General features: G+C 70.1%; 47 protein-coding genes and 1 pseudogene. 25 read left to right on the top strand and 23 right to left on the bottom strand.

The features are described from left to right. Window positions 1–365: 365 nt before the first annotated feature. Window positions 366–1526: a GDSL-type esterase/lipase family protein gene (locus tag C6N31_RS04000; RefSeq protein WP_244809143.1), complete on the bottom strand. Its 1161-nt coding sequence runs from the start codon at window positions 1524–1526 to the stop codon at window positions 366–368. A gap of 193 nt (window positions 1527–1719) precedes the next feature. Next, a complete protein-coding gene (locus C6N31_RS03995; RefSeq protein WP_198357139.1) occupies window positions 1720–2730 on the bottom strand; it encodes a DUF5937 family protein in 1011 nt (336 codons plus the stop codon). 88 nt (window positions 2731–2818) lie between these two features. On the opposite strand from C6N31_RS03995, the gene C6N31_RS03990 reads away from it, so the two are divergent. Further along, window positions 2819–4084: an MFS transporter gene (locus C6N31_RS03990; RefSeq protein WP_198357138.1), complete on the top strand. Its 1266-nt coding sequence runs from the start codon at window positions 2819–2821 to the stop codon at window positions 4082–4084. A gap of 109 nt (window positions 4085–4193) precedes the next feature. On the opposite strand, the gene C6N31_RS03985 is transcribed toward C6N31_RS03990, so the two are convergent. The 3 genes from C6N31_RS03985 to C6N31_RS03975 form a co-directional block, all read right to left on the bottom strand. Further along, the gene (locus C6N31_RS03985; RefSeq protein ID WP_138353810.1) at window positions 4194–5495 is read right to left on the bottom strand and encodes an ATP-binding protein; all 1302 of its coding nucleotides are present in this window, start codon (window positions 5493–5495) and stop codon (window positions 4194–4196) included. Window positions 5496–5554: 59 nt separating this feature from the next. After that, window positions 5555–6292: a hypothetical protein gene (locus C6N31_RS03980; RefSeq protein WP_138353735.1), complete on the bottom strand. Its 738-nt coding sequence runs from the start codon at window positions 6290–6292 to the stop codon at window positions 5555–5557. A gap of 229 nt (window positions 6293–6521) precedes the next feature. Then, window positions 6522–7253 (bottom strand): ArsR/SmtB family transcription factor, encoded by a 732-nt coding sequence (locus tag C6N31_RS03975; RefSeq protein WP_232484787.1) that lies wholly within the window; start codon window positions 7251–7253, stop codon window positions 6522–6524. Between the two features lie 65 nt (window positions 7254–7318). On the opposite strand from C6N31_RS03975, the gene C6N31_RS03970 reads away from it, so the two are divergent. Beyond that, on the top strand, window positions 7319–8323 hold the full coding sequence (locus C6N31_RS03970) for a DMT family transporter (RefSeq protein WP_198357137.1): 1005 nt from the start codon (window positions 7319–7321) through the stop codon (window positions 8321–8323). Next, window positions 8320–9369 (top strand): S66 family peptidase, encoded by a 1050-nt coding sequence (locus tag C6N31_RS03965; RefSeq protein ID WP_138353736.1) that lies wholly within the window; start codon window positions 8320–8322, stop codon window positions 9367–9369. Before C6N31_RS03970 ends, C6N31_RS03965 begins: the two co-directional genes overlap by 4 nt. A gap of 81 nt (window positions 9370–9450) precedes the next feature. Here C6N31_RS03965 and C6N31_RS03960 read toward each other — a convergent pair whose 3' ends face one another. Continuing rightward, complete coding sequence (locus C6N31_RS03960; RefSeq protein WP_138353737.1) at window positions 9451–10476, bottom strand: NADPH:quinone reductase; 1026 nt, start codon at window positions 10474–10476, stop codon at window positions 9451–9453. Between the two features lie 210 nt (window positions 10477–10686). Between C6N31_RS03960 and C6N31_RS03955 the strand changes: the two genes are divergently transcribed. Together C6N31_RS03955 and C6N31_RS03950 are read left to right on the top strand one after the other, a co-directional pair. Beyond that, window positions 10687–11001 (top strand): antibiotic biosynthesis monooxygenase family protein, encoded by a 315-nt coding sequence (locus tag C6N31_RS03955; RefSeq protein WP_138353738.1) that lies wholly within the window; start codon window positions 10687–10689, stop codon window positions 10999–11001. Then, a complete protein-coding gene (locus tag C6N31_RS03950) occupies window positions 10998–11483 on the top strand; it encodes a group II truncated hemoglobin (RefSeq protein ID WP_138353739.1) in 486 nt (161 codons plus the stop codon). The genes C6N31_RS03955 and C6N31_RS03950 overlap by 4 nt, the downstream gene beginning before the upstream one ends. A gap of 193 nt (window positions 11484–11676) precedes the next feature. Here the strand turns inward: C6N31_RS03950 and C6N31_RS03945 are convergent, their stop codons facing one another. The 3 genes from C6N31_RS03945 to C6N31_RS03935 form a co-directional block, all read right to left on the bottom strand. Further along, a complete protein-coding gene (locus tag C6N31_RS03945; RefSeq protein WP_187144841.1) occupies window positions 11677–12108 on the bottom strand; it encodes a hypothetical protein in 432 nt (143 codons plus the stop codon). A 96-nt stretch (window positions 12109–12204) separates the two neighbouring features. Then, window positions 12205–13092: a Gfo/Idh/MocA family protein gene (locus tag C6N31_RS03940; RefSeq protein WP_198357136.1), complete on the bottom strand. Its 888-nt coding sequence runs from the start codon at window positions 13090–13092 to the stop codon at window positions 12205–12207. Next, a complete protein-coding gene (locus tag C6N31_RS03935) occupies window positions 13089–13448 on the bottom strand; it encodes a 5-carboxymethyl-2-hydroxymuconate Delta-isomerase (protein ID WP_138353741.1) in 360 nt (119 codons plus the stop codon). Before C6N31_RS03935 ends, C6N31_RS03940 begins: the two co-directional genes overlap by 4 nt. A gap of 30 nt (window positions 13449–13478) precedes the next feature. On the opposite strand from C6N31_RS03935, the gene C6N31_RS03930 reads away from it, so the two are divergent. Both C6N31_RS03930 and glnII read left to right on the top strand, forming a co-directional pair. After that, window positions 13479–14126 (top strand): rhomboid-like protein, encoded by a 648-nt coding sequence (locus C6N31_RS03930; protein ID WP_138353742.1) that lies wholly within the window; start codon window positions 13479–13481, stop codon window positions 14124–14126. Window positions 14127–14260: 134 nt separating this feature from the next. Continuing rightward, window positions 14261–15280, top strand: a complete 1020-nt coding sequence (gene glnII, locus C6N31_RS03925) for a glutamine synthetase (RefSeq protein WP_138353743.1) — start codon at window positions 14261–14263, stop codon at window positions 15278–15280. A gap of 81 nt (window positions 15281–15361) precedes the next feature. On the opposite strand, the gene C6N31_RS03920 is transcribed toward glnII, so the two are convergent. Further along, a complete protein-coding gene (locus tag C6N31_RS03920) occupies window positions 15362–17581 on the bottom strand; it encodes an MMPL family transporter (protein WP_138353744.1) in 2220 nt (739 codons plus the stop codon). A gap of 216 nt (window positions 17582–17797) precedes the next feature. Between C6N31_RS03920 and C6N31_RS03915 the strand changes: the two genes are divergently transcribed. Next, entirely contained in the window at window positions 17798–19087 is a 1290-nt protein-coding gene (locus tag C6N31_RS03915) for a sensor histidine kinase (protein WP_138353745.1), read from the top strand. Between the two features lie 50 nt (window positions 19088–19137). Here C6N31_RS03915 and C6N31_RS03910 read toward each other — a convergent pair whose 3' ends face one another. Further along, entirely contained in the window at window positions 19138–19341 is a 204-nt protein-coding gene (locus tag C6N31_RS03910; protein ID WP_198357135.1) for a hypothetical protein, read from the bottom strand. A gap of 262 nt (window positions 19342–19603) precedes the next feature. On the opposite strand from C6N31_RS03910, the gene C6N31_RS03905 reads away from it, so the two are divergent. Both C6N31_RS03905 and C6N31_RS03900 read left to right on the top strand, forming a co-directional pair. Then, complete coding sequence (locus tag C6N31_RS03905) at window positions 19604–20251, top strand: LuxR C-terminal-related transcriptional regulator (RefSeq protein WP_138353747.1); 648 nt, start codon at window positions 19604–19606, stop codon at window positions 20249–20251. Window positions 20252–20353: 102 nt separating this feature from the next. Next, window positions 20354–20875, top strand: a complete 522-nt coding sequence (locus tag C6N31_RS03900; protein WP_138353748.1) for a hypothetical protein — start codon at window positions 20354–20356, stop codon at window positions 20873–20875. A 70-nt stretch (window positions 20876–20945) separates the two neighbouring features. Here C6N31_RS03900 and C6N31_RS03895 read toward each other — a convergent pair whose 3' ends face one another. Then, complete coding sequence (locus tag C6N31_RS03895; protein ID WP_138353749.1) at window positions 20946–21476, bottom strand: DUF1203 domain-containing protein; 531 nt, start codon at window positions 21474–21476, stop codon at window positions 20946–20948. A gap of 118 nt (window positions 21477–21594) precedes the next feature. Between C6N31_RS03895 and C6N31_RS03890 the strand changes: the two genes are divergently transcribed. Next, on the top strand, window positions 21595–23574 hold the full coding sequence (locus C6N31_RS03890) for a hypothetical protein (RefSeq protein WP_138353750.1): 1980 nt from the start codon (window positions 21595–21597) through the stop codon (window positions 23572–23574). Window positions 23575–23578: 4 nt separating this feature from the next. Here C6N31_RS03890 and C6N31_RS03885 read toward each other — a convergent pair whose 3' ends face one another. After that, window positions 23579–24064, bottom strand: a complete 486-nt coding sequence (locus C6N31_RS03885; protein WP_187144842.1) for a GNAT family N-acetyltransferase — start codon at window positions 24062–24064, stop codon at window positions 23579–23581. 67 nt (window positions 24065–24131) lie between these two features. On the opposite strand from C6N31_RS03885, the gene C6N31_RS03880 reads away from it, so the two are divergent. Continuing rightward, entirely contained in the window at window positions 24132–24662 is a 531-nt protein-coding gene (locus tag C6N31_RS03880; protein ID WP_187144843.1) for a GNAT family N-acetyltransferase, read from the top strand. A 51-nt stretch (window positions 24663–24713) separates the two neighbouring features. Here C6N31_RS03880 and pulA read toward each other — a convergent pair whose 3' ends face one another. Further along, a complete protein-coding gene (pulA, locus tag C6N31_RS03875; RefSeq protein ID WP_138353753.1) occupies window positions 24714–30125 on the bottom strand; it encodes a pullulanase-type alpha-1,6-glucosidase in 5412 nt (1803 codons plus the stop codon). Between the two features lie 340 nt (window positions 30126–30465). Between pulA and C6N31_RS03870 the strand changes: the two genes are divergently transcribed. The 6 genes from C6N31_RS03870 to C6N31_RS03845 all read left to right on the top strand — a co-directional run bounded on the left by C6N31_RS03870 (window position 30466) and on the right by C6N31_RS03845 (window position 37635). Then, the gene (locus C6N31_RS03870) at window positions 30466–31755 is read left to right on the top strand and encodes an extracellular solute-binding protein (protein ID WP_138353754.1); all 1290 of its coding nucleotides are present in this window, start codon (window positions 30466–30468) and stop codon (window positions 31753–31755) included. A 264-nt stretch (window positions 31756–32019) separates the two neighbouring features. Beyond that, window positions 32020–32946: a carbohydrate ABC transporter permease gene (locus tag C6N31_RS03865; RefSeq protein ID WP_232484786.1), complete on the top strand. Its 927-nt coding sequence runs from the start codon at window positions 32020–32022 to the stop codon at window positions 32944–32946. A gap of 12 nt (window positions 32947–32958) precedes the next feature. Further along, window positions 32959–33870: a sugar ABC transporter permease gene (locus C6N31_RS03860; protein WP_138353756.1), complete on the top strand. Its 912-nt coding sequence runs from the start codon at window positions 32959–32961 to the stop codon at window positions 33868–33870. Between the two features lie 64 nt (window positions 33871–33934). Further along, window positions 33935–35602: a glycoside hydrolase family 13 protein gene (locus C6N31_RS03855; RefSeq protein ID WP_198357134.1), complete on the top strand. Its 1668-nt coding sequence runs from the start codon at window positions 33935–33937 to the stop codon at window positions 35600–35602. Window positions 35603–35636: 34 nt separating this feature from the next. After that, window positions 35637–36728 carry a LacI family DNA-binding transcriptional regulator gene (locus C6N31_RS03850; protein ID WP_187144844.1) on the top strand — a complete coding sequence of 364 codons (1092 nt, stop codon included), beginning with the start codon at window positions 35637–35639 and terminating at the stop codon, window positions 36726–36728. Between the two features lie 37 nt (window positions 36729–36765). Continuing rightward, window positions 36766–37635: a phosphatase PAP2 family protein gene (locus tag C6N31_RS03845; RefSeq protein WP_164294734.1), complete on the top strand. Its 870-nt coding sequence runs from the start codon at window positions 36766–36768 to the stop codon at window positions 37633–37635. 59 nt (window positions 37636–37694) lie between these two features. Here the strand turns inward: C6N31_RS03845 and C6N31_RS03840 are convergent, their stop codons facing one another. Next, window positions 37695–40658, bottom strand: coding sequence for a bifunctional [glutamine synthetase] adenylyltransferase/[glutamine synthetase]-adenylyl-L-tyrosine phosphorylase (locus C6N31_RS03840; protein ID WP_138353760.1), 2964 nt, complete (start codon window positions 40656–40658; stop codon window positions 37695–37697). A gap of 403 nt (window positions 40659–41061) precedes the next feature. Here C6N31_RS03840 and C6N31_RS03835 point away from each other — a divergent pair, with 403 nt between their 5' ends. Next, entirely contained in the window at window positions 41062–41946 is an 885-nt protein-coding gene (locus C6N31_RS03835) for an alkaline phosphatase family protein (RefSeq protein ID WP_138353813.1), read from the top strand. Between the two features lie 20 nt (window positions 41947–41966). Further along, on the top strand, window positions 41967–42989 hold the full coding sequence (locus C6N31_RS03830; RefSeq protein WP_138353762.1) for a TolB family protein: 1023 nt from the start codon (window positions 41967–41969) through the stop codon (window positions 42987–42989). A 24-nt stretch (window positions 42990–43013) separates the two neighbouring features. On the opposite strand, the gene C6N31_RS03825 is transcribed toward C6N31_RS03830, so the two are convergent. Further along, a complete protein-coding gene (locus C6N31_RS03825) occupies window positions 43014–44132 on the bottom strand; it encodes a sulfite oxidase (RefSeq protein ID WP_138353763.1) in 1119 nt (372 codons plus the stop codon). 214 nt (window positions 44133–44346) lie between these two features. Here C6N31_RS03825 and C6N31_RS03820 point away from each other — a divergent pair, with 214 nt between their 5' ends. Continuing rightward, window positions 44347–45726 (top strand): FAD-binding oxidoreductase, encoded by a 1380-nt coding sequence (locus C6N31_RS03820; RefSeq protein ID WP_138353764.1) that lies wholly within the window; start codon window positions 44347–44349, stop codon window positions 45724–45726. Window positions 45727–45808: 82 nt separating this feature from the next. On the opposite strand, the pseudogene C6N31_RS03815 reads toward C6N31_RS03820, so the two are convergent. The 7 genes and pseudogenes from C6N31_RS03815 to C6N31_RS03790 form a co-directional block, all read right to left on the bottom strand. Next, window positions 45809–45895 (bottom strand): annotated as a pseudogene (locus tag C6N31_RS03815) (glutamine synthetase); the annotation flags it as partial. A gap of 449 nt (window positions 45896–46344) precedes the next feature. Then, the gene (locus tag C6N31_RS03810; protein ID WP_198357132.1) at window positions 46345–47526 is read right to left on the bottom strand and encodes a PP_RS20740 family protein; all 1182 of its coding nucleotides are present in this window, start codon (window positions 47524–47526) and stop codon (window positions 46345–46347) included. Next, window positions 47519–49453 carry an ATP-binding protein gene (locus tag C6N31_RS03805; RefSeq protein WP_198357131.1) on the bottom strand — a complete coding sequence of 645 codons (1935 nt, stop codon included), beginning with the start codon at window positions 49451–49453 and terminating at the stop codon, window positions 47519–47521. The genes C6N31_RS03810 and C6N31_RS03805 overlap by 8 nt, the downstream gene beginning before the upstream one ends. A gap of 348 nt (window positions 49454–49801) precedes the next feature. Beyond that, window positions 49802–50263, bottom strand: coding sequence for a deaminase (locus tag C6N31_RS46880; protein ID WP_438817409.1), 462 nt, complete (start codon window positions 50261–50263; stop codon window positions 49802–49804). Further along, entirely contained in the window at window positions 50260–50943 is a 684-nt protein-coding gene (locus C6N31_RS46875) for a RibD family protein (RefSeq protein WP_438817408.1), read from the bottom strand. The genes C6N31_RS46880 and C6N31_RS46875 overlap by 4 nt, the downstream gene beginning before the upstream one ends. 44 nt (window positions 50944–50987) lie before the next feature. Further along, entirely contained in the window at window positions 50988–52406 is a 1419-nt protein-coding gene (locus tag C6N31_RS03795) for a helix-turn-helix domain-containing protein (RefSeq protein WP_198357130.1), read from the bottom strand. Window positions 52407–52593: 187 nt separating this feature from the next. Continuing rightward, complete coding sequence (locus tag C6N31_RS03790) at window positions 52594–52977, bottom strand: GntR family transcriptional regulator (RefSeq protein ID WP_198357129.1); 384 nt, start codon at window positions 52975–52977, stop codon at window positions 52594–52596. A gap of 372 nt (window positions 52978–53349) precedes the next feature. On the opposite strand from C6N31_RS03790, the gene C6N31_RS03785 reads away from it, so the two are divergent. The 4 genes from C6N31_RS03785 (at window position 53350) to C6N31_RS03770 (ending at window position 57063) form a co-directional block, all read left to right on the top strand. Next, window positions 53350–53616 (top strand): DUF6284 family protein, encoded by a 267-nt coding sequence (locus C6N31_RS03785; protein ID WP_198357128.1) that lies wholly within the window; start codon window positions 53350–53352, stop codon window positions 53614–53616. Further along, window positions 53613–54443 (top strand): DUF2637 domain-containing protein, encoded by an 831-nt coding sequence (locus tag C6N31_RS03780; protein ID WP_198357127.1) that lies wholly within the window; start codon window positions 53613–53615, stop codon window positions 54441–54443. Before C6N31_RS03785 ends, C6N31_RS03780 begins: the two co-directional genes overlap by 4 nt. Beyond that, the gene (locus C6N31_RS03775) at window positions 54443–54820 is read left to right on the top strand and encodes an RRQRL motif-containing zinc-binding protein (RefSeq protein ID WP_198357126.1); all 378 of its coding nucleotides are present in this window, start codon (window positions 54443–54445) and stop codon (window positions 54818–54820) included. Before C6N31_RS03780 ends, C6N31_RS03775 begins: the two co-directional genes overlap by 1 nt. Before the next feature lie 74 nt (window positions 54821–54894). Then, window positions 54895–57063, top strand: coding sequence for a P-loop NTPase family protein (locus C6N31_RS03770; protein WP_198357125.1), 2169 nt, complete (start codon window positions 54895–54897; stop codon window positions 57061–57063). Window positions 57064–57118 lie beyond the last annotated feature (55 nt).

Below are 57118 nucleotides of genomic sequence, written 5' to 3'. Positions count from 1 at the left end.
GCGACGATCGGAACGTTCCGGGCCGCGGCAGTATTCGCGTGACTTGGCCGTTCTTTGATGGGCGGCGTTGGGGTCGGACGGGGCGGGTCGGCGGTCTTGCGGAGCCATTTTCCGTTGGTTTCACGATGACTTGGGCGGAAATGGGCTACAAGTGCGGGTTGCTGATGAGGATTCCGGGATCTGGATCAGGGGCCGTCGTGCCAGCCTCCGTACCCGTCGAGCGAGATCGGCGCTTCTTCTGCTGGTCAGCCCCGCCGGACAAGGGTCCACCATGTTCGCGGCGGCGCCGCGGTTCGACCACCGCACCGGTCCGCTGGCGACCGAGGGGGAGTTGCAGCGCGGCGCCATCCGCTAGAGACGGTGGGTCACTTGGCGTTCAGATACATCCCTGTGGAGTCCCGGCCCGCCGTGTTGCGGCAGTAGTAGTAGTTACCAGTGGGGTGGGCGTTCAACTGGGTCAGGCAGCTGCCGAGGGCGAGCTCGCCGTAGTAGTTCGGGTGCATCGACTCCTGGACGGTTCCCTGGGAGCTGCTCAGGCCGGCGTCGACGAAGCGCGCCCACTCACTGGTGGTGGCGGACGGCGCCGCGCCCGGGGTGGCGAGGCTGGACGTCTTGGCGCAGACCTCACGGCCCTGCAGCATGTCGCGCAGGTCCATGAACTGCACGCCCTTGGTGGCCGCGACGCCGGCGAGCGCGTTGGAGATCTGCGGGACCATCGAGTCGCGGGCCCAGTCGGCGTCACCGTTCCAGAACGGGCAGCCGCCGGTGCTGGCCCGGCTCCAGCCGCTCTCCGGGTAGCGCATCTCGGTGCTGCGCGGGATCGGGGACGGGTAGGACTGCAGCACGATGCGGTAGTCGCCCGACGCGTAGCCGTCAGCGGTCATCACGGCGCGGATCTCGTCGATCGACTTGCCGACGCCCGCCATGGCCGCGCTCATCCTGGAGTCGATGGCGCTCTGCTGGCTGGTGTGGCAGTAGGAGTACCAGATCAGGTAATCCTTGACGCAGGTCGAGATGACGTCCGAGAAGCCGAGGTCGTTGCCGCCGATCGAGAGGGTGATCAGCTTGACGGTGTTGTTCGCGGCGATCGAGGCCAGCTGGTCGGCCTGTGGCGCCTCGCCCTTGAAGGACTGGCCGCCGTTGCCCGCCCGGAAGACGTTGGCGGTGGTGGCGCCGGAGCAGGCGATGTTGACCGCTCCGGCCAGGCTGTTGATCTCGGCGGAGTCCGATCGGTCGCACCCGCTCGCGTAGGTGCTGCCGTAGACCGTGGTGGGGTCGTAGGTGCTGCCGCCGGTCCAGGCACGGTCGGTACCGTCGCGGCTGCCACTGGCGGTGTCGCTGTTGCCCTTCCAGCGACCGGCCTCTCCGGAGATGTAGCTGTCGCCCATCGACACCCTCACGACCGGTCCGGTGGCGGCTTGCGCGGGGGCCGCGACGGCCAGCAGGCCGGCGGCGACGAGGGGTAGCGCGAGGGCTGCGGCAAGCAGTCGCGTTGTTCTGCTGGTTCTGTGACGGCGTTCGGGCACGGCGGAACTCCTGCGGACGGCCTCCCGCATGGTGGGGTCGGGAGGCTCTGGGTGAGGGTGGGCCGCCGGCCGGTGGCGCGAGGAATGTGACACGTCCAACGGGGTTACCGCTAGGTAGCTGCAGCACCTTTTCCGCTCTGTTACCGACCAGTTCAGATCAGTCGCGGGGCGCCCCCCACCGTTTCCCTGGGCGTCAGGCCCCGTCGGGCGGGCCCTGGTCGGTGCCTGCGGCGAGGGCGTCGCCCAGGGGGGTTCGGTAGTAGAGGACGGAGCGGCCGGAGCGGGCTCGGAGGAGGAGGCCGGCTTTGCGGAGGACGGTCAGGTGGTCGCCGACCGCGCCGGGGGCGAGGCGCAGGGTCTGGGCGAGTTGTGTGGTGCTCGCGGGCTGGTCCAGGGCGGACAGCAGCCGGGAGCGCGAGCGGCCGAGGAGTCCGGCGAGGGCGTCCGGTTCGACGGAGTCGGGTGTCTCCCACAGCGCGGCCGTGCCCCGGGCGGGGTAGATGATCGCCTTCGGCCAGGGGTCGTCGACGTAGGTGGCCAGGTGGGGCCAGACGAAGACCGACGGGATGAGCAGCAGCCCCTCACCCGCGAGGGTGGTGACGCTGGCCGGTGACGACGACGTCCGCAGGATGTCGATACCGCCGTCGCGCCAGCGCATGTCGGGGTGGAAGCCGTCGAGGGCGGCCGCCCAGCCCGAGCGGCCGAGCTGGCCGACCCGGTGGACGACATCGCGCTCGCAGATGGCGCACAGCTGCGGCCAGTCGCGGGCCAGCAGACCGTGCCAGGCCTGGTCCAGGGCGTCGGCGACCCGCTCGACGACCGCGTCGCCGCGCAGGGTCGCCAGCACCCGCGGATCGCGGGACGGGCGCGCGGCGAGGCACAGTTCGGCTTCCTCGTGGGCCTGGGACAGGCTCGTGGCGCGGATCGCGGCGAGGTCGTCGTCCCAGGTCTGGGCGAGGCCGCGGGGCGGCAGGGCGACGAAGTTGGCGCCGAAGGTGCGGGTGTGGAGCGCGAGCGCCGCGTCGATGTCGGTGTCGCGGCGCAGCTGCTGGAAGACCGGCATCAGCCGGGCCGACCAGGCGGCCGGCAGCCGCTGCCGGGTCCGGCCCTCCAGATACCGCAGGAGGTTGCACAGCTCGAAGGCCGGCGACAGCGCGAACCTGCTGCGCAGCAGATCGTCGGTACCGAACTCGAATCGCCGCATGCCCCGAGCCTACGTCGGCGGGCGTGCGGGCTTACGTCCTGCGACGTAAGAATCGCCCCGGCGGGGGCGCCGGGAACAGGCTGCCCGTATGACGTTCACCCCTGCCCCGCTCCGGCGGACCACCTACCGGGAAGTGCTGGCCGACCAGCGCTTCCGGCTGCTCTTCGTCACCAGGACGGTGACGATCACCGCCGACGCGCTGCGGATCCTGACCCTCTCGGTGCTGATCTTCGCGACCACCGGCTCACCGCTCATGGGCGCCCTGACGTTCGGCATCGGTTTCCTCCCGCAGCTCGCCGGCTCGATGCTGCTCGGCTCGCTCGCCGACCGGGTCCGGCCGCGGCGGCTGATCGCCGCGGGTTATCTGCTGGAGTTCGCCGCCGCCGTCGCGATGGCGCTGGCCCATCTGCCGGTGGTGTTCATCCTGCTGCTCGTCGCCGTCGTGGCCTTCCTGACGCCGGTCTTCCAGGGCGCGTCCAACCGCCTCGTCGCCGACACACTGACCGGTGACGCGTACGTGCTGGGGCGGTCGCTGTCCAGCATGTCGTCGTCCGGAGCCCAGTTGCTCGGGCTCGCGGGCGGCGGGATCGCCGTGACGTTCCTGGGCTCGCGGCACGCGCTGCTGCTGAGCGCGGGCGCGTACCTCGTCGCGTCGGTCGCCGTACGGCTGCGGCTGCCCGACCTGCCGGCCCCCGACAAGGGGTCCGGATCCGGGTCCCGCTCCGGGTCCGGCTCCCTGGTGCGGCACAGCTGGTCGGGCAACCGGGCGCTGTTCGCGAACCCCCGGGTGCGGAAGCTGCTGCTCGCGCAGTGGCTGCCGTCCGCCTTCGCGGCCAGCGCCGAGAGCCTCGTCGTCCCGTTCGCGGGGCGGCGCGGATTCCCCGACGGAACCGCCGGGTTCCTGCTGGCGTGCCTGCCGGTCGGCATGCTCCTCGGCAATCTGGTCGTCGGCCGCTTCGTGCTGCCCGCGACCCGCGAACGCCTGGTCGCCGTGCTGGTCGCGGTCATCGGTCTGCCGCTGGCCGGCTTCGCCTTCGGTCCGCCGTGGCCGGTCTGCGCGGTCCTGCTGCTGGTCACCGGTACCGGGTTCGCGTACAGCCTGGGGCTCCAGCGCTCGTTCCTCGACGCGCTCCCGGAGGACAGCCGTGGGCAGGCGTTCGGGCTGCTCAGCTCCGGCATGATGACCGTGCAGGGGGTGGGGCCCGCGGTCTTCGGGGCGGCCGCCGAGGTGGTGTCCGTGGGGGCCGCCATCTCGCTCGCCGGAATCGCGTCGCTGGCCATGGCCGGCTATCTCGCCCGGGAGTCCCGCGGCGCCCGGCTGAGTCCTGCGGAGACCGCCGCCGGGACCGGATGAGGCACTACCGGGCGGGACCGGATGAGGCTGTACCGGGCGGTACCGGATGAAGCACTACCGGGCGGTATCGGATGGGCCCCACCGGGTGGGCTCTGCACGGGTGGTGGCGTCAGGACAGCGGGCCCGCGCCCGAGCCTGCCCCCGGGTCCGTGCTCTCCTCCGGGGTGGGGAGGGTGAGGGTGGAGACGGCGCCGCCGTCGGGCGCGTTGGCGAAGCTCAGCTCGGCCCCGATGGTGCGGGCCTGGCCGACGGCGATCGTCAGACCCAGGCCGTGCCCCTTGTTGCTGTTGCTGGTGGGCTCGGTACGGAAGCGCTGCGGGCCGTGGTCGATCAGATAGCCGGGATAACCGTCGCCGTGGTCCCGGACGGAGACGACGGGGCCGTCGACGGTGATCACCACCGGCGGACGGCCGTGCCGGTAGGCGTTGCCGATCAGGTTGCCGAGGACCCGTTCCAGCCGCCGCTGGTCGGTGATGAGGCAGATGTCGCGGACGACGCGCACCTCGGCGGACAGTCCCGAGGCGGCTACGGCGCGTTCGGCGAGCAGCCCCAGGTAGTGGGCGTCCGGTTCGACCTTCTCGGTACGGGAGTCGAGCCGGGAGATCTCCAGCAGGTCCTCGGTGAGCCGGCGCAGCGCCTGGACCCGGTCCTGGACCAGCTCGGTGGGCCGGCCGGGCGGCAGCAGTTCGGCAGAGGCGTGCAGACCGGCGAGCGGGGTGCGCAGTTCATGAGCCACGTCGGCGGTGAAGCGCTGCTCGCTCTGCAGCCTGAGCTGCAGCGAGGCGGCCATCGCGTCCAGCGCCGCGGAGACGGCGGCGACCTCGTCCTGGGCGTTGGCGGGACCGGCGGTGCGGGGATCGGCCACCCGGGCGTCGAGGTCGCCCGCGCTGATCCGGCGGGCGACGGCGGCGGTCCGGTGCAGTCGGCGGGTCACCCGCGAGACGGCGAAGATCCCGATCAGCAGGGTGCCGCCGATGGCCAGCACGGACGACAGGATGATCGCCCGGTCCAGCCCGCGGATGCTCTCCGCGCTGCGCGTGTAGTCGAGCGGTACTGCCAGCGCCTTTCCGCCGGCCGGACCCGCCGCCCACATCGTGCGGCGGCCGTCGACGTCGCCGAACATGGTGCCGCGCTCGCCGCGCAGCGCGAGGTCCCGGAGCTTGTCGGGCAGGTCCGGCGGGTTCAGCGCGGTGCCGCGGCGCAGCGGGTCGCCCGCTATGTACGCCTGGGTGGCGGTGTCGAGCCGGCTCAGGGCGGCGGTGCGGGCCTGGTGGACGGTCTGCCGGGTGACCATGACGTGCACGAGCATGCCGAGGACCACCGCGACGACGCAGCACATCGCGGTGATGAAGACGGCGGCCTTCCAATAGAGGGTCGCGGTCCAGGCCGGCAGCCGCCCGCGCAGTCTCATCGGGCGCTCGCGGAGGCTCACCGGGCGTTCGCGCGGCTTCACCGGGCGCTCGCGCAGCCTCATCGGGACCGCTTCCACGAGGAGTCGGTGTCGCCGCTGTCCGGTGCGTAGTCACGGCGGCCGTGGCGGGGCGGGGTGGCGCGCCGGTAGTCGTCGCTCTGGATGGCCATGGCCCGCGCCTGCGGGTCCCAGGCGTAGACCGTGCGCTGCTCGTACCCCTCGGAGGGAGTGGGCTCCTGCACGATGAGGTCCCCGCCGGCCACCTGGACGGACATCGGCTTCGTCACGGTGGCGAGGATGCGGGTGAGCACGCCGTTGTGGAGCGTGTAGCAGCGCAGTGCGAGGAAGCCGTCGACCATGTCGATACCGAGGACGGCGTCGGCCTTCCCATCGCCCGTCAGGTCGTAGTACTCGGGGCTGCGGATCGGGCATCCTTTGCGCCCCGCGGAGCCCTCCTCGCAGGCGTCGGCCTTCGCCGCGGTCTCCTCGTCGAGCGCGTCCGCCCCGGAGAGCGCGTCCGGAGCGACGGCCATCTCGGCCTGGATCACGGCGACAGGGTCCACGCTCCTGATGTCCCCAGAGGTCACCTTGGGTATGCCGGGCACCGGAACGGGCCGTTCGTTCTCCGACTCCCCGGGCGGCTCCGTGGCCGGCGGCCGGTTCGGCCACAGCTTGGCGGGGGCGGACGCGACGGGCGTCGGCCCGGCGCTCTCGGCGTCATTCGTCGCGGAGCACCCGGTCATCAGCACGGCGGCGCCCGTCCCCAGCAGGGCGAGCACGGTGCGGACGGCGGACAAGTCTCTCCCTGCGGCGGTCGGGGGCGTGGGCGGATCGGGACGCGGATCGGTGCGCTGATCCGGGCGTGGATCGGGACGCGGATCGGTGCGTGCATCGCGATGATCCAGCTCCATTGTCCGACAGCCTCGTGCCGCGGGCCCGGCGCGGAGGTGTGCCGGTGGTCACGCCACCTCCAGCGGATGAGGTGTGCCGGTGGTCACGCCACCTCCAGCGGATGACGTGTGCCGATCACGCCACCTCCAGCAGATCCGGCTCGATGCCCAGCGTCCGGTGCAGTTCTCCCAGGCCCAGCGGGGTGACCCGGACGGCGCGGCGGGTGCCGATACGGGTGGCCCAGCCCCGGTCGAGGACGAGGCGGCACAGCTCGGCGCCGGCCGTGCCGGCCAGATGGGGGCGGCGTTCCGTCCAGTCCAGGCAGGGCCGGGCGAGCGGCCGGCGGGACGGCGGGGCGGGGCTGTCGTACGCGGACAGGTCGGCGCCGAGGCCGGTGAGCCAGACCAGTCCCGGCCCGGTGAGGGAGAAGCCGGCGTCCTGGCTCAGCAGGCCGCGCCCGGTCATCGCGTCGGTGATCGCGACCCCGAGCCGGCCGGCCAGATGGTCGTAGCAGGTGCGGCCCCTGGCCAGGGCCTGGCCCGCCGAATGGGCGCGCAGCCCGCCGCCGGCCGCCGCCTTCGGCGGGGTGACGTGGGCGGCCAGGTCCTCGATCATGCGGGCGGTGTCGGGGTCGGCGAGCCGGACGTAACGGTGTCTGCCCTGCCGTTCCTGGACCAGCAGGCCGCCGTCGACGAGCCGGGTGAGGTGCTCGCTGATGGTGGACGGCGCGACCCCGCAGTGCCGGGCCAGTTCGCCGGACGTCCAGGCGCGGCGGTCGAGCAGGGCCAGACAGACGGAGGCGCGGGTCTCGTCGGCGAGCAGCGCCGCCAGGGCGGCCAGGGTGGTGGGTGTGCGCGGACCGGTCATGCCGCCCATCATCGCCCCCCGATACTTCGGCACCCGCCGAAACGTCCGGCCCCTAGTTTTCCGGCATGGACTTCATGAGAACGCGTGGCGGACAAGGCCGGGGCCGGGAGCGCTGGTGGGACGCGCTCGTGCTGCTCGCGGTGATCTGGGGCAGCAGCTTCCTGCTGATGAAGGTGGGGGTGGGCGTCCTGCCGCCCGCCTACGTGACGCTGGTGCGGCTGGTCGTCGGCGCGGTGACGCTGCTGGTGTGGCTGCGGGCCACCGGCGGCCGGCTGCCGCGCGGCGCCAGGGTGTGGGGGCATCTGGCGGTGACCGGGGCGCTGGTGAACGTCGCGCCGTTCACCCTGTTCGCCTGGGGTGAGCAGCGGGTCTCCTCGGTCGTCGCCGGAATCTTCAACGCCGCGACGCCGCTGCTGACGATGCTGGTGGTGACCGTCGTCCTGCCCGGGGAGCGGCCGGGAGCGCGCCGGCTGCTCGGGATGCCGATCGGCTTCGCGGGCGTCCTGGTGGTCCTCGGGGTGTGGCGCGGCGCCGACGGCTCGGACCTGGCGGGGCAGCTGGCCTGCCTCGCGGCGGCCGGCTGTTACGCGGTGGGCTTCCCGTACGCGCAGCGCTTCCTGGCCGGGCGCCCCGAGTCCACCGTCTCGCTCTCCGCCGCCCAGGTCGTGGTGGCGACGGTGGAGGCCGCCGTCCTGGCGCCGCTCGTCTCCGGCGGGCTGCCGGCCACCGGCCCCGACGGCTGGACGCCGTCCGCCGTCGTCGCCCTGCTGCTGCTCGGCGTGCTCGGCACCGGGGTGGCGTATCTGCTGAACTACCGGATCATCCGCCGCGCGGGAGCCGTGGCCGCGTCCACCGTCACGTATCTGATGCCGCTGGTCGCGGTGGTGGCCGGGGCGGTGGTGCTGGGCGAGGGCATGACGTGGAACCAGCCGGTGGGGGCGCTCGTCGTGCTGCTGGGCGTCGCCGTCGGACGGCGGCGCGCGGGGAACGGGAGCGCGGCCCCAGGGGTCCGCGCCGCCCCGGAAACGCCTCGACCGGCCCGGGCCGCCGCTACTACGCTCGGCCGATGACCAGCCCCCGGTACCCCGCCAAACCACGTCCCGGCGACCGCGTCGCGGTGCTCTCCCCGTCGTCCGGCCTGCCGGGCCTGCTGCCGCTGCCGTTCGAACTCGGCCTGGACCGGCTGGAGAAGGAGTTCGGCCTGCGGGTCGTGGAGTATCCGGCGACCCGGAAGATGGGCTCCACCGCACGGGAGCGGGCCGCCGATCTGCATGCCGCGTTCGCCGATCCGGAGATCACGGCCGTGATCGCGAGCATCGGCGGCGACGACCAGATCACCGTACTGCCGCATCTGGACGACGAGTTGATCCGCGCCAACCCCAAGCCGTTCTTCGGATACAGCGACAACACCTGCCTGCTGCACCATCTGTACGGGCTCGGCATCGTCGGCTATCACGGCGGCTCGGTGATGGTGGAGCTCGGGCGGCCCGGGGCGCTGCACCCGGTGACGGCGGACTCGCTGCGGGCCGCGCTGTTCACGGCGGGCGAGTACGAGCTCACGCCGGGCGGCGAGTTCAACGAGGTCAACCGGTCCTGGGACGATCCGGCGACCTTCGACGAGGCACCGCGGATGACACCGTGCGAGGGCTGGACCTGGCACCGGCCGGACCGCGTCGTGGACGGCACGGGCTGGGGCGGGAACCTGGAGATCCTGTCGTGGCTGCTGATGGCGGGCCGGGAGACGGCGCCGGCCGGGAGCCACCGGGGCGAGGTGCTCTTCCTGGAGACGTCGGAGGAGATGCCGCCGGCGGAGGAGGTCTACCGGATCCTGCGGAACATGGGCGAGCGCGGGCTGCTGCGGCAGTTCCCCGCACTGCTGATGGGACGGGCCAAGGCCTGGGACATCGGCCGGCCGGCCCAGCTCGACACGGCGGGCCGGGAGCGGTACCGCGCCGATCAACGGGCCGCGGTCCTCCGGGCGCTGGCCGAGTACGCACCGGAGACGATGGCGGTCTTCGACGTGGACCTCGGGCACACCGACCCGCAGGTCGTCATCCCGTACGGCGGGCGGATCCGCGTCGACGGACCCGCCCGGCGTATCACGGTCGGCTACTGAGCCATGCCGCTCCGAGCCGTGCCACTCCGAGTCGTGCCACTCCAAGTTGTGCCCGGGCCGTGCCGCTCATCCGGCGGCCACTCATCCGGCGGCCACATCGATGAGGACCTTGCCGACCGCGTTGTTCTCGACGGCGGCATGCGCGTCGCCCGTCTTCTCCAGCGGGAAGCGGTGCAGCGGCAGCCCGGCGTCCTCGCCGACGCGCAGCGCGCCGTCCGCGACGGCGGCCGACACATCGGCGACGGCGTCGGCCTTCGCCCGCTCGGGGACGGTGTAGACGAGGACGCCCTGCCAGCGCAGGTTGGGCACCATCGCCTGCCGGACCGGGACGGTGATCTCGTCACCGCCGTTGTTGGCGTAGAACGCGATGACCGCGTTCGGCGCGGCGACGGCGTGGTCGATGACGGCGTTCACGGCGGGGGCGACCTCGACGATGATGTCGACGCCGTCGGGCACCAGGAGCCGGATCGTCGCGGCGGCGTCCTGGGTGCGGTAGTCGATGACGTGGTGGGCACCGGCGGCGCGGGCGAGTTCGGCCTTCCGCGTGCTGCTGACCGTTGTCACCACCGTGGCCCCGGCCCAGCGCGCCAGCTGGATCGCCGCGTTGCCGACCGCGCCCGCGCCACCCGCGACCAGTACGGTGCGGCCGTCGAGCGTGCCGGGGGCGAGGCGGTCGGGTCCGCCGTCCGCGAGCGTGAGGGTGCGGTGCGCGGTCAGCGCCGGGATGCCGAGGCTCGCGCCGAGGTCGAAGGACGCCTCGCCGGGCAGGAACACGGCCTGCCGGTCCGGGAGCACCACGTACTCCTGCGCGGTGCCCTCGCTGCGCTGCCAGGCCGCCTCCCAGATCCACACCCGCTGCCCGACGCGCTCGGGCGCCACGCCCTTGCCCACTGCGTCGATCACGCCGGCGCCGTCCTGGTTCGGGACCTGCTCGGCGCCGTCGTCCGGCCCGCCCGTCGCACCCTGGCGCGACTTCCAGTCCGTGGGATTGACGCCCGAGACATGGACCCTGACCCGGACCTCCCCCGGTCCCGGCGCCGGAATCGGGCGCTCGGTCAGGGACAGTACGTCCGGTCCGCCGGTGCTGGTGTGAACGATTGCCTTCATAGCCGTCATACCCGGTTACAAGGCCCGGAGCCCGCGGCTTCTTCCCGCGGTCCGGCGCACTAGGGGCTCCATAGGGCGGATTCCCGCCATCCGCTTGATCCGCCGACCGCGAAAGACCGTGGTTTCCGGGGCCCGGCGGGTGATCCTGGCCGAAGATCCCGCCGAGATCCCGTCGCGGAATCCCCGATCCTGAGCGAAGAAGGATGCACGATGACCGTCGAATACATCCGCTACCGCATCACCGACCCGGGCCGCCGTCCCGAATTCGAGAAGGCCTACGCGACCGCCGCCGAGCAGCTGGACCTCGCGCCGCAGTGTCTGGGCTACGAGCTCTCGCACGGCGTCGAGGAGCCCGACCGCTACATCCTCCGTATCGAATGGACCTCGGTGGAGGCCCATGAGCAGGGCTTTCGCGGTGGGCCGCAGTTCCCGCCGTTCCTGGCCGCGATCCGCCCGTACATCGGCGACATCGAGGAGATGAAGCACTACGAGCGCACCTCCGTGATCTCCGGGGACCGGGCATGAGCGCCCAGCCGGCCGCGACCGGCGGCGAGGGCGCGGAGCGCGGCAGTTTCTACGAGGCGCTGGGCGGTATCGACGGCCTGCGCAGGCTGACCGAGTCCTTCTACGTGGTGGTACGCGCCGATCCGCTGCTCGCCCCGGTCTTCGCGCACTTCACCCCGACGCACGTCGAGCATGTCGCGGTGTGGATGTCCGAGGTCTTCGGCGGCCCGGCCGGCTACACCGCCGAGCTGGGCGGCCACCCCGGTCTGATCCGCAACCACCTGGGGCTGTCCATCACGGAGGAACAGCGCGCCCGTTGGGCCGAGTTGATGATCGCCACGGCCGCGAAGGAACTGCCCGACGACGAGCTGCTGCAGCAGCGCTTCGCCGAGTACATCGAGTGGGGGACGCGGATCGCGCGGTCGGTCTCACAGCCGGGCGTCGAGCCGGGCAACCCGGGTCCGGTGCCGCAGTGGGGCTGGGACGGCCTGAAGAAGCACTAGGCCGTGTTGCGAAAGTCCCGCCTGGCCCACGACGCCTGGCACGCGCCCTCGCGGCGTTGTCGGGCTCGTCCACGTACGTCCAGTACAAGGACGACCCTCCGCCTTGCGAGCGCACGCACCAGACGCCGTGGGCCACGCCCTCCGGGCGAACGGCGCTCCTTTCGAAACACGCCCTAGCCGCGGCCGGCAGAACCTAGGACCGGGACGCCGCCACGAAGAGTCCGCCGGCGGGCTGGGCGGCGTTGTACAGCGGCTCCGGGGCGAGGTCGGCGGCCTCGGGTTCCGGCAGTACGACGGCTCCGGCGCTCGGGGTGATGCGGGGCCGGCGCGGCGAGCGGTCGCCGGACGCACCACCGTGTCCGCGGTGCACCAGGAGGCCGTTGACCGGGTCGGGCGCGGCGTCGAGCGCGGCCAGCGTGCCGGGCAGTTGGCGCCAGGCCTCCCACTGCCATTCCTCGCGGAAACGGACCTCGAGCACGACGCCCCAGGAGTGGGCATGCCACTCCCAGCTCAACGCGCCGTTGGTGACCGCCGATTCAATGAGCGACTCCGCATGGGCATCGCGCCACTGTGCGGCGGAGGTCCTGGCGTTGAGGATCTCGATCGACCACCAGTCCGCAGCCATGTCTTCGACGATAGACACGCGGGCGGCGGACGGCTAGGGCGTAGGCCGAAGGTCGGTGCCGGGCGGGTTGCTCCGACCCGCCCGGCTTCCGGTCCGTCAGCGCTTGGCGAGGGCTTCCTCCACCGCGGCGAGCGTCTCGGTGACGCGCAGCGCGAAGCGCGCGTCGCAGGGGTGCGGTTGTCCGGTGCGGGCGGCGGTGATCAGGGCGTCGATGGCGTGGTGCAGCGCCTCCACCGCTCCCTCGCCGAGTTCGGGGAGCGTGAGCACACCGCGCTCACCGCGCAGTTCGACGGTGACTCCGGCGGCCGGTTCCGGTGCGGTCAGGCTGAGGGTGGCGGTGCTGGCCGCCCCGCCCGCGTGGCGCAGCGCCAGATGGACGGTGTCGCCGCTGCCGCTGACGGCCGCGACATCGGTGACGTCGCCGAACACCGGCAGGAGCACGGACAGGGCATGCGGTCCGACGTCCCACAGCGCGCCCTTCTCGCGGCGCCACGGGGAGGCCGCGAACGGGCTGTCGCCGCCGGCGAAGACCGAGCCGAGCCAGTCGGCGCGGCCGGTGAACCAGCCGCCCGCGGCGGCCTGCTCGTCGACCCACTCCCCCGTCGTCCGGTCGAAGCGGACGGTGAAGAGGACGACGGACGCGACGCCGGACGCCTCGGCGGCCTCGACGACCGCGCGTGCTTCACCGACGGTCGCCGCGAGCGGCTTGTCGAGCAGCAGATGGCGGCCGGCCGCGGCGGCGCGGGCGGCCAGCGGGGCCTGGACGTCCGGGGGCAGCGCGATCGCGACGGCGTCCACGTCCGCGATCAGGGCGTCCACGTCGTCATAGGCGCGGGTGTCGAAGCGCGCCGCCAGGTCAGCCGCGGCCTCCGGCCTGCGGCCCCATACGCCGGTGAACTCGACCCCGGGGTGGCCGCTCAGGGCGGGCGCGTGGGCGATCTCCGCCCAGGGGCCGGTGCCGAGCAGGCCGACGCGGAACGTCATGAGGAGTGCCGCTGGTAGCTCGCGCGGTCGAGGTCACGGATCTCGACGGAGCTGTGGACGGTCAGGCCGGGCGTCGCGGCGGTGTGCTCGCGGGCGAGGGCGAGCACCGCGGTGCTCAGCTCCAGCTTCGTCTCGGGGGTGCGGCCGTCCAGCAGCGCGACCTGGATGTGGATCATCGCCTCGGCGGTCCCGCCGTCCGAGATGACGATCTCGTCCAGCGGGCGGAAGCGGGTCTTGCAGCCGGACACCTGCGCGTCCGCGATCTTGGCGACCAGCGGGTGCAGGGCCTGTGCGAAGCCCTGGCGGTCGAAGGTGTCGGTGAGGGTGGCGGAGTAGTCCACGGCTATGTGCGGCATGTCGGCAGCGTACTCAGTGATGATGGACCGATGCCCACCTTTGATCTCCCCGGACGCCGCCTCGGAACCTCTGGAGGCCGCCCCGGCGCCCGGCCGCTCGCCCTCGCCCGCAGGGCGCCTTGGGCGTCCTCGGCCTATGTGGCCGCCGTGCAGTCCGGGGCGTACGCGCTGCGCCCGTTGCCGGAGGCGGACCGCCAGGCGGTGCTGCGCGCGCACTCCACCAATGTCGACAACCTGCGGGCCGGTCGCTGGCACACCCTTCTGACCAGCGCGTTTCTCGTGGAAGAGCCCCTCGATCCGGCGCACGGGGCAATACTGTTGGGCATTCTCGGCGGGGCCGAGACCGTCTGGGGATCGCGCCGGACGGCCGCGGTGTTCGCGTTCGGCCACCTCGGGGCGAGCCTGTTGGTATACGGCGGCCTCCGCGCCACGGACGCCTCGAAGGAGACGCGGTCGGCGGTGGACGTCGGAGCCAGCTACGGCCTGAACGCGGTGCTCGGGGCCGCCGCCGCCTCGCTCCCGCACCGCGCCGCACGGGCGGTGGCGGCGGCCGGCGTCCTGGGGCTCGTCGTGCGACCCCTGGTGCGGGAGGGGCGTACGTTCACCGACGCCGGGCATCTGGCAGCAGTGCTGCTCGGTCTGGGCGCAGGTCACAACGGTGCGTTCACACGGGGTTAACACAAGGGACACAGCCGGGAAAAACGTTCTTGCCATGCTGCCACCGGCTCGATCAACGGCGCTCGGCCGACACCCCTCGTTTCAGTGCACTACTGCACCCGCGAAGACAGTGGCTTGTTAAAGGATGGCGCCCCGTGACCTACAAGGCTGAGTACATCTGGATCGACGGCACCTCGCCGACCGCCAAGCTTCGCTCCAAGACGAGGATCCTGGCCGACGGCGCCGAGCTCCCGACCTGGGGCTTCGACGGTTCCAGCACCAACCAGGCCGTGGGTCACGCATCGGACCGCGTGCTCAAGCCGGTGTTCTCCTGCCCGGACCCGATCCGCGGCGGCGCCGACGTCCTCGTCATGTGCGAGGTGCTCAACACCGACATGACGCCGCACGAGAGCAACACCCGTGCGCTGCTCACCCCGATCGCCGAGCAGTTCGCCGGCCAGGAGCCGATCTTCGGCATCGAGCAGGAGTACACCTTCTTCGACGGCGCCCGGCCGCTCGGCTTCCCCGTCGCCGGCTTCCCCGCCGCGCAGGGCGGCTACTACTGCGGTGTCGGCTCCGACGAGATCTTCGGCCGCGACATCGTCGAGAAGCACCTGGAGAACTGTCTCACCGCGGGCCTGGCGATCTCCGGCATCAACGCCGAGGTCATGCCCGGCCAGTGGGAGTTCCAGGTCGGCCCGGTCTCGCCGCTGGAGGTCTCCGACCAGCTGTGGATCGCGCGCTGGCTGCTGTACCGCACCGCCGAGGACTTCAACGTCTCCGCCACCCTCGACCCGAAGCCGGTCAAGGGCGACTGGAACGGCGCGGGCGCGCACACCAACTTCTCCACCAAGGCCATGCGCGAGGGCTACGAGGCGATCATCACCGCCTGCGAGTCCCTCGGTGAGGGCAGCAAGCCGCTCGACCACGTCAAGAACTACGGCGCCGGCATCGACGAGCGCCTGACCGGTCTGCACGAGACCGCCCCGTGGAACGAGTACAGCTACGGCGTCTCCGACCGCGGCGCCTCGGTCCGCATCCCGTGGCAGGTCGAGGTCGAGCAGAAGGGCTACATCGAGGACCGGCGTCCGAACGCGAACGTCGACCCGTACGTCGTGACCCGCCTCATCGTCGAGACCTGCTGCACCGCGCTGGAGAAGGCCGGCCAGGTCTGAGCTTTCACCGCTGCATGACAACGGCTGAGGGGCCCGTCGAGTCGACGGGCCCCTCAGCCGTTGTGCTGTCGCCGGTGGTGCTCAGCGGACGCCGGTGGGCGCGCCCGCGGCGTACGCGTCCCGGGCGGGCGGGGCCGGGACGGCCTCCTCGCCATGGGACATCTTCGGCAGCCGGCCCAGCCACCGCGGCAGGTACCAGTTGCGCTCGCCGAGCAGGACCATCACCGACGGGAGCAACAGCACCCGCACCACGGTGGCGTCCAGGAACACCGCCACGGCCAGGCCGACGCCCATCTGCTTCATGTCCTGCATCGACAGCGTGGCGAAGACCGCGAAGATCGCGACCATGATCGCGGCGGCGCTGGTGACCGCGCCCGCCGTGGAGCGCACCCCGTCGCGGACCGCCTCGGTGGTGCTCATCCCCCGGTCGCGGGCCTCGCGGATCCGGGACACGACGAACACGTGGTAGTCCATCGACAGGCCGAACAGGACCACCAGGACGAACAGCGGCATCCAGCCCTCGATCGCGCCCACCGATTCCGTGCCGACCAGGGACGCGCCCCAGCCGTGCTGGAAGACCGCGGTCATGACACCGAACGCGGCGCCCACCGACAGCAGGTTGAGGAGGATGGAGGTGACCGCCACCGTCACCGAGCGGAAGCTGAACAGCATCAGCAGGAACGTCACGCCCATGATGAAGACGAAGACCGGGACGATGCCGCTCTTCAGCTGGCCGTTGAAGTCGACGGAACCGGCCAGATCACCCGTGACGTAGGCGTGCTCGGCGACCGGGCCCAGGGTGTGCGGCACCAGGTCGTCGCGCAGGGTGGCCAGGGCGTGCTCGGAGACGGCGTCGCTGCCGTTCCCCGCGAGCGGCACCTCGATCACCGCGATGTCCTGCTCCGCGTGGACCGCGGTGGTGACGCCCTTGCCGAACTCGTCCGACGCGGCGGCCTTCGCCGTGAAGCCGGCGATCGCGGCCTTGACGCCGGGCGCCTCGATGTCCGGGGCCTGCACGACGATCCTGGCCGGTGCGGGACCGCCGGGGAAGTCCGTGGTGATCTGCTCGAAGGCGGTGCGCAGCGGGGCGTCGGCCGGCAGTTGCTTGTCCATGCCCAGCGACTCGGTGTGCATCCCCAGCGCGGGGACGGCCAGCGCCAGCAGCACTCCGGCGCCCAGCACCGCGAAGATCTTGGGCCGGGCGATGACGGGCCGCAGCACGGCGCCGGAGATACGGCCCGCGGGATGCCGGCTCCTGTGGGCACGGCGGGCCCGGGACGCGCGGCCGAAGCGCGGCAGCCGGCCCCGCTCGACCCGGTCGCCGAGCAGTGACAGCAGGGCGGGCAGTACCGTCACCGAGCCGAGCATCGCGGTGAACACGACGAGGATCGTCGCCATCGCGAAGCCCTTGAAGAGCAGCAGGCCGGACAGGAACATGCCCGCCATCGCGACCATGACCGTCAGCCCGGAGACCAGTACCGCCCGGCCGCTGGTGGCCGCGGCGATCCGCAGCGCGGTCTCGGCGTCGTGTCCCGTGGCCCGCTCGTCCCGCTCGCGGCGCAGGTAGAACAGGCAGTAGTCGACGCCGACGGCCAGGCCCATCAGCAGCATCACGGAGCTGGTGGATTCGAAGATGTGCAGCTTGTGGCTGCCGAGCGCCAGCAGGCCGCCGGCCCCGATGAACGCGGTGACCGCGAGCCCGACCGGCAGCAGCGCGGCGACCAGGGCGCCGAAGGCGACCAGCAGGATGCCGAGCGCGAGCGGGACGGCCGTCCACTCGGCCTTCGCGAAGTCCTTGGTGATGACGTCGCCGAGCCACTTGCCGGCGCTGGCGTCCCCGAACTCGTCGATCAGGACGTCCTGATGGCCGTCGCGGACCTTCTGCACGGCGTCGAGCACCGGCTGCACGCGGTCGCCCGCGTCCTCCTGCTTGCCCTTCATCTCGAAGCGGATCAGCGCGGAACGGCCGTCCTGGGACGGCAGCGCCGCCTGTACGGTCCCGACCTCGCCGGTGGCGCCGACCCCTTCGGCGACCGCCTTCGCCGCCGCCTTCCACTGTCCCGGGCCCTCGGAGCGGACCAGGACCATCTCCCCGGCAGGGTGCTCCAGGCCGTGCTCCGCCAGGATCCGGTCGGCGGCGGCCGAATCGCCGGCGCCGTTCTCGTACGACTTCATCTGCGTCGTACCGACCATGCCGCCGATGACCGAGGCCACCACCACGAACAGCAGCCAGCCGATGATCGCCGTCTTGCGGTGACCGGCGCTCCACGCACCGAGCCGTGCCGCGAGATTGTCCTTCATCTCGTCGCTCCCCCAAGGATTCAGTAGATTTTTCCGACCCCTTGAAGGTAGGAATTCGGCGCTGCCGGCCCCAGCCGTCCAGACCCCCGGTCGCGATGGTGGCGCCAGGTACACCCCCCTGGGGGGCCACCGCCAGTGACCTGCGCGGACGCCGTCGGCAGACTGGGTGGTGCCAAGATGGCGACGCAGACGGTGGACCGAACGGGGAGGGCGGCCATGAACATCCGCAACGCGGGACTCGCAGGTATCAGGGGGCTCGCCCTGGCAGTACTGGGCCTCGTCGAGTCGATCGTCCTCTTCGTGTTCGCCGTGCTGTCGATCGCCTTCATCAGCCTCGGCGTCGGCATCTTCACCACCCCGTGGATGATCGCCAGGGTGCGCGACCGGGCCGACCACCGCCGGGAGCTGGCGCTGCGCTGGTCGGGTGTCGAGATCGCCCGCCCGTACCGCCCCGCACCGGAGTTCCGGCCGGGGATCGCCGGCAGCTGGCGGCGGCTGGAGTGGGTGCTGACCGACCCCGCCACCTGGCGTGACCTGCAGTGGCTGCTGGTCGACATGACGGCGGGCGCGATCCTCGCGTACCTCACGGCCGGGCTGTTCCTGGAGGGCGCCTTCGGCTGGGTGCTCGCCGCCTCCGTGTGGCGGCCGATCGTGACGGCGGGCGGGACGTACTGGTACGCGTTCATCCCGGTCTCCGACCAGACGACGGCCGTCCTCGCCGCCCTGCTCGGCACCGTCTGGATCCTGCTCGGTCTGCGCTTCTCCCCGACGCTGCTGCACCGCCACGCCCTGCTCACCCGGGCCTTCCTCGCCCCCACCCCGGCGGCACAGGAGGAGGCGCTCAAGCGGCGGGTGGCCCGGCTGGCGGAGACCCGCTCCGACGCGGTCGACAGCTCCGCCGCCGAGCTCCGGCGCATCGAACGGGACCTGCACGACGGCGCCCAGGCCCGGCTCGTCGCCATGGGCATGAACCTCGGCATCGTCGAGCACCTCCTCGAGCAGAACCCGGAGAAGGCCCGGAAGATCCTCTCCGAGGCCCGCCAGTCCTCCGCCGACGCCCTCACCGAACTGCGTGACCTGGTGCGCGGCATCCACCCGCCGGTCCTCGCGGAGCGCGGACTCGGCGACGCCGTCAGGGCGCTGGCGCTGCGCGGCCCGATCCCGACCGACGTCAACGTCGACCTGGCCGGCCGCTTCGAGGCGCCGGTGGAGTCGGCCGCCTACTTCACCGTCTCCGAGCTCCTCACCAACGCCGCCAAGCACTCGGGCGCCGAGCGCATCTGGATCGATCTGCGGCACGAGGACGGCATGCTCCGGGTCTCGGTCACCGACGACGGCAGCGGCGGCGCCGATGTCTCCCGCGGCACCGGTCTGCAGGGCATCGAACGCCGGCTCGGCGCGTTCGACGGGGTCCTGGCCGTGAACAGCCCGGTGGGCGGCCCGACCATGGTGACGATGGAACTCCCGTGCGCGCCGGCCGCCCCGGCGGCGAACCAGGTGCGCTAGCGCCGGACCGTTGACCTCACGTCGCGAGTGGCCTCCGACCCCGTATCGGGTCAGGGGCCGCTGCGGTCTCCGGTCCGGTCGCCGGTCCGGTCGCCGCATCCGGCTCGGCGCCAGGCGCGGCGGAGCCGGTCGAGTTCCGCCAGCTCGGCCCGGGTCCAGGCCACGTTGGAACGCTCCCGGACGAAGCGGCGGATCGCCTCGTTCGCCGCGGACACCGGACTCTGGTCGGAGGCGGACGGTGGCGGGACGGACATGCCCCTCACTGTGGAGTAGCGGTGTGACAGCCGTGTGAGGCGGGATGAAGAGCTGGATGAAGATTCACTGTCGCGTACGGGACGGGTGCGAGGTGGTGTGACGGGTGTGAAGGGGCGGGGTGGGATCCGCCCGCTCGGACCGGTTGTCAGAGGTGGCCGCTACGGTGGCCGTATCCCATCAGCGCTGGCTGCGCCGGGAGGGCCCCGCCGACAGCGCGGCGGGGCCCAGCACCGTCCCGCCCCCCGCCACCCTGGAGTTGCCGTGCGCGTCGTCCTCGCCGAAGACCTCTTCCTGCTGCGCGACGGACTGGTCCGGCTGCTGGAGGCGTACGACTTCGAGATCGCCGCCGCGGTCGACAACGGGCCGGAACTGCAGCGCGCCCTGGTGGAGTTGCGGCCGGACGTAGCGGTGGTGGATGTGCGGCTGCCGCCGTCGTTCACCGACGAGGGACTGCAGGCGGCGCTGTACGCCCGGCGCGAGATCCCCGGCCTTCCGGTGCTCGTGCTCTCCCAGCATGTGGAGCAGCTGTACGCCCGGGAGTTGCTGGCCGACGGCAGCGGCGGGGTCGGCTATCTGCTGAAGGACCGGGTGTTCGACGCGGACCAGTTCATCGACGCGGTGCGGCGGGTGGCCGGCGGCGGTACGGCGATGGATCCGCAGGTGATCTCGCAGCTGCTGGCCCGCAATGTACGCAATGAGCCGTTGGGACAGCTGACGCCGCGCGAGAGCGAAGTGATGGGTCTGATGGCCGAGGGCCGGTCCAATGTCGCGATCGCGGAGCGGCTGGTGGTGACCGAACGGGCCGTCGCCAAGCACACGTCCAACATCTTCGCCAAGCTCGACCTGCCGCTGTCCGACGACGACAACCGCCGGGTGCTGGCCGTGCTGGCCTACCTGGACCGTTCCTGAGCCGGACCGTTCCTGAGCCCGGCCGTTCCTGGGCCGGACCCGTCCTGAGTTCCTTGCGCGGCGCCGCCCCGCGGGCGGCCGCCGCCGTGCTCGACTGACCGGATGCACGAGACACCTCCCCCCGGAGTCCCTGCCGAGGACGTCACCGAGACCATGGCGGAACGGCTCAAGGAACGGATCTACGCGACGATCACCATGATCGCCGTCGTCGTCGGCCTCACCATGGTCGACGACCTGGCGGCGGGCGACGCGGCCGTGTCCGTCGCCGCCACCTCGCTCGGCCTGTGGCTGGCCACCCTCGTCGCGGACGACCAGGGGCACCGGGCCGTCCACCACCGCTCCACCACCTGGCCGGAGTTCCGCCGACTGCTCTACGTCAGCAGCCCGTTGCTGCTCAGCGCAGCCGGCCCGCTGATCCTGATCGGCGTGTCCGCGACCGGGGCGATGGCCCTGCACACCGCCCTGGTCGCCGCCGCAACGGTCGATGTCGTCGGGCTCTTCGCCTGGGGCTTCCTCGCCGGTGTCCGGATGGGCGGCGGCATGGTGGCCGCGCTGGTCGCCGGCACGCTGGACACGGCGATCGGCGCGGCCGTCGTACTCGTCAAGCTCACCGCGGGCCACTAGGGCGTATTGCGAAAGTCCCGCCTGGCCCACGACGCCTGGCACGCGCCCGCACCTTTACACGTCCGGGGATTCACCCCGCGCGGCGCACCGCGAACAGGAAGCAGCCGAATCCCACTGCGCGGACGTGCACGAGGGCGACCTCCGGGTCGGTGAACATCGCGGCCAGCTCCGCGTCCGCGGCGCCCGCCGCCGCCTCGTCGTGGCCGATCCGGACGAGGCGCCCGCCCAGGATGCGGCCGTCGGCGCTGTAGGCGCGGAAGACCCGCTGGGTGCCGTGCATCGCCGGCGGGTAGCCGGCGTCGGACGGCGGGCCGGGGCAGCCGTCGGCGTCGGCGTGCACGAACACCGGCCCCAGTTCCACGTACGGGCCCGGGTTCGCGCCGGTCTCCGCCGCCCAGTGACGCAGCGGAGCGTACGAGAGCAGCGCGATCCGGTCGCCGGGCGCCGCGTGCCGCAGGCAGCAGCGCAGCGGGGCGCCGCCCTCCTCGTCGGTGCTCAGCTCGGGCGCCCGGCCCGCGTCGTCGGTGTCCCGCAGGCGGGTGAGCAGGGCCGGGTCGATGGCGAAGGTGCGGAAGGCCGTGGTCCCGTGGGTGATGGTCATGGGTCGACGATCGCTCCGGACGCGGCCGGGATCCGGCGGGAATCGGACGTCGCGCTGTGGGGGACGCGGCGCGCGGCGCATTGAGTGACCATCGCACCATTCACTCGTTTGACGGCGTGTGGACACATCGGAAGCGACAGCGGCCGGACCCGTGGAGGTCGAGGTCGAGGAGGCCGAGGCCTCGATCGTCGAGAACTATCCGCACCTGGTGCGGCTGGCGTATCTGACGCTGCCGGCCGCTCTCGGCCGGCACCGCAGGGTGCTGGCCGCGCACACCCTCGTGCAGCGGGCGCTGCCGCGCGGGCGGCGCGCGCCCGACCCGGTCGCCGCGGACGCGGGCGGCCCGCGCGGTGGCCCGCCCGATCCGGCGTACGCGCTGGTGCGCCAGGAGGTGCTGCGCGGGGCGGTGGCGCACGGCGCGGAGGACGGGTGGCGGAAGCGGGCCCACGAGGCGCGCGGCTGGCTGCCGTTGCCACATGTGTGGGGGCTGCGGCTGCACCCCAAGGCGGGCGGTACGGACGAACTCGCCCTGGACCGTTCGCTCTCCGCGCTCGGCAGTCCCGCCCGTGCCGCGTTCGCGCTGAGCGCCCTGGAGGGGCTGGCCGAACGCGAGGTGCGGCAGGTGCTGGCCGCGGCGGGCGTCGCGGATCCCCGCACCGCTGTCGCCGAGGCGGCCGCGGCCGCCGGTGAGGGCGGCGAGCCGGTCCGGGCGCTGCTCGGCGGGGGCGAGTTCGATCCCTGCACGGTGCAGGCGCGGCCGACCGATCTGCTGCGCCGCCGGCAGCACATGCGGGCCGCGGGCCTCGCGGTCGCGGCCGTGGTGGTCGCGGCGGTGCTGCTGCCGCTGGCCGGCTCCGACGACGGCGACCCCGGTTCGTACGCCTCCGGGACGCCCGCCGGATCCGCGAGCCCGCTGGAGTCGTCGGCGCTGGTACGGGCCGACACCGCGCTGTGGGAGCACACGGCACGGATGGACTTCACCGCGTGGCCGGCCCGGGGCGGCCGGAAGGACGACACCGACCTGCTGCGCCGCGCCCTCGCCGTGTGGTCGCGGCCCGGGGAGCGGGTGCAGGTCTCGGCGACCCCCGGCACCTCGCGCGGCCTGCCCGCCCAGCCCCCGCAGCTGCTGTACGCGGGCGATGTGGGCGAGGCGGCCGTGGTCGTGCTCTACGACGGGATGCGGATCGTCCGGTACGCGGAGCCGCAGGACGGCAAGGGCTTCGCCGCGCTGGACTTCGCGCGGGTGGACGACGCGGACGTCACCACCGGTGCGGCCGTCGTCGTCGGCCGCGTCGACGGCAACACCCGCTTCCTGACCGCCCCCTGGGTCGACGACGCGCAGACCCGCGACCTGCTCCAGCCCAACCGTGCCGGACAACCCCTGCACGTCGCGGCCGATGGCGTCACCGACCCCGTCCGCACTCCGGGCGCGGGCGCCCCTGCGGGCCAGTGCGGGACGGCGTGGCCGGTGCTGCAGTTCCGCTCCTCGGCGAAGATCGTCGAACAGCACTCGTTCCTGCTGACGGACCTGGGCGATCTGACCCCGGTCCATCTCACGTACACCCCGCCGCCGGGCGGCACGTCCGCCCCGGCCCGGCAGCCGCGCGAGGCCACCGGGTCGCAGGCCCTGCTGAACTGGGCGCACAGCGCGTGCCGGCTCGGGGCGCTGCGCGGCCAGGGCGTACGGGCCGTCAACAACTGGGAGTTCGCCGAGCAGCGGTTGCCCGAGGGCGGCGCACCCGCGTCGTGGGTGTGCACGCGGACGGACACCTGGCGCGGCGCCGGGCAGGCGATGGTGCAGTTCCAGCCCCCCGGCTCGTCGCCGACCGCTCTCGCGGCGGTGGCCGCACAGGCCGAGGACACCAACGCGTGCAGCCGGTTCGGCCAGCACGTGCTGGCCGGCGTCATGTGGAAGTCCCCGGCCGGCCACTGGTTCCTGCTCGCGGCCGGCAGCCGCGAGGTCACCAAGGTCTCGGCCACCGGCGGCGTCCGCGCGAGCGCGGACGGCCCGCTGCTCGCCGTCCGCGCGGAACGCGGCGCGAACGCCAAGCTGACGGGCCGGCTGACGACCGGCAGGACCCTGGACGCGCTGGGGTAGCGACTCAGCGGCTGGGGACGGCCAGGGACATCGTGACGTGGTCGTCCACGTGGCTGTCCTCGGCCCAGCCCTGGCGGGCGTAGAACGCCTGGGCCCGCTGGTTGGGCTCGAAGACCTCCAGCCGGGCGGCGGTCACGGCGGCGTCCTGCCAGGCCGTGACGCACGCCCGGTGCAGGGCGCTGCCGAGGCCCGCCCGCCAGAGCTCCGGGTCGACGTGGAACTGGAAGAGCTTCTCCTCGCCGGGCCGGAAGCCGAGCACCGCGAAGGCGACCACCCGGTCCTCGCGCAGCACACAGAGCACCTTGCGGTCGGCCGACCCGATCGCGCGCTCGGTGCCTTCCCGGCAGCGGCGCAGTTCGTCGGGGCCGTTGTACGCCTCCTCGGGGAGGTGCCCCTCGTAGTACGTGGCGCGGGCCCTGCGGTGCACGTCGGCGATGCTGTCCAGGTCACCGGGATCGGCGTCACGGATCGTGACGGATATGGCGTTCATGATCCCCTGGACGTCCCCTCGGGGGTGGCCGGTTCCGGGCCGGGGGCTCCGGGTGAGAATGGCGGCCATGAGCGATCTTCAACGAGACGGTGTGATCTTCCGGCAGGCCACCGAGGACGACGTACCCGCCCTCGTCGCCCTGTACGACGGCGCCGCCCGCTGGATGCAGCGGCACGGCATCGACCAGTGGAAGCCCGGCCAGAAGAGCGAGGACCACTTCCTGCTCCGTATGAAGGAGGGCGAGGTCTGGCTCGCCGACACCGGCGCCGCCGCCCCGGTCGGCGGCTGGGAACTGTGGTGGGACGACGAGCCCGCCTGGGGCCCGCAGCCCCCGGTCGCGGGCTACATCCACCGCCTGATGACCGACCGCGCCACCGCCCCGCCGAACCTCGGCCGCGCGATGCTCACCCACGCTGAACACCGCATCACCCGAACCGGCCGCACCCTGAGCCGCCTGGACTGCGTCTCGACCAACCCCCGCCTGCGCGCGTACTACGAGTCCGCGGGCTACACCGTGACCGGCGAACAACCCCTCAAGGACGGTGGCAAGGGCAGCAGGTACGCGGTAACCCTCCTGGAGAAACGGCTCGTCGACTGACGAGACCCGCCCCCCGGGTGGGAGGCGGGCCCTGTCCGTCGTTCCGCGCGGTTATCGCTTCGTGTAGATCGCGACCGTGCGGGCCGGGATCGTGAAGGTTCCGGTGGTTCTGTCGTAGGTGGCGGTTCTGACGATCGGGTCGGAGCCGGTGGACTGGATCGGGTGGAGGGCGTAGGGGGTGCCGGTGAGGGCGGGGACTCGCTGGGTCCGGGCGGTGGTCGTGGCGTTGAAGACGACGACCAGGTCGCCGAGGCGCATCGTGATGACACCCGGGGTCTCGTCCTGGCCCGACAGCGGGAAGGAGAGCCGGTCCTGGACCTGGGCCGCTGAGGTCAGGGCGAAGGCCGGTTCCGTGGAGCGGATCCTGAGCAGGTCCTGGTAGGCGGCGGAGGCGCCGGTGATCTCGGCGCAGCCGGGGTGCAGCGCGGGTGAGGTGAGCAGCGGCTTGGCGAACGGCCACTTGGACTGGTTGTCGGCGGCCGGCGGGAGGCCGCGGCCGAAGCCGTTGCCGGTGGCGCAGTCCCAGTGGATGGCGTTGAACCAGTCACCGGAGTCGAAGGAGTTGCGGTCCAGGGACTTGGAGCGCAGCAGGTCGCTGCCCGCCTGGTAGAGCGCCGGGCCCTGGGAGAGCATGGCGGTCGATTCGGCGAGCACCTGCATCCTGGCCCGGTCGGCGGCCGTCGTGGCGGCCGGGAGCTTGAAGGCGAGGGCGTCGTACAGCGATTCGTTGTCGTGCGCGTCGACGTAGGCGAGGGCGTCGCCCGGTGCCGCCGCGTATCCGGCGGGCCGGCCGTTGTAGTCGACCTCGGAGCCGTGCACCTGCTTGCCTGCGGAGTCGGTGAAGGTGAACGCGCTCAGGTTGCCGGTGAGCCCGACCTTGATGAGGTCCTGGTAGTGCAGCAGCCGGGTCTTCTGCTCGGCGGTGGTGCCGTTGGCGGTCGAGGAGTTGGGGTCGGTGTAGAGGCCGCTGGCGAAGCCCTGCACGCCGGGGTCGGCGTCGAACGGGCTGCCGCCGCGTACGGCGTCGCGGGCCCGGTCGCTGAAGGTGGCGATGCCGGTGCCGGCCATGTTGGCCTGGGTGGCCTGCTCGAAGCGGGCGTTGTCGGCGACCTCGCCGAAGTTCCAGCCCTCGCCGTACATGATGATCTTCTTGCCGTCGACGCCGTCCTTGGCGAGCGTCAGCGCGTCCAGCGCCTTGCGGACGGCGAGGATGTTCGCCTTCGGGTGGTGGCCCATCAGGTCGAAGCGGAAGCCGTCGACCTTGTACTCCTTCGCCCAGGTGACGAGGGAGTCGACGACCAGCTTGCCCATCATCGCGTTCTCCGGCGCGGTGTTGGAGCAGCAGGTGGAGTTGGCGACCGAGCCGTCCGGCATCAGCCGCTGGTAGTAGCCGGGCACGATCTTGTCGAGGACCGAGGTGTCGGCCTGGCCGGAGGCGGAGGTGTGGTTGTAGACCACGTCCATCACCACCCGCAGCCCCGCGTTGTTCAGGCCCTGCACCATCTGCCGGAACTCGGTGGTGCGGCCGGCGCCGTCCGGGTCGGTGGCGTAGGAGCCCTCGGGGACCGTGTAGTGGTACGGGTCGTAGCCCCAGTTGTAGGCGTCCTTGGCCGCGGCCTTGGCCACGCACTCCTGCTGCTTCTCGGAGTCGGCCGGGAAGGAGGCGAGGTCGCAGTCCGGGACCGCCTGGTCGGCGGTCTTCTCCGGGACGGTCGCGAAGTCGAACGCGGGCAGCAGGTGCACATAGTCCGTGCCGGCCTTCGCCAGCGCGCGCAGATGCGTCATGCCCGCCGAACCGGGAACCGTGAAGGCGGTGTACTTGCCGCGCTGCGCGGCCGGGACGGTGGTGTCCGCGACCGAGAAGTCACGGATGTGCAGCTCCTGGATCTGCGCCTGGGCCAGCGGCACCGCCGCCGGTTTGGCCTGCCGCTGCCAGCCCTTGGGGGCGAGCTTCGGGTCGGCCAGGTCGACGAGGAGGCTGCGGGCGGAGTCGGCGGTCAGGGCGACCGAGTACGGGTCGGTCACCAGGTTGGTGACCAGCTTCTGGACGCTCGGCGCCCAGACGGTGACCGCGTACCGGTACGGCTTGCCCGTCCAGTCGCGGCCGCCGGTCACCGACCAGACGCCGCTGCCGGCGTCGCGCCGCATGGGGACGGTCCTGCCGTCGATCTCCACCGCGACGCTGTGCGCGGTGGGCGCCCAGACCGACAGGGCGGGCCGGCCGTGGTCGAAGACCGGGCCGAGCGCCGCGCGCTGCGCCTTCGCGGCGTACAGGTCGTCGAGCACCCCCTGCGTCTGCACACCGGTGGCGGCGAGCAGCGCCCCGTTCGCGGCGCGCTGGGTGGCGATGAGCTGGCCGGGCAGCGCGGCACCGATCCGGTCCCGGTCGCGTGGGTCGACGGTGAAGGCCGCGTACTCCTTGAGCTGCGGGTACTTCGCCTTCTGGGCGGCGGTCAGGCCGCCGGCGACCGGTGACAGCCGCAGCCAGTGGCCCTCGTCGGACAGGGCGCCGTCCTTGACGGTGATGCCGCCGTCGGGGGCGTAGACGAGCTGCTGGCTGGCGGAGGCGCTCGCGTCGGTGTGCCAGGCGACGGTGTCGCGGTCGATCCACTGCGCCTGCGCCTTGCTCAGGTCGAGGTCTCCGCCCGTGCCCTTGGGCTGCGGGAGCAGGTACTTCTGCGTGCCGGCCAACAGCCACACCTCATGCCCGCTGGAGGCGAGGTCCAGGGACTGGTCGGAGGGCAGGTCCTTGGCGTCGCCGTTGTGAAGGATGTAGCTCAGCGAGGTGGCACCCGGGGCGAGCGGCACCTCGTACACGGCACCATAGGCGTCGATCCGGGTCGGCTGGAGCGGCTTGGTCCAGTCGGTGGGCGTGGCGGCGCCGGTCCAGGTGTGCAGGCCCCAGTGGGCGTAGTCGCCGTCGGCGCGCTGGTAGTGCAGGACGGCCTTGGTGGTGTCCTGCGGCGGGTAGGCGCCCGTGGGCGGCGCGTTCAGCACCTCGGTGCTGCCCTGCTTGATCCACACCTCGCCGGTCTTCGTGAGGTCGACGGACCGGTCCGCGTCGGTGTCCTTGACGCCGTTCTTGTCGACGGCGATGAAGCCGACGCTGGACGCGCCCGGCTTGAGCTTGACGTAGGCGAAGGCGCCGTAGGCGTCGCGCCCGGAGAAGGGCTTGCCGCCCGGCCAGGTGGTGCCCTCGCCGTCGGCGATGTCGCCCCAGGTGTACAGGCCCCAGTCGGTGTAGTCGCCGTCGGTGCGCTGGTAGTGCACGACCGCGTAGTCGCGGGAGACGGCGCTGGGCGGCGTCGGCCGGACCGGTGCGCCGCTGGTGGTGGCGGCGGTCGCGCTGCTGATGTGGCCTGCGGAGTCGGTGACCACCGCCTTGTAGCGCAGGGCGGTCCCGGCGGGGACGGCCGCGTCGAGCGCCTTGGTGACGGTGTAGGGCGCGTGGTCGGCGGAGCCGAGCACCTGCCACTTGGCGTTGCCGACCTGGGCGGCGAAGACCACCCGGTCGAGCTGCCCGCCGGTCACGCCGGCGGAGATCTCTACGGTGCCGGTCGCGCCGGCGGCGGGGGCCCGCAGCGCGATCGACGGCCGGGTGGCCGGGGCGCCGAGTGGCTTGTCCGCCTTGTAGACGACGGTGGACAGCGCGGGGACGGTCACGGTGACCTTGCTGTCGCCGCCGCTGTGCAGGGTGCCGGTGGCGCCGTAGAGCGCGCGGAGGTCCGCCCCGGCCGCGCCGGTCGGCACCGCCACGGTCTTCGCCTCGGCCGCGTTGTTCACCGCGACCAGGTACTCGGTCCGCGCCTTCGGGTCCGTACGGGAGTACGCGTACACGCCCGCGCCGTCGGCCGCGTACCGCTCGGTCTGCACGCCGTCGCGCAGCGCCGGGTTCTCCTTGGTCAGCTTCGAGAGCGCGGCGATCGTCCGGTACAGCGGCGCCGCGGTGTCGTAGGCGTCGCTGGCGTGGGTGCGGTCGGTGCCCAGCTCGTCGTCGTCGAGGTAGTCGGCGACCTGGGAGGCGAACATGGTCTGCCGGGCGTCCTTGTCGCCGCCGGCCCCGGTGAAGCCCTGCTCGTCGCCGTAGTAGACGACGGGGTTGCCGCGGCTGAGGAACATCAGCTCGTTGGCGAGCTGGTCCCGCCGCACCAGCTCCGCGTCGGTGGCGCCGGGGTTGTCCTGCTTCAGGAACGTCCCGATCCGGCCCATGTCGTGGTTGCCGAGGAACGTCACCGACTCGTAGGCGTTGGCCTTGTCGGTGGTGTACCGGTAGTCCTGCGCGAACAGGCCGGACAGCTTGGCCGCGGAGCCGCCCTGGGAGGCGTAGGAGCGGGCGGCGTCCTGGAACGGGAAGTCCAGGGTCGCGTCGAGCCGGCCCTGGGTGACGTAGGGCGAGGTGATCGCCGTGTCGGCGGAGTAGACCTCGCCGAACATGAAGAAGTTCTTCCGGCCGTGCTGGGCGGCGTACGTGTCCAGCGCGGTGGCCCACTGGGTCCAGAACGGCAGGTCGACGTGTTTGACGGTGTCGATCCGGAAGCCGTCGATCGCGAAGTCCTTGACCCACTTCTCGTAGATCTTCGCCATGCCCTGGACGACCTCGGGACGTTCGGTCCACAGGTCGTCGAGGCCGGAGAAGTCGCCCTGGTCGGTGCTCTCCCCGGCGTAGGTGGAGTCGCCACGGTTGTGGTACATCGCCGGGTCGTTGAGCCAGGCCGGCACCTTGAGGTTCTTCTTCTCCGGCGCCACGACGGGGGTCCGCGGGAAGGAGTCGGCGTCGACCGCCGGGAAGTCCTTGCCCGCTGCGGCCGTGGCGTGGTCGGAGTCGTCGAAGGGCGTGCCGTCCTTGCTCAGGTACGGGAACGCGCCCTTGGAGAGGTAGGAGTACGCCTTCTCCTTGTAGTCCACGACGTCGGCGGTGTGGTTGGTGATGACATCGAAGAAGATCTTCATGCCCTTGGCGTGGGCGGCGGCGATGAGCTTCTTCAGGTCGTCGTTGGTCCCGAAGTGCGGGTCGACCTGGGTGAAGTCGGTGATCCAGTAGCCGTGGTAGCCGGCCGACGCGTCCTTACCGGTGCCCTGCACGGGCTGGTTCTTGAAGATCGGCGCCATCCAGATGGCGGTGGTGCCGAGCCCCTTGATGTAGTCGAGCTTCCCGGTCAGGCCCTTGAGGTCGCCGCCCTGGTAGAAGCCCTTGTCGGTGGGGTCGTAGCCGGTGACCAGCCGGGAGCCGGTGAGCCCGCCGGTGTCGTTGCGGGTGTCGCCGTTGGCGAAGCGGTCCGGCAGGACGAAGTAGAACTGCTCACGCGTGAGGTCGTGGCGGGCCGGCTGGGCGGCGAGCGCCGCGTCGGACGGCGGGGCGGGTGGCGCGGCGGCCAGGGCGGGCACGGCGGCCGGCACGGTGGCCAGCAGCAGCGCCGACACCACCGTCGCTGCCACACGTCGTATGCGTGCGGGTACGGACACGGGCGGGTCTCCTCGATACGGAAAGCTCGTGCCGGGGCACTACGCGCCGAGTCCCGCGGCCGCCCGGCAGCACCGCCGGGCGCTGCGGACGCTATCGCTGCCCGCTCCTTGCAGCAAGACCTTGCAACGGACTTCTTCAGGCCCTGGGCCTGCACCGGACATCCGCAGGTAACGGGGATGTCACATTCGGCAGACCCTGCGGAAACTTTCTTGCAGGCTCTTTCGCAAGGTCTTACATCGCTGTTACGTTCCTGCCCAGCCCGAGCAGCCGCACAGCACAAGCGGCGCGCATCACCCACTCCAGGGTGAACCGGGTTTTACCCTCACCAAGGAGACAGGTATGCGACGCGGCATATCCGCCGTGGCGATGGCCGCGGCCATCGTTCTCGGAGCCACCGCCTGTGGCGGCAGCAGCGACAACAAGAGCACCGGGGACGCGGCGAAGGACCCGGCCGGAGTTTCCGGGGACATCACGTACTGGGACACCTCGGACGCCACCAACGAGGCGCCTGTCTACCAGAGCCTGATCAAGGACTTCATGGCGAAGTACCCGAAGATCAAGGTCAAGTACGTCAACGTCCCGTTCTCCGACGTGGAGAACAAGTTCAAGACGGCGGCGCAGAGCGGCAAGGGCGCCCCCGACGTGGTCCGGGCCGATGTCGGCCTGATCCCGGAGTACGCCTCCAACCACTACATCGCCCCGCTGGACGGCACCGCCGCCCTCAAGGACACCGGCGACTTCACGCAGGGCCCGCTCAACACCACCAAGTACGAGGGCAAGACCTACGGGGTCCCGTCGGTCACCGACACCCTGGGCCTGCTGTACAACAAGGAGCTCTTCGCCAAGGCCGGCATCACCAAGCCGCCGACCACGTGGGACGAGTTCATCTCCGTCTCGAAGACGATCAAGGACAAGACCGGGGTCACCGGCACCTACGTCAACCCGGACACGTACTTCCTGATGCCGCTGCTCTTCGGCGAGGGCACCGACCTCGCCGACGCGGCCGCCAAGAAGATCACGATCAACTCGCCGGAGGCCGTCAAGGCGGTCACCAAGGCCAAGGAGATCTACGACACCTCCTCGGCGAAGGTCGACTTCGCCAGCGCCTACGACAACATGCAGACCTCGTTCAAGAACGGCAAGGTCGCCATGCTGATCCAGGGCCCCTGGTCGGTCAGTGACGACATCAGCGGCTCGGCCTTCAAGGGCAAGGAGTCGAACCTCGGCTACGCCCCGGTCCCGGCCGGCTCCACCGGCAAGCCGCAGGCGCCGACCGGCGGTCACGACCTCGCGGTCTACCAGGGTTCCAAGAACCTGGACGCCAGCTACCTGTTCACCGAGTTCATGACCTCCTCGGCCAGCCAGGTCACGATCGCGACCAAGACCGGCACCCTGCCGACCCGCACCTCGGCCTACACCCCCGCGGTGACCGCCGACCCGAAGATCGCCGGCTTCAAGAGCATCATGGACACCGCCCGCCCGCGGGTGGCACTCGCCCAGGTCGGCAGCCTCTTCACCCCGCTCCAGCAGCAGTACGTGAAGATCCTGCAGGGCCAGGTCTCGGTCCAGGCCGGACTGGACGCGGCGGCCTCCGAGTTCGCCACGCTCCTGCCGGGCTTCACCAAGTAGCCCAGCGGCACCAGACTCCGGTCCGGTCGGCCGGGGCCCCTGTCCTCCTCCTGGGAGGGCCGGGGCCCACGCGCCCGGCCGTCCGGGCCGGGCCGGACGCGCGGCCCCGGGGAACGAGCCACCCCGCCCGCCCCGTTCCGAGGGGCGCTCCGGGGCCGCGACACCACTCGCACCATCATCCGTAATCGTGGAAAGAGCCGATGAGTGATGACCACCGCAACCATTGACAGGCAATCGCGCGGCACGGCCCCGCGCGCCGGCCTCATGACGTCTTTCAAGCGGTCGTGGGACAAGCACTGGTACGCCTGGGCCATGGTCGCCCCGGTGGTCATCGTGATCGGCGTCCTGGTGCTGTACCCGCTGGGTTACGGCGCCTATCTGTCGTTCACCAACGCCAACGAGATGACGGTCGCCAAGAACATCGGCCCCGTCCACATCCCGGCGTCGTACGACATCGTGGGCTTCGACAACTACTGGAAGATCATCTCCGGCCAGGACGGTGACTTCTACCCCCGGCTCATCTGGACCGTCACCTGGACGGTGACCTGCGTCGCCTTCACCTACGCCATCGGCATGGGGATGGCGCTGCTGCTCAACCGCCCGGTGCGGTTCCGGCTCTTCTACCGGCTGTCACTGATCCTGCCGTGGGCCATCCCGGCCTTCGTCAGCGTCTTCGCCTGGCGGCTGATGCTCAACTCGCAGTACGGCGTGTTCAACTCGATGATCACGCAGGTCGGACTGCCGGCCCAGGACTGGCTGGGCACCCCCTTCGCCCAGAAGGTCGCCGTCATCATGGTCAACGTCTGGGCGGGCGTACCCTTCATGATGGTCGCCCTGCTCGGCGGCATGCAGTCGGTTCCCCAGGAGCTCTACGAGGCCGCCGAGATGGACGGCGCCTCCCCCTGGCAGCGGTTCCTGAACATCACGCTGCCGGGCCTGCGCCCGGTCAGCAACACCGTGATCCTGCTCGGGGTGATCTGGACCTTCAACATGTTCCCGATCATCTTCCTGCTGCTGGGCCAGAACAACAGCGGGGACACCGACATCCTCGTGACCTACGCCTACCGCAAGGCGTTCACCGGGGTGTCCGACTACTCCGGGGCCGCGTCGTACGGCATGGTCATCCTCGCCATCCTGCTGGTCTTCTCCACCTTCTACCGCCGCTACCAGGCCAAGACCGAGCAGGCGTAAGGAGCCATGACGATGAGTGCAACAGCCCACACCGGCACCACGGGAAGCGCCGACCCGGCCCGCTCCGCCGCGAAGCCCGCCCGCCGTCCGGGCCGCCAGCGCGGCGAACGCGGCCGCGGCGCCTCGGTCGCCCTGCACACCACGCTCATGGTCGCCAGCGCGATCGCCATCTTCCCGGCGCTGTGGATCGCGTTCATCTCCTTCGGCCCGAAGAACGCGTGGACGGACCCGGGCGGCGTCCTCGACCACCTGAGCCTGCAGAACTACCGGAACATCCTGCACACCAACTTCCCGAAGTGGTTCCTCAACTCGGTGATCGTCGCGGCCGCGACGACCGTGCTGGGCGTCATGCTGTCGGCGAGCGCCGGCTACGCCATCTCGCGGATGAAGTTCCCCGGCCACAAGCAGCTGATGTGGACCTTCCTGACGACGCAGATGTTCCCGATGGCCGTGCTGATCGTGCCGCTGTACAACCTGCTCGGCACCCTCGGCCTCCTCGACAGCTACCTCGGTCTGATCGTCACCTACTGCACGATCTCGGTGCCGTTCTGCGCCTGGATGCTCAAGGGGTACTTCGACACCATCCCGCACGAGATCGACGAGGCGGGCCGGATCGACGGGCTCACCCCGTTCGGCACGTTCTGGCGGCTGATCCTGCCGCTGGCCCGGCCGGGACTGGCCGTCACCGCCTTCTACAGCTTCCTGACCGCCTGGGGCGAGGTCGCCTACGCGAGCCAGTTCATGAGCACCAACGAGAACTTCACGCTGGCGGCCGGCATCCGCACCCTCGCCACCGACCAGCGCGCGGACTGGGGTTCGCTGACCGCCGCCGCGGTGATCATCGCCATCCCGGCCGCCCTCGTCTTCTTCCTGGTCCAGCGCCACCTGGTCTCCGGCCTCACCGCCGGCGCCGCCAAGTCCTGATCCGTCCAGCGGCAACGCGCACACCCACGCCACCTGTCGTTCCCCGCACACATCAAGGGAATCCATGAGCCAGCACCTCACCGACGCGCCCCGCTCCGCCGCCGACAACGCCGCCGACGCCGGGCGCAGAGACTGGTGGCGTGACGCGGTGATCTACCAGGTCTACCCGCGCAGCTTCGCCGACGGCAACGGCGACGGGATGGGCGACCTGCCCGGGATCACCGCCCGGCTGCCCTACCTCCGGTCGCTCGGGGTGGACGCCGTGTGGCTGTCGCCGTTCTACGCCTCCCCGCAGGCCGACGGCGGCTACGACGTGGCGGACTACCGAGCCGTCGACCCGATGTTCGGCACCCTGACGGACGCCGACGACCTGGTGCGGGCCACCCACGCGCTGGATCTGCGGGTCATCGTGGACGTGGTCCCCAACCACTGCTCCGACCAGCACGAGTGGTTCAAGCAGGCGCTGCGCGAGGGCCCCGGTTCGCCGATCCGCGAGCGCTTCCACTTCCGCCCCGGCAAGGGTGCCAGTGGTGAACTCCCGCCAAACGACTGGGAGTCCATTTTCGGCGGACCGGCCTGGACGCGGACCGTAAACGCTGACGGCGCCCCCGGCGACTGGTACCTGCACCTGTTCGCCCCCGAGCAGCCGGACTTCAACTGGGACCACCCGGCCGTGCACGACGAGTTCCGCTCGATCCTGCGGTTCTGGCTGGACCTGGGCATCGACGGCTTCCGGATCGACGTCGCCCACGGCATGGTCAAGGCCGCGGGCCTGCCCGACATCGGCTCCCACGAGCAGCTGAAGCTGCTGGGCACCGCGTCGATGCCGTACTTCGACCAGGACGGCGTGCACGAGATCTACCGCAGCTGGCGCAAGATCCTGGACGAGTACGCGGGCGACCGGATCGCCGTCGCCGAGGCGTGGACGCCGACGGTCGAGCGCAGCGCCCTGTACCTGCGCCCCGACGAGCTGCACCAGGCGTTCAACTTCGAGTACCTGACGTCCGGTTGGGACGCCGCCGCGCTGCGCCGGGTCATCGACACCTCGCTGGCCGCGATGGGTTCGGTCGGCGCGCCCGCCACCTGGGTGCTGTCCAACCACGACGTGGTGCGGCACTCCACCCGCTTCGCCGACGGCGACCAGGCGCTCGGTCTGCGCCGGGCGCGGGCCGCGACCCTGCTGATGCTGGCGCTGCCCGGCTCCGCCTACCTGTACCAAGGCGAGGAGCTGGGCCTGCCCGAGGTCACCGACCTGCCGGACGAGGTGCGCCAGGACCCGGCGTTCTTCCGCAACGCCGGCCAGGACGGGACCCGTGACGGCTGCCGCGTACCGCTGCCGTGGTCGGGCACGACGGCGCCGTACGGCTTCGGCCCGGTCGAGGGCGGCCCCAGCTGGCTGCCGCAGCCCGACGCCTGGGCCGGCCTCAGCGTCGAGGCCCAGGAGGGCGACCCCGCCTCGACGCTGGAGTTCTACCGCGAGGCGCTGGCCGTCCGCCGCGAACACCCCGCCCTGGGCGCGGGTTCCGAGGTGACCTGGCTGGCGGCGCCGTCGGGTGTGCTGGCGTTCCGCCGGGACAGCGCCGAGGGTTCGTTCGTCTGCACCGCGAACGTCGGCGGAACCCCCGTCACGATCCCGGCGCCCGGCCGCGCGCTGCTCGCCGGAGCCGGTTTCACCGCGGACGGAGCGAACGCCGTCATCCCCGCGGACACCACGATTTGGTGGGCGATCTGACGTGGCTGCCATCCGTCCCCTAGCATCCGGTGCTGTGACCGCAAGGCTTGCTGACATCGCAACCCAGGCGGGTGTCAGCGAAGCAACGGTCAGCCGGGTCCTCAACGGCAAGCCCGGCGTATCCGCCACCACCCGTGAATCCGTGCTGGCCGCACTCGATCTGCTCGGCTACGAACGGCCGGTCCGGCTGCGGCAGCGCAGCGCGGGTCTGATCGGTCTGATCACCCCGGAGCTGGAGAACCCGATCTTTCCGGCGTTCGCACAGGTGATCGGTCAGGCGCTGACCCGCGACGGATACACCCCGCTGCTGGCCACCCAGACGCCGGGCGGCTCGACCGAGGACGAGCTGGTCGAGATGCTCGTGGAACGCGGCGTCGCCGGGATCATCTTCGTCTCCGGTCTGCACGCCGACTCCACCGCCGACACCGAGCGGTACGCCAGGCTGCACGGCCAGGGTGTGCCGTTCGTGCTGATCAACGGCTTCTCGGACAGGATCAAGGCGCCGTTCGTGTCCCCGGACGACCGGGGCGCGATGCGGCTGGCCGTCACCCATTTGGCGGCACTCGGACATGAGAAAATCGGACTGGCGGTCGGACCGAAGCGTTTCGTGCCGGTACTCCGCAAGATCCAGGGCTTCATCAGCAGCATGGAGGACGTGCTGGGCCTGACCGCCGAGCAGTCCGAACAACTGATCCAACACTCGCTGTACACGCTGGAGGGCGGCCAGGCGGCCGCGACGGCGCTCATCGCGTCCGGCTGCACCGCGATCGTCTGTGCGTCCGACATGATGGCACTGGGCGCCATCCGGGCCGCCCGGCAGCAGGGCCTGTCGGTGCCCGGAGACGTCTCCGTCGTGGGTTTCGACGATTCCCCGCTCATCGCCTTCACCGATCCGCCGCTCACCACCATCCGGCAGCCGGTGGCCGCCATGGGGCAGGCGGCGGTGCGGGCGCTGCTGGAGGAGATCGGCGGCACCCCTGCCCCGCACAGCGAATTCGTCTTCCTCCCGGAGCTGGTCGTACGCGGTTCGACGGCCGCGGTGCCCAGCAGCCAGGCACCGCCGCTGCTGGTCCAGCAGTCGGCCGGAAGGCATACATCGAATGCACAGGATCCGACCGGCGTCTGATCTGCGAGCTCGCGTGGGTCTGGCAGACTATTCCTCCATGGGGGAACCGACCGCGAAGATCCTGGCTGGCCGTACGGCCGCCCCGCCGCGCTCCATCGGTTCCGCTGATTCCGATGGAGCGCCGAGCGAGGGCCCTACGGCACCCCGCCATACCCTCGTGTCGAGGCTCCGCACCCCCCGCAGACCGCGTCTGTGGTTCGAGATCGCACTGATCGCGGTCAGTTACTGGGTGTATTCGCTCGTCCGGAACGCCGTCCCCGAGCAGCAGTCGGCGGCGATGCGGCACGCGAACTGGATCTGGAAGGTGGAGAACCACCTCGGGCTGGCCGTCGAACACAGCGTCAACCACGCCGTGAACTCGGTGACATGGCTCATCGTAGGGATGAACTACTACTACGCGACGCTGCACTTCATCATCACCATCGGCGTCCTGGTGTGGCTCTACCGCAAGCATCCGGGCCGCTACGGCCCGGCCCGCACGGTCCTCTTCATCACCACGGGTATCGCGCTGGTCGGCTTCTACTTCTATCCGCTCGCCCCACCCCGGCTGATGCACGGCATCGACTTCATCGACACGGTCAAGGCGCACCACACCTGGGGCTCGATGGCCTCCGGCGACCTGGCTCACGTGTCGAACCAGTACGCCGCGATGCCGTCCATGCACATCGGCTGGTCGCTGTGGTGCGGCATCACCGTCGCGATGCTCGCCCGGCCGCTGTGGGTGAGGGTGCTGGGCATGCTCTATCCGCTGGCGACCCTGGTCGTGATCATCTCGACGGCCAACCACTTCTGGCTCGACGCCATAGGGGGCGCCGTGTGCCTGGGCGCCGGCTTCGCGCTGGTCTACGCGGTCTACGGCCGCTTCGTCTACCACCTGCCCCGCTACCCGGCGACCGCCCGCCGCTGAGCTGTTTCCGCTGAGCCTGTTTCCGCGGCCGGCCGTCACACCTCGTAAGCCTCGTACCGTCACGCCTCGTACTCGTAGAAGAGCCGCTCGACGACCGCGCGGGCCCGCCGGGTCGTCCGGCGGTACTCCTCGACCATGTCGCCGACGTGGCCGGCCGAGTAGCCGAGGTAGCGGCCCACGGCGGCGAGCTCCCGGCCGTCGCCGGGGAACGTGTCCCCCGGGCGGCCGCGGACCAGCATCACCGCGTTGCGGACCCGGGTGGCCAGCACCCATGCCTCGTCGAGGACGGCCGCGTCGTCGGCGCCGACCAGACCGGCGGCGCGCAGGGCCTCGAGCGCCCGGCGGGTACGGGTGGTGCGCAGTTCCTTCCGCCGCCCGCCGTGCTGCATCTGCAGCAGCTGGACGGTCCACTCGACGTCGGAGAGCCCGCCGCGGCCGAGCTTGGCGTGCGTGGTGGGGTCGGCGCCGCGCGGCATCCGCTCGGACTCCATCCGGGCCTTGAGCCGCCGGATCTCGCGCACCGCGTCCTCGTCGAGCCCGTCCGCGGGGTACCGCAGCGGGTCGATCAGCTCGATGAAGCGTTCTCCGAGCCCCTGGTCCCCTGCCATGGGGTCGGCGCGCAGCAGCGCCTGGCTCTCCCAGCCCAGCGACCAGCGCCGGTAGTAGGCGGCGTACGAGCCGAGCGACCGCACCAGCGGGCCGCTCTTGCCCTCCGGGCGCAGATCCGCGTCCATGATCAGCGGCGGGTCGGCGGTGGGGATCTGCAGCAGCCGGCGCAGCTCGTTGGCGATCTTGAGGGCCTGTCCGGCGGCCCGGCCCTCCTCCGCGCCGTCGAGCGGTTCATGGACGAACATCACGTCGGCGTCCGAGCCGTACCCCTGTTCGCGCCCGCCGAAGCGGCCCATGCCGATGACGGCGAAGCGGGTCGCCAGGGGCCCGTCCGCCGCCTCGACGGCGTTCACGGCCGCCCGCAGGGCGCCCACGACAGTGGTGGCGTTGATGTCGGTGACGGCGGTGCCCACCTGGTCCACGTCCAGCTCGCCGATGACATCGGCCGCCGCCGTCCGGAACAGCTCGCGGCGCCGGACGCCGCGGACCGCGGTGACCGCCTGTTCGGGGGTTTCGGCGCGGCCGACCGCGGCCAGCACCTCCTGTTCGAGCGCCACCGCGGACCGCGGCCGCAGGCCCTCGGGGGCGCCGAGCAGGGCGACCGCCTCCGGGGCTCGCATCAGCAGGTCGGGGGCGAGCCGGCCGGAGGAGAGCACCCGGGCGAGATGCTCGGCGGCGGCGCCCTCGTCCCGCAGCAGCCGCAGGTACCAGGGGGTCTTGCCGAGCGCGTCGGAGACCTTGCGGAAGCCGAAGAGCCCGGCGTCCGGGTCGGCGGAGTCCCCGAACCAGCCGAGCAGGACCGGCAGCAGGGTGCGCTGGATGGCGGCCTTGCGGCTGACGCCGCTGGCCAGCGCCTCCAGATGACGGTAGGCCGCGGCCGGATCGGCGTACCCCAGCGCCTGCAGACGCTGCATCGCGGCGTTGTTGCTGAGCCGGGTCTCGACCGGTTCGAGCTGGGCGACCGCGTCGAGCAGCGGCCGGTAGAAGAGCTTCTCGTGCAGCCGGCGCACCTCGACGGCGTGCCGCTTCCACTCCCGGTTCAGCTCGGCGACGGGGTTGGCGCGAAAGCCCAGCGACCGGCCCAGGCGGCGCTGCCCGGCCTCGTCGTCCGGCACCAGATGGGTACGGCGCAGCCGGTACAGCTGGATGCGGTGCTCCATCAGCCGCAGGAAGCGGTAGGCGGCATCGAGCGAGGCGGCGTCCGCGCGGCCGACGTAACCACCGGCGGCGAGTTGGGCGAGCGCGGTGAGGGTGGTGCCGCTGCGCAGTGAGGAATCGGTTCTGCCGTGCACCAACTGCAGGAGCTGGACGGCGAACTCGACATCGCGCAGCCCGCCGGGACCGAGCTTCAGCTCCCGCTCGACGTGTGCGGCGGGGATGCCCTCCACGACGCGGCGGCGCATCTGCTGGACGTCGGTGACGAAGTGGTCGCGGTCGGCGGCCTGCCACACCATCGGCGAGAGCGCCTCGACGTACGCCAGGCCCAGGTCACGGTCGCCCGCCATCGGCCGGGCCTTGAGCAGCGCCTGGAACTCCCAGGTCTTTGCCCACCGCTTGTAGTACGCGACATGGCTGGAAAGCGTGCGTACCAGCGGGCCGTTCTTGCCTTCCGGCCGCAGGTTGGCGTCGACCGGCCAGATGGTGCCCTCTGCGGTGGTGTCGGAGCAGACCCGCATCATCCGGGCGGCCAGCCGCGTCGCGGCCCGCATCGCCCCGGCCTCCTCGGCGCCGTCGGCCGGTTCCGCCACGAAGATCACGTCGACGTCCGAGACGTAGTTCAGTTCATGGCCGCCGCACTTGCCCATGCCGATCACCGCGAGCCGGCACAGCGCCGCGTCCTCCGGTGCCTCGGCGGCGGCGATGGAGAGGGCCGCGCGCACGGTCGCGGTGGCCAGGTCGGCCAGCTCCGCGGCCGTCTGCACCAGGTCACTGGTGCCGCACACATCGCGGGCGGCGATCGCCAGCATGCAGCGGCGGTAGGCGGCGCGCAGCAGGTCGGGGTCGGTGGCGGAGGCCAGCCCGCGTTCGAACTCGGCGACGCCGGGGTGCAGGTCGGCGGACTCGTACGTCACCAGCGCGTGCCAGTCGCGCGGGTGCCGGGCGAGGTGGTCGCCGAGCGCCTCGGAGGCGCCGAGCACCCCGAGCAGCCGGTCGCGCAGCGGCTTGGCGCTGGTCAGGGTGTCGAGCAGGGTCCGCCGCTCGCCCTCGTCCAGCACCTCCACCAGCCGGACCAGGCCCAGCAGCGCCTGATCGGGGTCCGCCGTCGCGCCGAGCGCGTCCAGGAGCACCGGATCGGTCCGTACCGCGGTCAGCCCCGCGGCCTCCACCAGCACCTCGGCCGCCGCCGGATCGGTGAACCCGTGGCGCAGCAGCCGGGAGAACGTGCTGCTCCGGCGCCCCTGCGGCAGCGACATCTCGCCTCCGGTACGTCATGCCTGCGATCAAGGTCCCAGCTGAGCGTAACCGCCCGGCCGCCGACCTGGAACGGCGTGCACCGGACGGTTCCCGCGCCGTTCCGTGACGGCGGAGCCGGTCCGGGCGGCCGGCAGGACCGGTCCGGACGGCCGGCGGCACGGTCCGGAGAGAGGACGCTGCCGGTCCGGACGGCCGGCGGCACGGTCCGGGGAGACAGCGCTGCCGGTCCGGGGAGACGGCGCTGCCCCTGCGGGCGGCGGGCAGCGCCCGTCCCGGTGGGCCCGCACCGTTCGTTTCCCGGCCATTCACGTCTGCGGATCTTCTCAGTTCCGCCGGCCGCTCCTACGCTGACAGCGCTCCGCGCCCCCATACCCCCCCCACCGGAGGTAAGCCGTGCCCGGCTTGTCGATATCCGTTCCGCGTCGCCCCCTCACCGCCCTCGCCGCCGCCCTCGGGCTGGCCGGCGCGTCCGTCGGCCTGTGGGCCGGCCTCGGCGGCGCGTCCACCGCGCACGCGGCGGCCGCCGTCCCCACTCCTGACCACGTGATCGTCGTGATGATGGAGAACCACGCGTACAACCAGGTGATCGGCAGCTCCAGCGCCCCCTACATCAACTCGCTGAAGACCGGCGGCGCGAACCTCACCGCCTCGTACGGCGTCACGCACCCGAGCCAGCCGAACTACTACCAGGTGTTCTCCGGCAGCAACCAGGGCGTGACCGGCGACAGCTGCGTCACCCCCGGCTTCAGCTCCGCGCCCAACCTCGCCTCCGAGCTGATCGCCGCGGGCAAGACCTGGGGCAGCTACAACGAGACGCTCCCCAGCCAGGGCTCCACCACCTGCAGCAGCGGCAAGTACGCGCAGAAGCACAACCCCTGGTTCGGCTTCAGCAACGTGCCGACCTCCAGCGCCAAGACGTTCGCGCAGTTCCCTTCGGACTACACGACGCTGCCGCAGGTCTCGTTCGTCGTGCCGAACCTGTGCAGCGACATGCACGACTGCTCCGTCGGCACCGGTGACACCTGGATCAAGAACAATCTCGGTGCTTACGCCACGTGGGCCAAGACCCACAACAGCCTGCTGATCGTCACCTTCGACGAGGACAACCGGCTGGCCGGCAACCGCATCCCCACCGTCCTCTACGGACAGCGCGTCACCCCGGGCAGCACCTCGTCGACGACGTACAACCACTACAATCTGCTGCGCACCCTCGAGGACATGTTCGGCACCTCGCACGCGGGGAACGCCGCCTCCGCCACCGACATCACCGGCATCTGGACCAGCTGACCGTGAGCGGAGCCGGCGCCATGACCACCCGGAACCGGCTGCTGATCCTCGTCGCGGCGGCCGCCGTGCTCGCCTGTGTGGCGGGCGCGGCGGTCTGGCACGCCTCCGACCGGGCCGCCCGCAGGAACACCGAGCAGGCCGGCGGCCCGCCGGTCGTCCAGGGCGCGGTGTCGCTGGCCCCGGCCGGGCCCCGGCTCATGGTCTTCCGCAACATGGCCTGGGGTCCGCACCGCGATGAACTCGCCACCGTGCCCGCCGCCTCGCCCGGGGCGACCCGTACCGCCTCGGGCGTCCGCTGTCTGCGCTTCCACGCCGCCGCGGGCACCGGCATCTGTCTGCAGTCCGTGCACGGCACCGTCCAGGACACCTACCGCGCGGTCGTCCTCGACTCCCACCTCAAGGAGACCCGGCACTACCCGCTGAACGGGATCCCGACCCGCGCCCGGGTATCGCCCAGCGGCCACCTCGCCGCCTGGACGGTCTTCGTCGGCGGCGACTCGTACGCGGGCACCGACTTCTCCACCCGCACCTCGATCCTCGACGTCAGGACCGGCAGGCTCGACGCCAGCCTGGAGGACTTCACGATCCTCAAGGACGGCCACCGCTACCGCGCCACCGACGTGAACTTCTGGGGCGTCACCTTCGCCGACGACGGGCACTTCTACGCGACGCTCGCCACCGGCGGCAGGACGTACCTCATCCGCGGTGACATCGCGGCCCGCACCGTGACGACGCTGCGCCCGAACGTGGAGTGCCCGTCGCTCTCGCCCGACGGCACCCGTCTGGTCTTCAAGAAGCGCGTCCCGGGCCTGTCCCCCGACGCCCCCTGGCGGCTCTACGCCCTCGACCTCGCCACGATGCGCGAGACCCCGCTGGCCGAGAACCGCAGCGTCGACGACCAAGCGGTCTGGACCGACGACCGCACCGTCGCCTACTCGCTGCCGGGCGACTTCGGCGCGGACCTCTACACGGTCCCCGCCGACGGCACCGGCACGCCCCGCACGCTGACCCCGGCGGCGCTCGCCCCCGCGTACATCGGCTGACGCGCGGACGACCCCCGGCTCAGGTCAGTCGTCCGGAAGGCAGTGGACGGTGATCCGCTGGACGAGGTTGTTGCCGAAGCCGCCGCGGTTCCACGCCTGGGCGAGCGGCTGGGTGTTGCCCTCGGCGTCGGTGGCGCGGGCGCTGAGCACATGGCGGCCGGGCTCCGCCGTCCAGGACGCCCGCCAGCTCCGCCAGGCCAGGTCGTGTCCGTCCGGCGGGGCGAGCTCGGCCGCCCGCCAGGAACGTCCGTCGTCCGTACTCACCTCGGCCTTCGTGACCGGTGCCAACCCGGACCAGGCCCTGCCCTCCAGCGGCACCGGGCCGGGGCGTACGACGCGGGTCCTGGACATGAAGTCCGGGAACCCGGGCGGGATCATCAGCGCCCGCGGGGCGATCCGGGTGACCGGCTCGCCGGGTTCACCGGCCCGCTGCCGGTAGCGGTACGCCACCGTCTGCTGGAATCCGGTGAACGGCGTGTCGGTGAGCGTGATCCCGCGCAGCCACTTCACCTGCGCCATCCCGTACCAGCCGGGCACCACCAGCCGCAGCGGGTGGCCGTGCTGCGGCGGCAGGGGCAGCCCGTTCATGGCGTACGCGACCAGCACCTCAGGATCGGCGCCGGCGGCCACCGCCAGCGGCAGACTCCACCGGTAGTCCTGTTCGACACCGCGCTCGACACCGTGGTCCGCGCCGCGGAAGACGGCCTCGACGGCAGCCGGCTCCACTCCCGCCTCGGCGAGCAGCACTCGCAGCGGCACCCCGGTCCACTCGGCCGTTCCGACCGCCTCGACCAGCCACGGCTGGCTCACCGGCCGCGGGGTGAGCCGCGCCCGGCCGTTGCCCGCGCACTCCATCGTCACGCGGTGGGTGACGGCGGGGAACGAGCGCAGGGCCGCCATGTCCAGTGTCAGCGCCGTCCGGACGCTGCCTCCCACGGTGAGCCGCCAGTCGTCCTCCCGGGCGGCGGGGATGTCGTAGTGGACCAGCACGTAGTGCAGTCCCGGCGGGGTCAGGTCGTAGCGCAGGGCCTCCAGCGGCAGGCCGTGGTTGCGGGCCGCGAGCGCGAGTTCCTCCGGGCTGATCCCCTCCGCGGGATCCGCGAGGCGGCCGGCCGGGCTGATGTCGGCGAAGCGTCCGTCCATTCCTTCATGGTGCGCTTCCGGCCGAACCCAGGCATCCGGGTGAACATGCGATCCTCCCCGACCGGCGGGATGCTGGATGTATCGGCCTGGGGTCCGCGATGCCCCATGGCAGATGGAGGGTGCCCAGGGCGTCGGCGCACAACCGCCCACCGGCGGCCCGGCCGGGGAGCGGCCAGGTGGAGGAGGCGGCCCGAGTCTCGCCGAGGAGATCGCCATGGACGGCAGCACACTTGAAGCGATGCGGACCGCGTTGCGCGGCCCGGTCATCGCTCCGGAGGATCCCGACTACCCGGAGGCCCGCAAGGTCTACAACGCCATGGTCGACAAGCGCCCGGCCGCGATCGTGCGCTGCTCCGACACGGCGGACGTCATGGCCGCGGTGGACTTCGTCCGTGAGCAGGGACTGGAACTCGCCGTCCGGGGCGGCGGGCACAGCGGCGCCGGTCTGTGCCTGGTCGACGACGGCGTCACCGTCGATCTGTCACCGATGCGCTGGGTGCGTGTCGACCCCGCCGCGAAGACCGCCCGGGTCGGCGGCGGGTCCCAGCTCGGCGACCTGGACCACGCCACCCACGCGTTCGGGCTGGCCGTACCCGCCGGCATCATGTCGACGACCGGCGTCGGCGGGCTCACCCTCGGCGGCGGCCACGGCCACCTCACCCGCAAGTACGGCCTCACGATGGACAGTCTGGTGGCCGCCGACGTGGTGCTCGCCGACGGCAGCTTCGTCACCGCGAGCGAGAACGAGAACCCGGACCTGTTCTGGGCGCTGCGCGGCGGTGGCGGCAACTTCGGCATCGTCACCTCGTTCCGCTTCCGGCTGCACCCGGTGCACACCGTCGGTCTCGCGATCAGCCTCTGGCCGGTCGACCACATCCACGAGGTGCTGCGCTGGTACCGCGACTTCCTGCCGCAGGCGCCCGAGGACCTGAACGGCTTCTTCGCCGTCCTGGCCGTCCCGCCCGGCCCCCCGTTCCCCGAGGAGATCCACGGCCGCAAGATGTGCGGTGTCGTGTGGTGCTGGACCGGGGACCCGGACGGCATCGAGCAGGCCCTGGCCCCGGTGAACGACGCGGGCACGCCGGCCTTCCACTTCTCGACGCCGATGCCGTACCCCATGCTGCAGACCATGTTCGACGAGCTGATCCCGAAGGGCCTGCAGTGGTACTGGCGCGGTGACTTCTTCGACCGGATCACGGACGACGCCATCGACGTGCACGCCAAGTACGCCGAGAACCTCCCCACCGACCTGTCGACCATGCACCTCTACCCGGTCGACGGAGCCGCGCACCGGGTCGCCGCGGGCGACACGGCATGGGCCTACCGGGACGCCATGTGGTCCGGCGTCATCGGCGGCATCGACCCCGACCCGGCCAACGCGGGGCTCGTGAAGGACTGGTGCGTCAACTACTGGGAGGACCTGCACCCGCACTCCATGGGCGGCGGCTACGTCAACTTCATCGGCGCCGGCGAGAGCCAGGACCGCGTCAGGGCCACCTACGGCGACCACTACGACCGGCTCACGGCGCTCAAACGCACCTACGACCCGGACAACCTCTTCCACGCCAACCAGAACATCGCCCCGGCCCCGTAGCCACCAAGGGCGGCAGCGCAAACGGCATCCGGGCCGACGGCATGACGCCGCCGGCCCGGATGCCGTCACGAACGAGACGCTCTTACAGGTTCGGCAGGTTCTTCCGCAGCTCGAAGGCGGTGACCTCGGAGCGGTACTCCTCCCACTCCTGCTTCTTGTTGCGCAGGAACTGACATACCGCCCTACGTGGCACGGGAGAAGGCTAAGGAATCCGCGGTGAGCGGCCTGGAAGCAGTCGTCAATGGTTGTTGTTTGTCGTCCTTGGTTGACCTCGGACGGCCCCCAGGCGGCCCGGAGCTGACGCCGTTACTGGCTGTCAGAGCGCCGCCGGCTCCGATGTGGGAGGGGCGATCGAATCCGAGACCTCCGCATTACGAGGTGTCCGATCTTGTTCCGTGGCCGTCCGACACCGTCCGCCAAGATCTCATTTCCGCAGCTTAGGGGGCAAGGCGAATGTTCCCTTACCGCCGTGGATTTCTGCGGATGGGCCCACGAATGAGACTGCAGCTGAGACCGAACTCCTCTACCGACCTCGCAGAGGGAGCAAAACCAACGCCGGGCACACTCGGCATGGGGTCGGCGGGCAAGTGCCGTGTCATACCGCTTCTTAGCAGCCGCTCAGCCGCCTTCTTGCGCAACCCATTCGCAATACCTATCTGGGTCATATCCGGCAGCACCAAGGAGCATCGAAGACTCTTCTATACACCTTTGAAATTCATCGGATTGAGATCGAAGAATTTCGTCTACGCGCACTCGATCGCGGACTCGTCTGGGGATAGCAGCAGACTGCTTGCACAGTTTTGCGGAATCTGGTTCTGGTACCGCACGGGGCCCTGCCAGACCATAACGGTCAGCGGGAATGAAAGGATCCGGCTTGAACCGAATTGCCAGTGACACAATATCGTCTTCACCGCCGCTAGAACCCGTACGATACGTCATAAAGCTGCACACGGACGCTTTCAATCCGGCTTCCACTCCATGCGAGACTATCCACTGCGTCAGTCCCATCATGAAGGCTTCGCCTGCACCGAAGAACTCTGATACCCGTACGGGCAAATCGCCCTCAGGCACGCCCCATGCCTCAGCGAAACCCGATGCATACGCCTCGCAGGCATCGTGGATTTGTTGCGCCAATTGGAGCAAAGCCTCTTTTTTATCATCGGCGACATTGTCATCATCCATCCGAGTTGTAATGAAGAGCAGGAAATCTTCATCGGAACTCGCCTGGTTGTGAAGTATGGCTTGCAGGGCTTTGAAATAGTTTGGAATTCCGTTAGATTTCTCGCGTCCTGCGAATCCGCCACACAGGTCAATATTAATCACATGAAACGGGCCTTCCCTCCTGACCCGTCGCCACGGAACAGAATTACTATCCCCCACCTCACGAAAATCCCCAGGGAAGACTTCGGACTCAGGGTGAATGCAGTCCATTCTATTGGCGGAGAACTGGGAGATATTAAGTTTGGACTGATCAGCCGCTTTCGGCATCGCAGCTGTATTGAATCCGAGATATCGAAGTTTCACTTTATGCGGCAAACAAATTGTATTTGCAATATGCCGAACGTCGAGCAGATCATTTCCTGGCAGAGTCAAGTAACGGAGCTCACCCTCGGCGAGTTTTAGATCGCGCGCAAGGCGACCAATCTCTCGGGACCACTGAACGCGCCGTACATACTGCTTCCGCGGTCTGTGCCACGGCTTGAACTCACGTTTCGTTGGCGTCGGAAATTCCATCGGGCCATCGCCAAGCAGGGCCCGAAGGTCATCGGGCTCCTCAATGTCTGTCACTTCTTCAGCCAAGGTTTTCAGCCTCCATGATGCCAAGGATGGACCCAAGTAGGTTGTCTTGTTCCTTCGGGGTTAGGTGGTCGAACACCCCGTACACAGACATCACCTTGGTGATCGCTTCGAGTTTTCGGAGACTGATAGGATTTGGCGTAGTGAGGGACCCATCCGGAATCTCTGCAATAACTCGGTCGAGATCGAAAGATTGAGTAATTCCTTCGCCATAAGGAGTCGCCACCTGATCATGGCGCGTAAAATGAATGTGCGGAATTACTCCTTCACCGTCTGTTCGCACCGAGTTGGCAGACTCTACGATTCGACTGATGTGATCTTCCGCGTCGCGTCTTCTTGAGCCTCGCTGTTCCTCTCGGAGTTGCCCCGCCTGGCTTTTCTGCGAATTTGCTAGCTGACGCAATGCGCTATGCACCCACTGCGTAAGTACAACCGTGTGCGGGTGAGCGGTATTAAAGCTCTCACGGTCGATGTTAAGAGCGGCTTCCAGTCCCTGCTTGACGAAGATTTCACACGTGATCTGCCGCAGGCGCGTCAATTCCGCGACTTGATAGTTAAGGAACGTCGAGTCAAACAGCGTGCCACTCGCCCCATGGATACGAACAAGCACGCCCTGATGTTCCGTAGGTGCCACTTTAGGTGTCCAGAAAAGGTAACCTTCGAATTCCAGTGGACCCGCACTGATATCCCGATCGAATCCTCGGAATTCTTGCCGCAGTGAGCCGACGAACACCATGGGTTTCTTCAGCACGTGTTGGGTTGTAGGAAGATCGCGGAACCTCAACGGCCTACTGAGTTGCACACCATCTACGAGAACTCTAAATTCAACCGACTCGGCAGCAGGAACAGGCAGGCCGGCGAGATCGCGTACGGTCTTCTCTGGGTCCTCACTCTGAATTTTCTGGGCCGCACCCTTCGACGAGTTTGCAAGCTTGTAGAAATAGGCCCAGTCGTCCGCAACGCTTTCGTCTAGAACATTCTTTTCAACATAAGGGAGAGGCAATGCAAGAGCGAGGCTCCAGAGCATTTGAAGATAATTGTCGAAGATCTCTGTGAGTTTAACTGAGGTTCGCCCTTGAGCGACGGACCAGACACTTTTCACCATCTTCAAAAATGCGTCCCGGGGGTCGTCCTCCTCATCCCACGGAAGAGCGGGAAGCCTGCTATGCAGACCTCTTTCATCAAGATGTCCAATATGATAAGTGGGAATGATTGGAGATGCTTTATTCCCCGACTCGTCCCTTACTGCGTTATTGACCGCACCCCACAGCTGTTCGCTACACAAGCTGTTTCTTGTCTGCGGGCGAATAGCAGTTAGAACAATCGTTGTGCCATGTGCATCGGTGTCATCATCCGGCTCTCGCCAAACCTGATATTTGCCCGCTGCAAATTCGGCTTCATCGCCTTCTGTGGAACCGTCCGCAAACTGCTGGAGGTTGACCAGAACAATTGTGCGGTACCGGTCACTCGCCGTCTTTGTGATGATCTGAAAACTGTGTGTCAGCTGGGAAACGGAGAAGATTCCGATCCCTAGCTTTCCAATGAGCTTACGCCCGCTGGGGCTGGTGTTCGGGTCAGTCGCTGAGGAAATCCCGAGCTCGCGTCCTTGCTCGGTTCGTTTTGCACTTCCACCGATGTTATGCAGCAAATGAATGACCGCATCCGGGGTCATTCCCGTACCATTGTCCTCGACAGTGATACGGCTGAATTTTGGTGCATCGGTCTTGACCGACACCCAAGTAGCATCCGCATCGTAGGCGTTCGCAATAAGTTCCCTGATTGCTGACCCAGGCTGACGATAGATGCCGTCCGTAACACGAGCAATCACGCGATCGTTCGTGGTCAGTACTGACTGGATCAAATCGGATTCACTGAATACCTCGCGGAGCCTATCGGCGGCCTCTTGGTCCCGCTCATTCAATGCGTTCATCGGCGATCCTGGCCTTCCTCTCCGCAGAGTTGCTTGGTTTTAAGCGCCGGCTTGGCGAACGTTGGTCGCAAACAGCGACCGCCTGTGTCAACCTCGGCCAGCGTACAGCCATTTGATTGCCTGGTAGTGGTGTTTGCACCTGAGGAGGCACCCGGATGAGTACCGCCGGTGCCGCACCTGTCGATCTGCTCCCCTGCAAGCCGGAGGAGGCCGCCGAAATGCTCGGGATCGGCCGCTCAAACGCTCTACGGACTCATGACCATAGGCGACTAGACTTACAGCACGTCCGTGGTAGTCCGCTGAAGACCGAAACAGCAGGTCACCCCCTCCTTGGGACCTCCGTTACACCTAGCTACTCAGGCCAGGAAGATGCGCGTTCACGGCGCGCGCTTGGGCTGCCATATCCGATAGTTCGACCACGGTGACACCCGCTTCGCGCAGCGTCTCAACCCCGATGCAATCGCCGACGAACAGGGGCGGTTCTCTCCACGCGATGACGACCCGGCGGACCCCGGACGCCAGGGTCAGTTGCGTGCATGTGCGAGGGCGCGACTTCCGTTGGCTGCAAGGCTCCAAGGTGCTGTAGAGGGTGGCGCCCGCGAGCCGAGGGTCATTGGGTACGAGCTTGGCGAGGGCTGACTCCTCGGCGTGTACGTGCGGGTCGGTCTCTCGTGAGTACCCGCGTGCCATCTCCTCGCCGTGTTCATCGACGACGACGGCCCCTACCGAGTAGGCGCCCTCCGCCGGCGGACTGAGGCGGGAAAGTTCGATTGCTGCGGTCATCCAGCGTCGGTCGTCGGTCGTTGTCACGCGTTGCTCTCCTGCTTTGGAAGGTAACGGAGCAGCACTACGTCACCAATGGTCCGAGCCTCCGCCAAATGCATCCGGCGTGTGGACCCGCCAGGGTAGTTGGCAGCCTGGAGAAATCGGGGAGCTTGAGGGTCCCCAACGACAAGAGGCGCAATGGCAAGGTGAATTTCGTCAGCGAGGCCCTGCGAGAGGAACGCGGTGTGGATCTGTCCGCCGCCTTCCACCATCAGCCGCTCGACTCCCCGCGCCCCGAGGTCATCGAGAAGCCTGCCGAAGTCGATATCAGCACCGGTAGAAACGACGTCGGCTAGACCTGCCAGCCGCTCGCGCAGCTTCTCCGCTCCTGTATCGGTCGTGTAGGCCAGCTTCGCGCCGCCGTGGTGCCAGAACTTGAAATCGGCATCGAGGTTGCCGCTCGCGGAGACGGTGACCTTCAGCGGGTACTCAGGCTTGCCGGCGGACACTCGGGCGGCACGCCGCTCCGCGCTGTTGACCAACAACCTCGGATTGTCGGCGCGCATCGTGCCGGCGCCAATGAGGATGGCGTCCGACTCCGCGCGCACCTGGTCTACCCGGTCGAAGTCGGCGCTGTTGCTGAGGAGCAGTCGCTCAGCGCTGGAGTCGTCTAGGTAGCCGTCAACCGAGGTAGCGGCACTTAGAAGCACGTACGGGCGGGGCATGGCGGGTCTCCTAGGTGTTCAGTGCGGGCGCTCGGAAGCCGGGATCATGCCTGGTGGATCAGAGCGTCGTCCATCGCGCTCTTGAAGTCTGCAACGGCGGGTACCGCCCGCCACTTGTCGAGATCGCCATCGAGCCGGGCCAGCTCCCGAGTGATTCGCGCGGACCCGGTCTCGATCCCAATACTCAGGGCCTGAGCGCCTACCGTGGCGGCTTGCTCCGCTTCTCCGGCCCCAGCATGAGCTACGGCTTCTCGGGCCAGGTAGACCCCGCGGTCACGGTGGTAGCCGGGGGGAAGCCTGACGATCGCGCTGCGGAATCCCTCTGCCGCGGCGCTGTGGTCGCCGAGAATGGCGAGGCTGTGGGCACGCTGAACCTCTATGTACGGAGCGTCCAGCCACACTCCCCAGGGAGAAGCCGGGTCACTGTCCATGATCGCCAACAGATCACGTGCGTGGTCGTACGCCTGTTGGCAGGCTGCCGGGTCGTTGCGCAAGGCGTGCCCGTGAGCGGCGTAGGTCGCGGCCACAGCAGCGAGCCGGCTACGAGGGGCGGCCAGGTCCTCGGCAGCCTCGGCCACGTCTACGGCTTCCACGGGGTCCCGCATGTCGCCTGCGAGCTGACCGCGCCGGGCCAGCACATAGACGGTCAATTCCGGGTCGCCGGACATGTGCGACGCTTCCAGCGCCTCATGCATCCAGTGCTGAGCGGCGCGGAAGTCGCCGACGTCCTGGTAGAGCCATCCGCAGAGTTCCGAATATTGGGTCTGCAATTGGATGAGCTGACGACGGTCGGTACCGCGCCTATCGGCCCTCAGCGCCTTGATGGCAGCAATTTGCTGCTGCACCAGCGGAATCACGCGGTGTGGGCCGAACAGGTTGTCGTTGTCGATGAGCACTCGCCGGGTCTCGCGAAGGTGCTGGATCGGGTCCGCGCCTGACAACAGGAGGTTGGGCTGCCGGGGAACGCTTGCAGCCGCCGGAAGGTCAGACGTGGCAGCGAGCGCGGCCCCTGCTCCAAGAGCCCCGATCATGGCGCGGCGAGACAGTGACACGAAGATGATCCTTCCGTCGTCGGTACGAACGGGGACGGAGATCCCCTCCGCCGACGGTGCCTCTAAGGCCGCTTGCGCGGCCAGGGCCACCGGCTCTTTGGCCACATGAGTCCCCGGATTAGCCACATGGCCACGAAGCAGCACGTCCAGGCTGGCGCCCTCAAGGATCGAGCGCTGGATCCGGTTCAGTGAGTCGCCGGCCTGGAGTTGCCGGTCGTACGCCTTCACCAGCTCGACAGACGCGGCCTGGCCGCCGCGCTCCACACGGGCCATGTAGCTGGTGTTGAACCGGATGAGCTTGCTCAGCTTCCCCAGGGACAGACCACGCTGACTTCGCCACGAACGCATCTCCGCGCCGAGGTAGTGCTGAGGGCTGGCGTGCGGTGTCAGATCGTTCGGACGCTGTCCCACGCGGTCCTCCCCATGAGGCCTATGTGACCGCCCGCGGGTGGCCACATTGAGCATCTGTCGGTCAGTCAGGCAGCCCGGTTACAAAGGTTGCAGAGGCAGTTTCCAGCCTATCGACGCAGACCAACAGACCGCACGTACTGAGTGCAGAGGAGGCGATATGAACACAGCCGGGATTCAACGGACGGGCTCAGACGGCGGGTCCAGCCGGATTGACGGAGCCGCCGCCTTCCAGGGCTTCCACCCGGCTACGCAGTTCGGAGAGCTGGGACGTGACGTGCGTCAGTTCAGCCTGAAGCTCGCGGATGCTCGAAGCCGCTTGCTGCGCCGTGGGCTCCCCCGCCGCCGGATCGACGACGTAGGTGCCGCTCCCCTGGCGGCCCTCGACCAGCCCCTCTTCCGCGAGTTGTCCGTACGCGTTCTGCACGGTCATGAGGGCGACGCCGAGCTTGCCGGCGTAGCCCTTGGCGCCCGGCAACCGCGCGCCAGGGCCGTACACCCCGTCAGCAATGTCGTTGCGGAACGTGGCAGCGATCTCCTTGGCGTTGGGCTTCTTCTCAGGCTTCGCATCCATTCCTAGAGCGTACCTGACCTAGGTCATTTGCCTCTTCTGGGCGAGAGACCTTGACACACGGAAACCAACCTAGGTAGCTTGACGTTCAGACAAGAAACCTAGGTTACCTATCTAGGCCGCTCATGCTGGCGCACATGCAGGACCGCAGCGCCCGGAGGCCTCCCGTGAAACGGGGTCAAAGGAAGCGTCTGACCTTTGACAACTCAACAGAGCGTTGATCGATACGAGTGTTTTTGGTCCTCGGCGAGTCCCTTCCGGGGCGCGTCGGGGGTCATGGCCACTCGTCATTCGACGGGTGGCCGCAGGGCGGCTCCGGTGCGCGAACACCGGAGCCGCTGTTAGGGCCGTCCTACCTGGAAGGAACTACGACCCATGAGGTTCATCGGCACTGTTCAGGCGGTTGTTACCGCCGCAGAGTTCGACCGGGAGCCGACGGTCGCTGAGCTTGTGGGCATCGAGGTTGAGATGCCCGTGATCCTGGCGGAAGTCGAGTTGCTGGACGCACAGATCATGACGCTCGACCGGCCCGCCTCCGAGGTGGATACACGCCGGATCCGGCGGGCGCAGCGCAAGGTGCTCGCTGAGCGGCTGCGCCTGGCTAACCTCGGCCGGCAGGTTCCGGCGGGGGTCGGAGCATGAAGCGCCTCCCCAAGACCCTGCTGGTCCTCGCGCTTGTTGCTGTGGTGGGGATGGCGTTCCGGGTCTCCTGGAACGCTCAACGCGATGTCGCGGCCACGGTCGGGGCGGACGGAACGGCGTCCCTGCTGTACCCGTTCGTCGTCGACGGCCTGATGGCACTGGCGCTCGTTGCCACGCTCGTACTGACCGGCCAGGACCGGGCGACCGCTCGATGGGTCCTGGCGGGTTACACCGCCGCTTCGCTGGTCCTGAACTACGTACACGGTCTGGTTCCCGCCCTGCACGTCGGCGGATCGCGGATGGTGCTCGCCGAGTGGGCGCCTGCGAATTGGGCTCTGGTTCTGCTGGCTACATCGCTACCGGTCGGGTCAATCTTCTTCGGCTCAGACCTGGTCGCGAAGGTGCTGCACCACCGACCAGCAAACCAGGATGAAACATCCGTGATGCTGATGAATCAGTCGGTGTCTGACCTGCAAGAGTCGACGCCGACCGCCGTGCAGGAGGTACCGGTTCGGGCGGCGCTGGAGTCGGCCGACCGCCCGCCGACCCCGGTCCCGATCGCTCAGCCGGTCGCGGCGGCGGTGCAGGCGCCCCGTCGGGCGACCGGTCGAGTCCCCCAAGCCGCCCGCAACCCCCGACCGACCCGCACCCGGGAACAGCTCTTGATCGAGGCGCGCGAGGCCACCGCAGCATGGTCCGACGATGCTCTGACCGCCGAGGCGATCCGCAAAGAACTGCGGACCGCACCTGCCAAGGCCCGACTCGTGCGAGACGCGTTGAAGGCTGAGCGCGCCACCGACGGACCCGCCGATGCGGCGGTGTCCTGATGTCCCTCGTCTGCGGAAAGTGCCTCGGCTCAGCGAGCACGCCGGGCACGCTGCCGCGCCACGTGTGGCGCTGCGCCCCCGACGGCTTGGCGACACGTCGCCAGTTACGGGCCTTGGGGCTGCGTCCGGGCGGTCAGGGCGTGCAGGCCGAAGTGTTCCGGCCGCGCTACCGGCGCGGCCCGCTGGTCGCCTACCTCTACCGCATCGACCTCGCCAAGCCGGTCCGCCCCATGACCCCGGCCAAGTGGGCAGCGCTCGCGCTGGCGAACACCGCCCGCCGTATCTGCCCCGACTGTCACCGCGATGCGGGATACGTCATCCCCACGTCGCTCGGGTGCTGCGTGACCTGCGCCTATCCCGAACAGCATGCCGCATGAACGGGGTCCGGTCTCTCCCGACCAAAGCAGCGACCGGACCCCGCCGACCCTCCCGTTTCTGGAAGGAAACTGAAGTGAATCACGACGACGAAAACGAACTCTTCAACCGCCTGGAACACGACCTGGCCGCCGATTCCGGCGGCGAGCTGGTGGACCTGGACAAGGCCCGCGCCGCCCGCGACGAGGGGGCCAAGGGAGCCCCGTCCCTGCTGGCCGACGAGGACAACGACACCGACGAGGGCCCGGCCCCGATGGTGGACACCGCCACCTCCGGCACCGTGCCCGACGACGCGCAACCGGCCGTGCGCCGGCCGGTCGTGCCCGACTGGGCCCGGGACGCGGCGACGTTCAAGGCCGCTGTTGCCCGCACGGCGAACAACACCGCGTACGCGGCCGGGTTCCACGCCGTGCGCAGTCCGCTCTACGTGGCCCGGATCGCCGGACGTTCCCCGCGGGGAATGGTGCGGCTGGTCGGGGGCGCGGGACGGTGGGCCACCGACGCGGAAGGCGCCCCGATGCGCGCCTACTCGGTACGGCGGGAAGACGCTGAGCTGTACCTCAAGCTGTCTCGCAAGCGCGATGACCGGGTCCGCGCCCGCTCCCTCATGCTGGCCCTGGCCGCTGTGTTCGGGCTGGTCCTGGCACTGGTGCTGTGGGTGATCCTGTCGACCGCGCAGCTTGCGGCGGTCGGGTTCGGTGCCATGTTGCTGCTCGGGTTGTACGGGCGTCCGGCGGACCGGCCACTGATCACCCGGGCGGTGTCCAAGCACATCCTGCCCCGCCTCACCTCCGACCAGGTCGAACAAGCCCTGCTGTCCCTCGGCATTGGCGGGATGGGTCGCGGGGAAATCACCTTCCCCGACCCGATCCGGCAGGACGGGCCCGGGTGGCGCGCCACGGTGGATCTGCCGCGCGGGGTCACCGCCGGCGACATCATGGAACGCCGCAAGCGCCTCGCCTCCGGGTTGCGCCGCCCACTGGGCACCGTGTGGCCCGAGGGGGACGCGGACCTGCATGAGGGCCGGTTGGTGCTGTGGGTCGGTGACCGCGACATCGCCAAACAGGGCCTGATCCCCTGGCCGCTGGCGGGCAAGGGCCGTCACGACATCTTCCGTGACCTGCCGTTCGGGGTGGACCCGCGCGGGCGGGCGGTGTCGGTGCCGATCGTCCAGCACAACTGGCTGTTCGGCTCCCAGCCCGGCCAGGGCAAGACCAGCTCGGTTCGGGTCCTGGTCTGCGGCGCTTCCCTCGATCCGTCGGTGGAACTGTGGCTGCACGAGAACAAGGGCACCGGCGACCTGGACACCCACGAACCGGTCTCGCACCGGTTCGTATCCGGCATCGACGACGAGTCCATCGCCTACGCGGCCGAGTCGCTGGCCCTGCTGCGCAAGGAGGTCATGCGGCGCGGGCCGATCCTCAAAGGGCTGCCGCGCGACATCTGCCCGGACAAGCGGGTGACGCGGCAGATCGCGGACATGAAGGTTGGTCTGCATGTGCTGCTGGCGATCTTTGACGAGTGCCAGAACGTGTTCGCGCACCCGAAGTATGGCAAGCAGGCCGGGGAGGATGCGGAGTTCATCATCAAGGTGGGCCGCGCGCTCGGTGTGGTGCTGGTGCTGGCCACGCAGCGCCCGGACAAGGACTCCCTGCCCACCGGCATCTCGGGCAACGTCTCCATCCGGTTCTGCCTGAAGGTCGCAGGTCAGGTCGAGAACGACATGATCCTGGGCACCAGCGCCTACAAGAATGGCGTGCGCGCCACCACCTTCCGCCCCGAGGTCGATGCGGGCATTGGCTACCTGGCCGGAGCGCTGCACGTGCCGACCGTGGTCCGCACCGCATATCTCGACACCCCTGCCGCCGAAGCGGTCGCGGTGCGGGCGCTGGCGATGCGCAAGGCCGCCGGGACCATCACCGGCCACGCCGCCGGCGAAACCACCAGCAGCACGGACCCCACCGCGCAGGGGGACAACCTGCTGGATGATCTGGTGGCGATCTGGCCGGCGGGTGAGAACAAGGTGTGGTCCGAAACCCTGACCGCCGCACTCGCCCTGCTGCGCCCGGATGTCTACACCGGGTGGGGCCCGGATCAGTTGGTGATGGTCCTCAAGCCGCGCGGTATCCGCACGGTGCAGGTCGGCCGCCGCATTGACGGGAAGGTCGTCAACCGGCGCGGTGTGGAGCGTGACGCGATCCTCGGTGCGGTCGCGGAGCGTGATCGAAACCGGGACGCCGGATAGGCCCCGTGGGCCGCTGGCGCTAGCGGTGACCCCCGCTAGCGCTAGCGGCCCCTGT

This window comes from Streptomyces fildesensis, from assembly GCF_016107395.1.
GTDB lineage: Bacteria > Actinomycetota > Actinomycetes > Streptomycetales > Streptomycetaceae > Actinacidiphila > Actinacidiphila fildesensis.
This window is presented reverse-complemented; position numbering and strand designations above follow the sequence as displayed.

Bases quoted from the DNA above. Each gene is read 5' to 3' on its own strand.
- C6N31_RS03955 (WP_138353738.1), top strand. From the start codon at position 10,687: ATGACCGTCGAATACATCCGCTACCGCATCACCGACCCGGGCCGCCGT.
- C6N31_RS03970 (WP_198357137.1), top strand. From the start codon at position 7,319: ATGGACTTCATGAGAACGCGTGGCGGACAAGGCCGGGGCCGGGAGCGC.
- C6N31_RS03985 (WP_138353810.1), bottom strand. From the start codon at position 5,495: ATGAGACTGCGCGGGCGGCTGCCGGCCTGGACCGCGACCCTCTATTGG.
- C6N31_RS03805 (WP_198357131.1), bottom strand. From the start codon at position 49,453: ATGAACGCATTGAATGAGCGGGACCAAGAGGCCGCCGATAGGCTCCGC.
- C6N31_RS03855 (WP_198357134.1), top strand. From the start codon at position 33,935: ATGAGCCAGCACCTCACCGACGCGCCCCGCTCCGCCGCCGACAACGCC.
- C6N31_RS03895 (WP_138353749.1), bottom strand. From the start codon at position 21,476: ATGACCATCACCCACGGGACCACGGCCTTCCGCACCTTCGCCATCGAC.
- C6N31_RS03880 (WP_187144843.1), top strand. From the start codon at position 24,132: ATGAGCGATCTTCAACGAGACGGTGTGATCTTCCGGCAGGCCACCGAG.
- C6N31_RS03870 (WP_138353754.1), top strand. From the start codon at position 30,466: ATGCGACGCGGCATATCCGCCGTGGCGATGGCCGCGGCCATCGTTCTC.
- C6N31_RS03825 (WP_138353763.1), bottom strand. From the start codon at position 44,132: ATGGACGGACGCTTCGCCGACATCAGCCCGGCCGGCCGCCTCGCGGAT.
- C6N31_RS03785 (WP_198357128.1), top strand. From the start codon at position 53,350: ATGAGGTTCATCGGCACTGTTCAGGCGGTTGTTACCGCCGCAGAGTTC.
- C6N31_RS03915 (WP_138353745.1), top strand. From the start codon at position 17,798: ATGAACATCCGCAACGCGGGACTCGCAGGTATCAGGGGGCTCGCCCTG.
- C6N31_RS03845 (WP_164294734.1), top strand. From the start codon at position 36,766: ATGGGGGAACCGACCGCGAAGATCCTGGCTGGCCGTACGGCCGCCCCG.
- C6N31_RS03900 (WP_138353748.1), top strand. From the start codon at position 20,354: ATGCACGAGACACCTCCCCCCGGAGTCCCTGCCGAGGACGTCACCGAG.
- C6N31_RS03910 (WP_198357135.1), bottom strand. From the start codon at position 19,341: ATGTCCGTCCCGCCACCGTCCGCCTCCGACCAGAGTCCGGTGTCCGCG.
- C6N31_RS03975 (WP_232484787.1), bottom strand. From the start codon at position 7,253: ATGACCGGTCCGCGCACACCCACCACCCTGGCCGCCCTGGCGGCGCTG.
- C6N31_RS03780 (WP_198357127.1), top strand. From the start codon at position 53,613: ATGAAGCGCCTCCCCAAGACCCTGCTGGTCCTCGCGCTTGTTGCTGTG.
- C6N31_RS03830 (WP_138353762.1), top strand. From the start codon at position 41,967: ATGACCACCCGGAACCGGCTGCTGATCCTCGTCGCGGCGGCCGCCGTG.
- C6N31_RS03820 (WP_138353764.1), top strand. From the start codon at position 44,347: ATGGACGGCAGCACACTTGAAGCGATGCGGACCGCGTTGCGCGGCCCG.
- C6N31_RS03960 (WP_138353737.1), bottom strand. From the start codon at position 10,476: ATGAAGGCAATCGTTCACACCAGCACCGGCGGACCGGACGTACTGTCC.
- C6N31_RS03920 (WP_138353744.1), bottom strand. From the start codon at position 17,581: ATGAAGGACAATCTCGCGGCACGGCTCGGTGCGTGGAGCGCCGGTCAC.
- C6N31_RS03930 (WP_138353742.1), top strand. From the start codon at position 13,479: ATGCCCACCTTTGATCTCCCCGGACGCCGCCTCGGAACCTCTGGAGGC.
- C6N31_RS03995 (WP_198357139.1), bottom strand. From the start codon at position 2,730: ATGCGGCGATTCGAGTTCGGTACCGACGATCTGCTGCGCAGCAGGTTC.
- C6N31_RS46875 (WP_438817408.1), bottom strand. From the start codon at position 50,943: ATGCCCCGCCCGTACGTGCTTCTAAGTGCCGCTACCTCGGTTGACGGC.
- C6N31_RS03775 (WP_198357126.1), top strand. From the start codon at position 54,443: ATGTCCCTCGTCTGCGGAAAGTGCCTCGGCTCAGCGAGCACGCCGGGC.
- C6N31_RS03945 (WP_187144841.1), bottom strand. From the start codon at position 12,108: ATGGCTGCGGACTGGTGGTCGATCGAGATCCTCAACGCCAGGACCTCC.
- C6N31_RS03840 (WP_138353760.1), bottom strand. From the start codon at position 40,658: ATGTCGCTGCCGCAGGGGCGCCGGAGCAGCACGTTCTCCCGGCTGCTG.
- C6N31_RS03990 (WP_198357138.1), top strand. From the start codon at position 2,819: ATGACGTTCACCCCTGCCCCGCTCCGGCGGACCACCTACCGGGAAGTG.
- C6N31_RS03860 (WP_138353756.1), top strand. From the start codon at position 32,959: ATGAGTGCAACAGCCCACACCGGCACCACGGGAAGCGCCGACCCGGCC.
- C6N31_RS03965 (WP_138353736.1), top strand. From the start codon at position 8,320: ATGACCAGCCCCCGGTACCCCGCCAAACCACGTCCCGGCGACCGCGTC.
- C6N31_RS03950 (WP_138353739.1), top strand. From the start codon at position 10,998: ATGAGCGCCCAGCCGGCCGCGACCGGCGGCGAGGGCGCGGAGCGCGGC.
- C6N31_RS03935 (WP_138353741.1), bottom strand. From the start codon at position 13,448: ATGCCGCACATAGCCGTGGACTACTCCGCCACCCTCACCGACACCTTC.
- C6N31_RS03865 (WP_232484786.1), top strand. From the start codon at position 32,020: ATGACGTCTTTCAAGCGGTCGTGGGACAAGCACTGGTACGCCTGGGCC.
- C6N31_RS03790 (WP_198357129.1), bottom strand. From the start codon at position 52,977: ATGGATGCGAAGCCTGAGAAGAAGCCCAACGCCAAGGAGATCGCTGCC.
- C6N31_RS03940 (WP_198357136.1), bottom strand. From the start codon at position 13,092: ATGACGTTCCGCGTCGGCCTGCTCGGCACCGGCCCCTGGGCGGAGATC.
- C6N31_RS03885 (WP_187144842.1), bottom strand. From the start codon at position 24,064: ATGAACGCCATATCCGTCACGATCCGTGACGCCGATCCCGGTGACCTG.